Source organism: Crystallibacter degradans, from assembly GCF_012952295.1.
In the GTDB taxonomy this organism is placed as follows: Bacteria; Actinomycetota; Actinomycetes; order Actinomycetales; family Micrococcaceae; genus Crystallibacter; species Crystallibacter degradans.
Genome location: NZ_JABBCH010000002.1, coordinates 114,404 through 170,689 on the forward strand (window position 1 = coordinate 114,404; position 56,286 = coordinate 170,689).

The window sequence follows — 56,286 nt, forward strand, 5'->3', positions numbered from 1 at the left end:
CCTTGCGGCCGATGAGACCACCGGTGAAACCGTCGGCGTCTCCGGCCGAGTGGTTTTCGTCCGCAACACAGGCAAGCTGTGCTTCGCCACCCTGCAGGAGGGCAACGGCACCCGGCTGCAGGCCATGCTGAGCCTTGCCAACGTCGGAGAGGATGCGCTGGCCGGCTGGAAGTCCCTGGTGGATCTGGGCGACCATGTGTTTGTGCGCGGCGAGGTCATCTCCTCGAAGCGCGGTGAACTCTCGGTCATGGCCGATTCCTGGTCGATGGTCTCCAAGGCGCTGCGCCCGCTGCCCGTCCTGCACGCCGGCCTGAACGAAGAGACCCGGGTGCGCCAGCGCTACGTCGACCTGATGGTCCGCGACGAGGCGCGCCAGATGGTCTACACCCGCGCGGCGATCATCCGTTCCATCCGGGAAACGCTGCACAACCGCGACTACGTGGAGGTGGAGACCCCGATGCTCCAGCTCATCCACGGCGGTGCAGCCGCCCGGCCGTTCCAGACCCACTTGAACGCCTTCGACCAGAACATGACGTTGCGCATCGCCACCGAGCTCTTCCTGAAGCGCGCCGTGGTTGGCGGTATTGACCGGGTGTTCGAGATCGGGCGCATCTTCCGCAATGAAGGCGTGGATTCGACGCATAGCCCCGAATTCACCACGCTGGAAAGCTACGAGGCTTACGCCGACCAGTTCGTGATGGCCGAGCGCATGAAGGAAATGATCCTCAACGCAGCGGACGTTGTGGGCAGCCGCGTCATCGAGACCGACGCCGGCACCATAGACCTTAACGGTGAATGGCGTTGGTTGGCCGTTTACCCGGGACTTTCCGAAGCCGTGGGTGAGGAGATCACGCCCGAAACCCATGGCAGTACCTTGCGGGCCATCGCCGAAAAGCATGGCGTCAAGGTGGAACCCCAGTGGGACACCGAAAAGACCGTTATCGAACTTTTCGGTGAAATCGTGGAACCGACGCTGCTGCAGCCGACCTTCGTGTACGACTACCCGCCGGCCGCCCAGCCGCTGGCCCGAGCACACCGGAGCAAGCCCGGGCTCATCGAAGCCTGGGACTTGATCATCGGCGGCATGGAGCGCGGTACCGCCTTCTCCGAGCTCATCGACCCTGTTGTGCAGCGTGAACGGCTCACCGAACAGTCGCGCAAGGCGGCCTCGGGTGACCATGAAGCGATGCAGTTGGACGAAGACTTTCTCCGTGCGCTGGAATATGGTGCGCCGCCCATGGGCGGCATTGGCCTGGGTATTGACCGGCTGGTCATGCTCTTCACCCAGACGGGAATCCGGGAGACCATTCTCTTCCCGCTCTTGAAACCTGAATTGGGATAATCATGTTGGAATATTTGTGGGTATTGGCTCCTTCAACCGGTGTCGGCCTGATTTTTTACTTCGCTATGAAAGCCGTGTTCAACGCTGACCGCCGGGAGCGTGAAGCCCTGGCTCAAGCCGAGTACGAGGCCGATCAGCAGGGGCACAGTAATTAGCTTCACCCTCTACATGTCTGTCTCGGCGTATTGAACTGCCCGTTGACAGTCATGGCCAGGCCCGCGATCGAGTCACCGCTGGCCTGGCAATAATTCTTCTACCGGTGTCTGTCGCCTAGACATGATCGGCAGGACCGATATTTACCTGTGCCGTGGCTGATATTCTTCGCCGCAGGGCTAATCATTTAGCAGTGGGTAATGACGGTCCTCTGCGGCCGTGCAACCCCGGCTACCGCTCCGTGTGCTCTAAGGCAGCCGCTATCCCTGGCGCCGAACAGGATTGTGATGGGAGACTTCAGCGTCGCCCGCCGCCTCCCGGAACGTAAAGCAACATCGATAATACTAATTATCCGGGCTATGCAGCGTCGGCCTTCAATTACCTGTGGGAAGCGGATTAGCGGGATTCGCTGAAATCGGCGCGGCTTCCATTTGGGATCGATTCGCATAATCACGAGACTCTTTAGTGCACAGCAGAAACATCCCGTGTTGCCAGCTATTCATTGATAGGCAATAATCAAATTGGTTTTGGGGAAGCCAATGGGATTACTAAAACTTCAATATTGAGGAGCTCCTGTGGCACAGGAAGTGAAAATCATTCTGGTTGATGACCTGGATGGTGGCAGTGCCGATGAAACGGTGCGTTTTGCGCTGGATGCAATCAATTACGAGATTGATCTTTCATCGAAGAATGCTGAAGCGCTGAGAGATGCGATGAAGACTTATGTCGAGAAGGCCAGAAAGGTTCCCACCCGCGCCGGAAAGGTCAAGCCGGCTTCTGCAGGCCGGAGCCAGGACGCATCGGCCGTGCGGGCCTGGGCACGGGAGAACGGCTACACCGTCAGTGAGCGCGGCCGCGTACAGTCCGAGATCATCGAGGCTTACCGCCGGGCCCACGGCGGCTAGCAGCACAGTCCGCCGCCATCACCAGCGTGGGCGCAAGTAGATTTTTATAACTCTTCCATAAAGGGCGGACCCGCAGGTCCGCCCTTTATCCATACGGCAGGCGGGCCTGTCCCGGATCTGGTTTACGGTCGGCCATTATCCCTAGGGCGAACAGACCCCAAAATCGTCTTTCGGCCACGTAGCATCAAAGTACGCAGTAGCTAGGAGTGTGCGAGATGTTTGAGAGATTTACCGACCGTGCCCGTCGCGTTGTCGTGCTGGCTCAAGAAGAAGCCCGCATGCTCAACCACAATTACATTGGTACCGAACATATCCTTCTTGGATTGATCCATGAGGGTGAAGGTGTTGCCGCGAAGGCGCTGGAATTCCTCGGTGTCTCCCTCAATGGGGTGCGCGAGCAGGTGCAGGAGATTATCGGCCAGGGCCAGCAGGCTCCCAGCGGCCACATTCCCTTCACGCCGCGCGCCAAGAAAGTACTGGAGCTCTCCCTCCGTGAAGCTCTGCAGCTAGGCCACAACTACATTGGCACCGAGCACATTCTGCTCGGCCTCATCCGCGAGGGTGAAGGCGTCGCCACCCAGGTTCTGGTCAAGCTCGGCGCGGACCTGAACCGTGTGCGCCAGCAGGTCATCCAGCTGCTCTCCGGCTACCAGGGCAAGGAGCCCGTCTCCGCCAGCGGCCAGCAGCAGGAAGGTACTCCGGCTGGTTCCGTAGTGCTGGACCAGTTCGGCCGCAACCTGACCCAGGCGGCCCGCGAGTCCAAGCTTGACCCTGTTATTGGGCGCGAGCATGAGATGGAACGCGTCATGCAGGTTCTCTCCCGCCGCACCAAGAACAACCCTGTCCTGATCGGCGAACCCGGCGTTGGCAAGACGGCAGTGGTTGAAGGTCTGGCCCAGGCCATTGTCCGCGGCGACGTCCCCGAAACCATCAAGGACAAGCAGCTGTACACCCTTGATCTGGGTTCGCTCGTTGCAGGATCCCGCTACCGCGGTGATTTCGAAGAACGCCTGAAGAAGGTACTGAAGGAAATCCGCACGCGCGGGGACATCATTCTGTTCATCGATGAGATCCACACTCTCGTCGGCGCGGGTGCCGCCGAAGGCGCCATCGATGCAGCCTCGATCCTTAAGCCGATGCTGGCCCGCGGCGAACTGCAGACCATCGGTGCCACCACTCTTGATGAGTACCGCAAGCACATCGAAAAGGATGCTGCACTGGAACGCCGCTTCCAGCCCATCCAGGTGAACGAGCCTTCGGTGGAGCATTCGATTCTGATCCTCAAGGGTCTGCGCGACCGCTATGAGGCACACCACCGTGTGTCCATCACGGATGGTGCCCTGGATGCTGCTGCCCATCTGTCGCACCGCTACGTTTCGGACCGCTTCCTTCCGGACAAGGCCATCGACCTGATCGACGAGGCCGGCGCGCGGCTCCGTATTCGGCGGATGACGGCGCCGCCGGAACTGAAGGAAATCGATGAGCGCATCGCGCAGCTGAAGAAGCAGAAGGAATCTGCCATCGATGCCCAGGACTTCGAAGGTGCTGCCTCGCTCCGCGACAAGGAAAGCAAGCTCCAGGATGAGCGTGCCGACAAGGAACGCGCCTGGAAGACAGGTGACCTGGACGAGATCGCGGAGGTTGACGAGGACCTGATTGCCGAGGTTCTGGCGAACTCGACTGGCATCCCGGTCTTCAAGCTCACCGAAGAAGAGTCCAGCCGGCTTATGCACATGGAAGACGAGCTGCACAAGCGGGTCATCGGCCAGGATGAGGCCATTAAGTCGATTTCGCAGGCTATCCGCCGTACGCGTGCCGGCCTGAAGGACCCCAACCGCCCCAGCGGCTCGTTCATCTTCGCCGGTCCCACCGGTGTTGGTAAGACGGAGTTGGCCAAGGCGCTGGCAGAGTTCCTCTTCGGCGAAGAGGATGCACTGATCACGCTGGACATGTCGGAATACTCGGAGAAGCACACCGTGTCCCGGCTCTTCGGTGCCCCTCCCGGCTACGTCGGCTATGAGGAAGGCGGCCAGCTGACCGAAAAGGTCCGGCGCCGTCCGTTCTCGGTGGTGCTGTTCGACGAGGTAGAGAAGGCCCACGCGGACCTGTTCAACTCGTTGCTGCAGATCCTGGAAGACGGCCGTCTGACCGACAGCCAGGGACGTGTGGTGGACTTCAAGAACACCGTCATCATCATGACCACCAACCTCGGTACCCGTGACATCTCCAAGGGCGTCATGACCGGCTTCCAATCCGGTACGGATACCAAGACCGGTTATGAGCGGATGCGGGCCCGGGTCCAGGATGAGCTCAAGCAGCACTTCCGTCCGGAGTTCCTCAACCGTGTCGATGACACCGTGGTCTTCCCGCAGTTGACGCAGGAAGAGATCGTCCAGATCGTGGACCTGTTCGTCACACGGCTGGAGAAGCGCCTGGCCGAGAAGAACATGACCATCGAGCTGACGCCGGCGGCCAAGGTTCTGCTGGCAACCCGCGGCTACGATCCGACCATGGGCGCGCGGCCGCTGCGCCGCACCATCCAGCGCGAGGTCGAGGACCAGCTCTCCGAGAAGATCCTCTTTGGCGAGATCCTGCCCGGCGAACTCATCAGCGTGGACGTCGACGGCGAAGGCGAGGACGCAAAGTTCACCTTCTCCAGCGCCGGCGCCCCCAAGGCGATCGAGGAAGTACCGGACACCCCGGCACTCTCCCAGTAGGGTCCGCCCGCACGGGCTCCTGAGCAACTAACGCGTCGAATCGGCGGGTCCTGGACATTCCAGGGCCCGCCGGTCGCGTAAACGCTTGGTGCAGCAAGCTGTCCACTGTCAGGCTGCGGACGCGTGCCTATAGTGAGGGCATGACATCTCCCTCGCAGCCGACCGCCGCAGTGCTGCTCGCGGCCGGAGCAGGCACACGGCTGGGCCGCGGACCGAAGGCGCTGCTGGAATACCGCCAGGAACCGCTCGTCGCCCACGTGGCATCTGTGCTGCGGGACGGCGGATGCGCCGAAATCGTGGTGGTCCTCGGAGCAGGCTCCGACCAGGTCCGTCGGCAGGCCGATTTGTCCGGCTGCCTTGTCCTGGACAATCCCGGCTGGTCCGGCGGAATGGGCAGCTCCTTCCGGTTGGGCGCGGCCGCGGTACCATCGGGATTCCATATGCTGGCCGCATTGGTGGACCAGCCCGGCGTCACGTCTGCAATCGTCAGGAGGCTGCGGGACAGTCATAAGCCCGGCCGCGTCACCGCGGCAGCCTATCGGGGAGCGGATGGCGAACTGCAGCGCGGCCATCCGGTGTTGTTCGACGCGGCGCTCGTGGCGCAGGCTGCAGAGGCAGCGAGCGGCGATAGCGGGGCGCGCGGCTTTCTGCAGGACCACACGCATCTGATCGATCTCGTGGACTGCTCGGATGAGTCCGACGGCGGCGACGTCGACACCGTCGCCGACCTTTACCGTCTGGATTGACAACCCGGCCCCGTAAGCAGTGTCGTGGGCCGCTGAAGCCCCGGCGGCAGGTTCGACCGGAAACGGGCCCTAAACTTGCACCATGACTCCATCCTTCACGATCCGGCCCGCGCGTACGTCCGATGTTGCCGAGATCCGCCGTCTGGTGAAGCCGCTCGCCGACAAGCGTGTGCTGCTGGAGAAGGAAGCCGTGGCCTATTTTGAGAGCATCCAGGAGTTTAGGATTGCGGAAGCTTCCAACGGCGAAGTAATTGGCTGCGGGGCACTGCACGTGATGTGGGAAGACATCGCCGAGGTACGCACTCTTGCCACCTCATCGAACTGGCAGGGCCAGGGGGTGGGCCGGGCGCTGCTCGAGGCCCTGCTGGCCGGGGCAGTCAACCTGGGCGTCAACCGGGTCTTCTGCCTGACCTTCGAAGTGGACTTCTTTACCCACCACGGCTTCGAGGTCATGGCCGACCAGTCCGCAGTTGACCCCGAGGTTTATTCGGAACTGCTGCGTTCGCAGGATGAAGGTGTCGCCGAATTTCTGGACCTGGCCCGGGTCAAACCGAATACTTTGGGAAACACCCGGATGATTCGGGCGGTCTAACCGCCACGAGGGGTGGACATCCGAAAGCTGCCTGTGCCACGGTGAAGATGTTGGGAATGACCAGCAAGCGGACGGGCCGATCTCCCGGTCGGTATGTATCTCGATCGAAAGTGAGAACGCTATGGGTATTGACGACATCACCAACGCAGCCAAGGGTGCCTTCGGAAATGAGGGCGGCGACGAACAGGGCGGCGGCCTCGCAGACCGCGCCAACGACGCAGTGGACAACGCGCAGGAGCAGCACGGCGAAAAGCTCGGCGGCTTCGGCGATCAGGCAAACGAAGCTGTCGACGGGGCCCAGGAGCGCTTCGGCGGCGGCCAGCAGGAAGAAGGGCAGTAGCCATGGGTCTGGGCGACAGGATCGAGAACAAGGCACAGGAAGCCAGCGGCAAGATCAAGGAAAAGGCCGGCGACGCTACCGATAACCGCGATCTGGAGGCTGAGGGCCAGCTGGATCAGGCCGAGGCCAAAATCAAGGATGTCGGTGAAGACGTGAAGGACCGCCTGGACGGCGATCCGAACCGCTGAACCTGGAGATCACCCCAGAGAGGGAAAGGGAGGGACGGCATGTCCCTCCCTTTTTCCTGCCGTGTGTATCTACCGTTGATGCAGTCCCGACGCGTCAAGGATCAACGCCAGCTGCTGTGCTTCACCCGGGCAGTCTTCGCCGTTGGGAAACACTGTTTCGGTAGCGACGGAAAGCGGCTCCGTTTCGACACGCGAGCCATCGTGGCGCGTGGTGTGGGCTCGGACCTGAACTTCGCCCGCAGGCAGCGAGTCGAGCTGGGCGAAGCCGGTCAGCGTGCCATCCGGCGTGGAGGTCGCCGAGCACACTGCGTCAGGTTGCTCCGACCCGCACCCAAGGTCCACCATGCGTTCGCCTGGGTGCAGCTCAAGCGGGGCCGGTTCGCAGGTGCCGTCCCAGCAGATCTGTAGCTCCACGTCGCGGACCTTGTCGGCGAGCTCCTGATCAACGGTGAGGCCGATTCCGGATACGGCGCCGATTTCCGTACACGCGTAGCCGCCGGAGCCTGTGGAGGCACCGCAGCCGGTAACCAGTACCAGCAAGGCGGCTACCGCCGTCGTTGTTAGGGAGCTTCCCTCCCTGCGGTTCAGGCGCATACCCGAAGCTTAGGAGCGGTAACTGCTGGAGCCAAGGCTCAATTTGGTAACCGCACGCCGCTGCCGGCCGTTTCGGCGAGGCCGTCAGCGAGTAGGCCGTCCAAGGAACGTGCCAGCTGCTCGTCGCTGGCCCCGAGCGATCGCAGCTTGGTCAGGGGGAGCGCATGCCCCGTGCCGTGGTCCACGAGGTCCACCGTGCCTAGCAGCACCTCGCGCAGGACGGGCGTTTCCGCCTCGCGGAGCACGGCCATCATCGCGCCGCGTACCTGCCGGTCGGTACCGGCCCAAGCCTGTCCCTTGGGCAGGTAATGCGGTTCGGGTTGGCCTGCGGCTACCCAGGCGCACTGCTCCCGTACCGGGCATGAGCCGCATTTGGGGGAGCGCGCGGTGCAGACTAATGCTCCGAGTTCCATCACGGCGGCATTCCATGCCTTGGTCTCCTGGCGAGGCATGAGCGCGGCCGCCAGTTTCATCTCTGCAGACGTCAGGGACGGAGCGGGAAGGGCGTGGCCCGTGACCGCGCGGGCGTGGACCCGGCGGATGTTGGTATCCACCACGGTTTCCGGGTGTTCGAAGGCGAAGGAGGCGATCGCGGCGGCGGTATAGGTGCCAACGCCCGGCAACTGCAGGAGTTCCTCCCGGGTATCGGGAACCTGCCCGCCGTGCCGGTCCACAATCGCTGCGGCGGCCGAGTGCAGCCGCAGCGCCCGACGCGGATATCCCAGCCGGCCCCAGGCACGAAGCGCTTCCCCGCTGGGTTCGGCGGCCAGGGCTGCAGGGGTCGGCCACCGCTGCATCCACTGCTCCCAGACCGGGAGAACGCGAACGACCGGAGTCTGCTGGAGCATGAATTCGCTGACCATGATGCCCCACGGGCTGCACTGGGGCTCCCGCCACGGCAGCTCGCGCGCATTGTCGACGAACCAGGACGTGATCTGTTCATGCAGATACCGCGTCTGACCGGGCGCCGGAACCGGTTTTGCGTGCATAATCGTGTGGTTGGGCAATGGCATTCCTTGTCTGTGACCACCAATACCTTACTGCCTCGGCGTGGTGTTACCGCTTCGGCCGCGGAACTGTCTCTAGCCTTAAGGTATGGCAGGTACAGGCAGTGGATCATCGCGTGGCGGCGGTGCCTCGGCGACCCGCAATACCCCAGGTTCCGGCCGCAAGCCGAGCCCGGCCGTCTACCGCAGACGCAGGCTGGCGCTTCTGATCGCAGCCTTGGTAGTGATGGCTCTGCTTGTTGCTATCGGGTTCTGGATCGCCAGCCTCTTCGGCGGGGGCCAGCCCGCAGCGGACAGCGACGACGGCGGCGGCAGCGTTCCGGTGGTGTCCTCGCCGGCTGCTTCCCCCAGTCCGATGGCCAGCGCAGCCTGCGATGAGTCCAAGATTTCAGTGACCGCATCGACGGATGCCCCTGCCTATGCGGCCGGTGAGAATCCGACCCTGATCCTCGAAGTCGCCAACAAAGGCAACTCGGCTTGCGAGGTCAACGTGGGCACGGATGCCATGGAGTTTCTGGTGACCAGTGGCGAAGACCGCATCTTCTCGTCCAAGGACTGCGCCGTGGACACCAGCGAACTGATGCGGACCATCGAGCCGGGCGAAAGCGAGCGGGCGCAGTTCACCTGGGAACGCAACCGGAGCGCCCCGGGATGTAAGGCGGTCAATGCCAATCCGCAGCCGGGGACGTACGTCCTGACGGCGAAACTGGGGCCATGGACCAGCGACAAAATCGTGTTCGACCTGCAGTGAGCCAAGCAGGCCCTTTGCCCAGGAGCCGAAGCGGGCGGCTTCCGCTCCTACATAAAGCGGTCGAGGAGACTGGTCTCGGCGATTCGGGACAGTCCCTCGCGGATGACACGGGCGCGTTGCTCTCCGATGCCGTCCACGGCCATCAGGTCATCGATGTTTGCCGCCATCAGGTTCTGCAGGCCGCCGAAGTGGTCCACAAGCCGGTCGGCCACGGCCCGGGGAACGGATTTCACTGCCGAGAGCAGCCGATAGCCGCGCGGCTGGACAACCGCTTCGAGTGAGTCCACGCCGGGCTGGAAGCCCAGGACGCTGGCAATCCGGCCCAGATCGATCAGGTCGGTGGAGCTGAACGTGCGCAGGGATTCCAGGGCGGGCTCGACCTCGATGCCACCCTTGACCTCGGCGTAGTCACGCAGAATCATTTCGCTGTCGGGGCCGAGCCCGGAGGTGAGCTCATCGAGTTGCAGGGACAGCAGACGCCCGTCGACGCCGAGCTCCAGAACGTACTGGGAGATTTCCTCCGAGATGCGCCGGACCATTTCCTGGCGCTGCAGCGTCACGGCGACGTCCCGCAGCGTGACCATGGCTTCGATTTCCAGGGCCGAAAGCGAGCTGGTCACCTGGTCCAGGCGTGCGCGGTAGCGTTCCAAGGTGGCCAGGGCCTGGTTTGCGCGGGCCAGCACTGGCTCCGAACCTTCGAGCACATGCCGGATTCCGTCGACATACAGGGCAATGATCTGCATGGATTGGCTGACCGAAATCACCGGCAGCCCGGTCTGGATGGCCACTCGTTCGGCCGTGCGGTGCCGGGTGCCGGATTCCTGCGTGGGGATGGACGGGTCCGGAACCAGCTGTACGGCGGCTTTGATGATGTTCGCCGCGTCCTGGTCGCAGACAATGGCGCCGTCCATTTTGGCCAGCTCCCGCAGGCCTGTGGGCGAGAAGCCGATGCCGATGTCGAACCCGCCGCTGCTGATGGACTCCACCTGCTTGTCATAGCCGAGGACGATCAGGGCGCCCGTGCGACCGCGGAGAATCCGTTCCAGTCCGTCGCGCAGCTGAGTGCCCGGAGCGACACGTGCCAAGGTAGCCTTCAAGGCGTCCTCGGGGCTCTTAGCCATGAAGTTTCCTTTGATCAGTCGGTCGCAGTGCAGTCGGGCGGGAGCCCGCTGCCTCCTGTTTCGGAAGGCTGCGGGAAACAGCCATTAGGCACCATAATAGGCTGACGAGGCGCGCGCCGCCGCCGCGGTTGTGCAGGACTGGTGCTAAGGCGGCGGCTGTGCGCGGGCTGTGGTGCGCCTAATTGGAGCTGGCAGTGCCTGCGCCGAAGAGAAGATCCAGGGCCTCGGCCACGGTGCCGACCTCCTTGACCCGGAAGCCCTTGGGCACCTGCCCGGGCCCGCCGTGGGAAGCAGGGACAACGGCATGGGTGAAGCCCAGCCGTTCCGCTTCCTGGATGCGCCGGGCGATTCCGGGGACGGGCCGGACCTCCCCGGCCAGGCCAACCTCGCCGAAAGCGATCAGGCCCTTGGGCAGCGGCTTGTTGCTCTTGGCCGAGGCGATGGCCAGGGCCGTGGCCAGATCCGTGGCCGGCTCCGTCAGTTTCACGCCGCCAACGGTGGCCACGTAGCTGTCATCTTTGTGCAGCGACATGGCTGCCCGGCGCTGCAGCACGGCCATCATCATGGCCACCCGGGAGGAATCAAGGCCGCTGGTGGCCCGGCGCGGCTGTGCGTTGGAAGTCTCGGCGAGCAGCGCCTGCACTTCGGCCAGCAGCGGCCTGCGGCCCTCCAAGGTCACAGTGATGCAGGTACCGGAAACCGGCTCCGCCGCCGTGGACATAAACAGCCCGCTGGGGTCAGCCAGTCCCTCGATCCCCTCTTCGGTCAGATCGAAGCAGCCCACTTCATCCGTGGGGCCGTAGCGGTTCTTGATCGCACGAAGCAGCCGCAGCCTGGAGTGCCGGTCCCCCTCGAACTGGCAGACCACATCCACCAGATGCTCCAGCAACCGGGGCCCGGCAATGGAACCGTCCTTGGTGACATGGCCAACCAGAATGGTGGTCATGTTCCTGGTTTTCGCCGCGTTGATCAGCGAGGCAGCCACTTCGCGGACCTGGGTGACGCCGCCGGCGCTGCCTTCAACTGCGGAGCTGCTCAAGGTCTGGACGGAATCCACGATGAGCAGCGAAGGATCCGTCTTTTCGATCTGCCCCAGCGCGATGCCCAGATCAGATTCCGCGGTCAGGTACAGGGAATCCGCGACGGCGGAAATACGTTCGGCGCGCAGCTTGACCTGTGCGGCCGATTCCTCGCCGGTGATGTACAGGACATCCTTCGCAAGTCCGGCCACCCGTGCCGCTACGTCGAGCAGCAGGGTTGACTTGCCCACGCCCGGCTCGCCGGCCAGCAGAATGACGGCGCCGGGCACCAGCCCGCCGCCCAACACCCGGTCCAGCTCGCCGATGCCGGTGGCCTGGAAAGCCGCCGTCGAGGCGTCCACGTCCGCGATGCGCTGCGCTGGTTTCGCAACGGCGGCGGCCGGCGTCGTTCTTGAAATGACGGCCCCGGCTTCCTCCACGGTGCCCCAGGCCTGGCACTCGCCGCAACGGCCTACCCACTTAGCGGTGCTCCAGCCGCATTCGGCACATCGGTATGCGGGCGCTTTGGCGCGTGCGGTCTTAGAACTCATGGAATCAGGCTAACGGAACGGTGTGACAATCCCGGCCGGTCACAGTTTGGGCAGGTACGCGGCCGCTTCGTCATGGGTCAGACCGGTTGCTTCGAGGAGGTCGACCATGAGCGGGCGGAAGACGAGGACCAGGCCTTCACCTTCCAGCTTCTGGATGCCTAGGGTCTTCGGATGCAGGAGGGTGGCCACGGCGGCCAGTTCGTTCCGGGCAGAGCTGAGCCTGCGCTCGCGTGCCGCGGCGTCCGGATCCGAGAGGCCGGCGGACAGCACCTCGACGGCGTCCGCGGCTTCCAGCAGCACCTCGCTGAAGGATTCGATGGCGTCGTCCGTCATCGCTGCATGGTTGATGGCCGAGGTCAGGCGCCGGGAGAAGACCCGGCTGTTGCGCATCGCCAGGTCAATCATCTCCGCAGACTTCTGCAGGTCGCCCACTTCTTCGCGGTGGCGGCGGTAGGCGGGGGAAATACGGGCCACTTCCCGCGCGCCGGAGAAAGACGTGCGGACCTCGTCGATCAGCTTCTGCGAGGCGCGGGCACGGACCAGGGCGTGCCAGGCCAACGTGGAGTCGCTGCGGCTGAGCGCATTGGAGCATTCGCGCAGCACCGACGCAAGCTCGCTGAGTAGCTTCTGCAGGTTCGTTTTGGGAGCGGACCGCGGGTCGCCCGGGATCAGCATGGTCACTACCAGCGCCAGGACGCCGCCGACCACGGCGTCCAGGCTCCTGGTGAACGGTCCGCCGTCGGGAGCCGGCAACAGTACTACCAGTACGGACTGGATGCCCATCTGGGTCGAGAAGATGGACCCGCTGTCCAGGAAACGCGCCAGCAGGATGGAAATCAACAGAACGATTGCTGCCTGCCAGATTCCGGAGCCGAGGAAATGCAGGAGCAGGTCACCGACGGCGATGCCCAGGGTGCAGCCGATGGCCACTTCCATAACCTTGCGGAAACGCGGACCGGTGGCGAACCCCAAGGCTACCAGCGACGCCGTTGCCGCGAACAGCGGGCCCTCGTGGCCCAGGAGCTGCTCGGCGATCACGTAGGCGGCGACGGCACAGAGTGTCATCCGAGCAGCCGGAAACAGTGAAGCCTTGCTCCGGCTGAAACCCACGCGGGTGCGGGTGCGCAGGAAAGTACGGGCTCGGGAGAGAGGGCCGCCGGTACTCATGGGTTCAGTCTAGGCGGGAAGCCGGGGGCCTCCGGAACTGTGCCGCTGTGCGTCGCCGGAGCGCCGGGATGGGCAAAGGCGCAGGGGCCCTCTAATACGATTTCCATCACAAAAGCAACAGCATCAGCGGCGATGTTAGCGAATAGCCCGCATCTGTTCACTTTCCGTTCATTTTCACCCGTCAATCTCGTTACCTGACACGAATAGCTTCGTAGAAGTACGAAACCGCACGGCCCTAACCGCGCATTTCGTCCATCTCGTTTGCTAACCCTGAAAGGGACCCAAAGTGAAGGCATTCCGCTTCGGCCGCGCGGCCGCAGTACTTTCCGTAGCAGCACTGGCCCTGACCGCCTGCGGCTCCGACAACGCCACCGGCTCGCAGGCGCAGGCCGGCGGCAGTGCCGCGGCAGCCGAAAGCGTCTCCGGCACCCTGTCCGGCGCCGGCGCTTCTTCCCAGGACGCAGCCATGCAGGCTTGGATGGCCGGTTTCCAGGGGCAGAATCCGGAAGCCACCGTGCAGTACTCCCCGGACGGCTCGGGGGCCGGCCGCGACAACTTCCTGGCCGGCGGCGTGCAGTTTGCCGGTTCCGATGCCTACATGGACGAGGAGGAACTGGAGAAGTCCAAGGAGGTGTGCGGACCCGAGGGAGCCTTCCACATCCCGGGTTACGTATCTCCGATCGCTGTTGCCTTCAACCTTGAGGGTGTTGACGAGCTAAACCTCGATGCCGAGACCATCGCCAAGATCTTCCGCGGCGAAATCAGCAACTGGAACGACGACGCGATCGTCACCCTGAACGAGGGCGTGGAACTGCCGGACACCCCCATCACGGTGGTCCACCGCGCCGATGACTCGGGCACCACCGAGAACTTCGTGGAGTACCTGGCCGCCGCCGCTCCCGAGGTCTGGACCGACGAGCCGTCCGATGCCTGGCCCGCCGACATCGTCGCCGAGAACGCCCAGGGCACTTCGGGCGTCGTATCCGCCGCCAGCGCCACCGATGGTGCCATCACCTACGCCGATGCTTCCGCCGTCGGCGATCTGGGCACCGTCAAGGTCAAGGTCGGCGAAGAGTTCGTCGGCTACAGCCCGGAAGCCGCGGCCAAGGCCGTCGAGGTTGCCACGCCTGTCGAGGGCCGCAGCGACATCGACATGTCCCTGGACCTCAAGCGCGACACCAGCGAATCCGGTGCCTACCCGATTGTGCTCGTTTCGTACCACATCTACTGCACCGCTTACGATAACCAGGAGACCGTTGACCTGGTCAAGGCGTTCGGCAACTATGTGATCAGCGAAGAAGGCCAGCAGGTTGCTGCCGACTCCGCAGGCAGTGCGCCGATCTCCGAAACCCTGCGCGAGCAGGCCCAGACTGCTATCGAATCCATCACGGTGGCCTCGTAGCACCACGTACCCAGGGGAGCCCCGCCGTCGGACTAATGACGTGCGGGGCGCACCCGTGTCAGGGAGCCGACGTTGCCCCCGTGGACAAAACAGTGAAAACTGACAAAGCCAGACCGCTAGACAACAGGGAGCCCGAAGGGTTGTGAAGTGTCCAACACATTGACAGAAAGCGGCAGCAGAGGCCGTGCCGGAGATAAGGTATTCTCCGGCATCGCATTGTTCGCTGGCTGCCTGATTCTCTTCGTCCTTTTCTGCGTGGCGGTATTCCTGCTGTGGCAGGCCCTTCCAACGTTTACCGCGGATCCAGCCGAAATCACCGGCGGCAGCGGTTTCTGGACCTACATCTGGCCGATTGTGATCGGCACGCTTATCGCCGCAGCCATTGCGCTGCTGATCGCTACCCCGATTTCCATTGGCGTGGCGCTGTTCATCTCGCACTACGCCCCGCGGAAGCTGTCCCAGGGGCTCGGCTACGTCATCGACCTGCTCGCCGCCATCCCATCGGTGGTTTACGGCGCGTGGGGCATGACCGTGCTGGCGCCGGCCCTGGTGGGCCCGTACGTCTGGCTCGCGGAGAATGCCGGCTGGATCCCGATCTTCGCGGGCCCGGCGAGCCAGACCGGCAAAACCATGCTGACCGCCGGCATCGTGCTCTCCGTCATGGTGCTGCCGATCATCACCTCGCTCAGCCGGGAAATCTTCCTGCAGACGCCCAAGCTGCACGAGGAGGCCGCTCTGGCCATGGGTGCCACGCGCTGGGAAATGATCCGGATGACCGTGTTCCCGTTCGCCCGCGCCGGCATCATCAGTGCCATCATGCTGGGCCTGGGCCGTGCCCTGGGCGAAACGATGGCCGTTGCCATGGTGCTCTCCGGCGGCGGCCTGATCGCCAGCCTGATCAAGAGCGGCAACCAGACCATCGCGGCCGAAATCGCACTGAACTTCCCGGAGGCTTTCGGGCTGCGCCTGGCGGAGCTGATTGCCGCCGGCCTGGTCCTGTTCGTCATCACCCTGGCCGTGAACATGGTCGCCCGCTGGATCGTTAGCCGTCACAAAGAATTCTCGGGGGCAAACTAATGTCACAGACCGCTACGCGCACGCCTTCGCCGCTGCGTAAGAACACGCTGACCAAGAACCAGTTGCCGAAGTGGGCCATCTGGGCCGTGCTGGCCGGCTCGCTGGTACTGGGCGCTGCCGTTTCCTCCCTGATCGGCTTCCATGTGGTCGGCTGGGCGTTGTTCTCCGCCGTGATCTTTGTGATCGCCGGGTTCCTGGTCACGCTGTCAGTTGAGGGTGAGCGCAAAGCCAAGGACCGCTTCGCTTCCAACATGATCTACGCGGCGTTCATCGTCGCTCTGGTGCCGCTGGTCTCCGTCATCTGGACTGTCCTGGAAAAGGGCCTTCCCGGCATGACCTCCAACTTCCTGTTCACCTCCATGAACGGCATGACCGGCGTGGTAGACAACGAGACCGTCGAGAACGGCACCCCGGTGCTCGGCGGCGCCTACCACGGCATCGTCGGTACGGTCCTGATCACCTTCTGGGCGACCGTCATATCGGTGCCGGTGGGGCTGCTGACCGCCGTCTACCTCGTCGAGTACAGCCGGGGCGGCCCGCTCTCCCGCGGCATCACGTTTTTCGTCGACGTCATGACCGGCATCCCGTCCATCGTGGCCGGTCTGTTCGCGGCGGCGCTCTTCGGACTGATCTTCGGCCCGTCCACGCGTACCGGCTTCGTCGCCGCCGTCGCATTGTCCGTGCTGATGATCCCCGTAGTGGTGCGTTCCACCGAGGAAATGCTCAAGATCGTGCCCAACGAGCTGCGCGAAGCCTCCTATGCCCTGGGCGTGCGCAAATGGCGCACCATCATCAAGGTCGTGGTGCCGACGGCGATCTCCGGTATTGCTTCCGGTGTCACGCTGGCGATAGCCCGGGTTATCGGCGAAACCGCTCCGCTGCTGGTCACCGCAGGCTTCGTCAACAGCATCAACTTCAACGCGTTTGCGGGCTGGATGACCACCCTGCCGACGTTCATCTACCGGCAGCTGATGAACCCCACCTCGCCGACGAACATCGATCCGAGTGCCCAGCGGGCGTGGGCGGCGGCGCTGCTGCTGATCCTGATCGTCATGCTGCTGAACCTCATCGCCCGGGTTATCGCCCGCCTCTTCGCCCCCAAGACCGGCCGCTAAGCTACCACCTGCGTCCAAGAGAAGGAACACTATGTCCAAGCGTATCGACGTCAATGATCTGAACGTCTACTACGGAAATTTCCGGGCCGTTGAAGGCGTGAACATCAACATCGAGGCTCGGTCCGTCACCGCGTTCATCGGCCCCTCCGGTTGCGGCAAATCCACCTTCCTGCGGACCCTGAACCGGATGCATGAGGTGCTTCCGGGAGCCCGGGTCGAGGGCGAAGTACTCCTGGATGGGGAAAACCTCTACGGGCCCGGCGTCGATCCGGTCACCGTGCGCAGCCAGATCGGCATGGTTTTCCAGCGCCCGAACCCGTTCCCCACCATGTCCATCCGGGACAATGTCCTGGCGGGCGTGAAGCTGAACAACAAGCGGATCAGCAAGTCGGATGCGGACGCACTCGTGGAGAAGTCGCTGACCGGCGCCAACCTGTGGAACGAGGTCAAGGACCGCCTGGACAAGCCGGGCTCCGGCCTCTCCGGCGGCCAGCAGCAGCGTCTGTGCATTGCGCGCGCCATTGCCGTCTCCCCGCAGGTGATCCTGATGGACGAGCCGTGCTCGGCCCTGGACCCGATCTCGACGCTTGCCATCGAGGACCTGATCGAGGAACTCAAGACCGAATACACCGTGGTGATCGTGACCCACAATATGCAGCAGGCCGCCCGCGTCTCGGACAAGACAGCGTTCTTCAACATTGCCGGCACCGGCAAGCCCGGCAAACTGATCGAATACAACGACACGCCCACCATCTTCAACAACCCGAGCGAGAAGTCCACGGAAGACTACGTCTCCGGCCGCTTCGGCTAACCAGAGCGCCCCGGTACCCAACCGGCGTCTGCACAGCGGTCCACGGCGGCACCCGGCGGTTTACCCGCCAGCCGGGTGCCGCCGTCGTGCTTTGGCGGAAGCTACAGCAGCGGGTCCAGCGCCAGGTAGAAGACCGCGCCCATGATTGCCGTCGCGACGGCGGTCAGGATCCAGGTCAGGAAAACCCGGTTCGCGACGCGCCAGCGGACGGCGTCGAAGCGCTGATTGGCGCCCGCGCCCAGGATGGCGGAGGTCATGGTGTGCGTGCTGGAAAGCGGGATGTGCAGGGCAATCGCGCCGAAGAACAGCATGGCCGAACTCACGCCTTGTGCCACCGCACCGCGCAGCGGGTCCATCCTCACCAGCCGGTAGCCCAGCGTGTGCGAGAGGCGCCAACCGCCAAACAAGCTGCCGGCGGCCAGCAGGGTCGCCGCGAACAGCTGCACCCACAGCGGCATCCGGTCCCCGGTATCCAGCCCCGCAGCGACCAGCGCCAACAGCAGCACGGCCATGGTCCGCTGTCCGTCCTGGAGCCCGTGCCCCAAGGCAAAAGCACCCGCGAGGATGGATTGGGTCATCCGGTTCGTCTCGTTGGCCCGTTTGGGTGCCGTGTAGCGCGAAATCCAGGTCAGCGGAAACACCACAACGTAGGAGATGGCGAAGGCGATGACGGGGGTGAGCAGCAGCGGCAGGACAATCTGCGTGCCGATGAAGTTCTCCCCGGCGATGATGTTGTGCCCGCCGAGGAAGGCGGAGGCCGCGCCGGAGCCCACCAGCCCGCCCACAAGGGCGTGCGTGGACGAGGAAGGCATCCGCCGCCACCAGGTGTAGATTCCCCAGCCGCAGGCGCTTAGGAGGCCGGCTATGAGGATGCCGAGGCCTTCAGGCCCTTCCGGCAGGCCGATCCAAGCCTCGCTGACCAGCAGGGCCAGGCCGGTGGAGATCATCGCACCGGCAAAGTTGAAAAAAGCCACAAGAACGACGGCGATGCTCGGCGTGAGTGCGCGGGTGCGGACGGCGGTGGCTACGGCGTTGGATACGTCATGGAAACCGTTGATGAAGGCGAAGGATCCGGCGAAGACGACAACTACTGCGAACAGGAACAGCTCCACCTACGATTCCTTGATCAGTATCTGGCCTACGTGGTTCGAAACGCGCCGCAAGTCCTTGGTGACTTCCACGAGCTGATTGGCGACGTCCCGGTGGCGCAGGTAGTTGGGGGTCTTCAGCTCCTTTTGCGCCTCCGCGGTCCAGTTGCGGTGGGTCCGCTCCGCGCGCTTGGCCAGCCGGAGCATTTCCACGTAGTACTCATCCAGATCCAGCAGGGAACTCAGCCGTCCCATCGCGTCCCGGGTCAGCTCCGACATGCGGGCGATGACCTCCAGCTGCTCCGACGCTCTGGTGGAAAGCCGTTTGACCCGGTTCAGGGCGATCAGTTCGGCGGCGCCGTCGAGCTTTTCGTAGGCCTCCACGATGTACCGGGAGATTTGGAACAGGTCCTCGCGGGGCAGGGGCGTGATGAAGCTGGTCCGTACGTGTGTCATCAGCGCGAAGTGAAGCTCGAAAACCTTGGCGTCATGCTGGTGCAGTTCTTCGGCCAGGCGATCGTAGTCATCTGCCGACGCGCCGAGGATCTCGGAGAGCGTGGTGACGCCGTGGGGGATTTGACCCGCCATCTCGGTCAGCAGATCCAGGCTCTTGTTCTCCTGGGGGAAGAGGCTTAGCTTCACTGTTTCACCGAAAGTCTCTAGCTGTGGAAGAAATCTGCGGAGCTGAGGACGTCCGCAAGGCTAAGAGTATCGCCTGAAAGTGAACAAGAATAATGGTGCCGAACTGGGAGCGCCTCTCGGCGGATGGCCGCTCGAAGCGGCTAAAAGTTGGAGCCCGGGGCTGCCACAGTTCGACACCACCTTCAGTTTTCTACGCCGGAGCATCGATGTCAACCACCGCGGAATAACGGGGAAAAAACGCTAAATCTGCTGGAAAATCGGGCCGGGCAGGGCTAACATGCCCCGCGCCCGGCGACGGTGCGATACCGGTGCTGCGGTGCTGTGAGGGACTGGCTGCAGCCCTAGTCCAACTCGCCGCGGCGCCAGGCAACGGCCGCCGCTTCGAGGTCCTCTGCCGTCTTGATCAGGCGGTGGGAGCTCTGTGTGAGTTTTGCTGCATGGTTCTCGTTGGCGGGTTCGGCAGCGTCTGCGTGGTGCGTCTGGCCAAGGGCCACAACGCGGCAGAACGCAGCGGATCGGTCCAACGCGATGTCGAATTCGCCGTCGAAGGCTCCGGACAGAATGGTGTCCGCCATCCTGGTGACTTCGTCCGCCCCGGGAGGTTCGGCGACACCGGCCACCACCTTGGACACTTCAGCGACGTCCTTGCCGGCCTTAAAGAAGGCGGACATGCGCTCGGGGTTCTGCTGGGTGGCGGTGCGCAGGGCGTAGAGCCGCCAGAGCGCGCCGGGCAGCGACCGTGCGGGGCTCTCCGCCCACATTTCCGCGATGGCTTCGAGGCCCTGCTGATCCGCCAGCTTGACCAGCCGCTTGGTGATCTCGGGATCATCCGATTCCCGGCCGTGGTGGACCAGTGCCTGCGCTGCCAGATGGGCCGCTTCGGAAACCCGTGCCGGGTCCGCCCCGCCGGTGAATCCTTCGAAGTCCAACGGAGCAAATGGCTTTGGCTTATGCGGCCGCGGTGCGTCAATTCCGTTGTTTCCGTCCATGCCATGACGATACTCCTACGGTTCATATCGGTCGAGGACCGGCGATTCATCTGTAGGGGCATGGGTGCGATAAAGTAAGTAGCGGTCAATTTGGTCCGGGTCTTGCATCCGGCCGGATGGCTGGCGGGCCTTTAGCTCAGTTGGTAGAGCATCGGACTTTTAATCCGCGGGTCGCGGGTTCGATCCCCGCAGGGCCCACCGCTGCAGCACCCCTGCCAGACGATATGTCGGGCAGGGGTGCTGCCCTTTAACCAGGGCTTCCGAGGTGCGTTAACCGGCCGTTCGCGTGGCCGGCGCTCCCCGGAACCCACCCTTTTGGCCCGATGTGTCGATTTTGTCACACCGCAAATGTCACGGAATGGTAACGATAATTATTGCGACGATCTCCGCCGTCGTCATTTCGCCGATTGCCAATCAAAATAAGGCCAAACCCGGAATGTACCGAAGAGGCTCCGGTAACCCCCTGGACGGCCAAAACCTGTCAAATCCGCCGATGTCAGGTTGATTATCATCCAGATCTCGTTACGGTCGAATAGATGGTTCAAGAACTCGCAGAAACCCAGACACGTCCGAGGCTAGAAGCAAAATTCCGTAAACCAACCCTGAATGACGGCGCCGCGCTGTGGCGCATGGCGAAGGACTCCCAGGTCCTGGATTTGAATTCGTCCTATTCCTACTTGCTGTGGTGCCGCGACTTCGCGGAGACGTCAGTCGTCGCCACCATTGATGATGAACCGGCCGGTTTTGTTACCGGCTACGTACGCCCCGATGAGCCGGGCACCCTCATGGTGTGGCAGGTTGCCGTCAACCAAGCGTTCCGAGGTCAGAAACTCGCCGCCACCATGCTCGACGAGTTGGCCGCACGGCTGGATTCCGACTTCGTCGAAACGACGATCACCGACGACAACGCTGCATCAATGCGGCTGTTCTCCAGCTTTGCCGAGCGCCGGAATGTTCCGCTGGAGCGCGATCCCCTGTTTACCCGGAGCATGTATCCCGACGGCCATGACACGGAATTCCTGTTCCGGATCGGCCCGCTGAACTAGGTAATCAATCCTTGTTCGTCCTGCTTTTCTCCGCAGTTTTGCTCCAGCACAAATTTTGTTAATCCGCGGCTGCGTTGCGCGTACCTCCCAAGAGGTTGCAGCGGCCGCACCACATGAAGGAAGTACTTTCTCATGACTGATATTTTTGAAACGCTTGAATCAGAGGTCCGTGGATATTGCCGCAGCTGGCCCGCCGTTTTCGAACGCTCGCAGGGCAGCACCATGTACGCCGAAGACGGCAAGGAATACCTTGACTTCTTTTCCGGCGCCGGCGCGCTGAACTACGGCCACAACAACCCGCTGCTGCTCGAGCCGCTGCTGGACTACCTGCGCAGCGGCGCCGTGGTGCACTCGCTGGACATGAAGACCCCGGCCAAGCGCCGTTTCCTGGAAACCTTTCAGGAGGTCATCCTCAAGCCGCGCGGCATGGACCACAAGGTCATGTTCCCCGGCCCCACCGGCACCAACTCGGTCGAGGCGGCCCTCAAGCTGGCCCGCAAGGTCACCGGGCGCCAGCACATCCTCAGCTTCACCAACGCGTTCCACGGCATGACGCTGGGCTCGCTGTCCGTCACGGGCAACTCGATGAAGCGCAAGGGTGCCGGCATCCCGCTGACCAACAGCTCCAAGATTCCCTACGACGATTACTTCGACGGCGAGACCGCGGACTTCCTGTGGCTGGAGCGCGTGCTCGAAGACAGCGGTTCCGGCGTGGATAAGCCCGCCGCCGTCATCGTGGAGACCGTCCAGGGCGAAGGCGGCCTCAACGCCGCGCGCCTGACCTGGCTCAAGGGCCTGTCCGAGCTGTGCAAGAAGCACGACATCCTGCTGATCGTCGACGATGTCCAGGCCGGCTGCGGCCGCACCGGTACGTTCTTCAGCTTCGAGGACGCCGGCTTCACCCCGGACATCATCTGCCTGTCCAAGTCCATCTCCGGCTTCGGCCTGCCGATGGCGCTGACCCTGTTCCGTCCGGAACTCGATGTCTGGGAGCCGGGCGAGCACAACGGAACGTTCCGCGGCCACAACCCGGCCTTCGTCACCGGCACCGCTGCACTGAACACCTACTGGCGCGACGACGCCTTCCAGCAGCAGGTCGCTGCGCGCATCGCCCAGCTGCACGACGGTCTGGAGCGCCTCGCCGCTACGGTTGACGGCGCCAGCGTCCGCGGCCGCGGCCTGCTGGCAGGTGTGTTCTTCCCGGACACCGAGACCGCCGGCAAGATTGCAGCCGCTGCCTACGAACGTGGCCTGCTGGTGGAAACCTCCGGCCCCGAGAGCGAAGTTGTCAAGCTTATGCCGGCACTGACGATCACCGCCGTGGAACTGGAGCGCGGTCTCGAGATCCTGCTCGACGCTGCCAGCACCGTCACCGGTGCACGCGAACTGGTCGGTGCGCTCTAACCAGCGCCGCTGCCCGAAGATTTACGCCCCCAAGACCTAAGGAGCATCCATGCTTGTTACCAACCTGAACGATCTGAACGACACCGATCGCGACGTGAAGTCCGAAACCTGGCGCAGCCGCCGCATGGTGCTGGCCGGCGAAGGCGTAGGCTTCTCGTTCCACGACACCGTGATCTACGCCGGTACGACGTCGACGTTCCACTACGCGAACCACATCGAAGCCGTCTACTGCGTGCAGGGTGAAGGTACCCTGACCAACGAGGTCACCGGTGAAGTCCACGAAATCAAGGACGGCACCATGTACCTGCTGGATGGCAACGAGAAGCACACCGTGCGCGCCACTACGGAACTGCGCATGGCCTGCGTGTTCAACCCGCCGGTTACCGGACGCGAAGTCCACGACGAGAACGGCGTCTACCCGCTGGTGGTTGAAGAACCAGCCAACTAAGACCCCCGGTCAGGTAAAAAGTCCGATCAGCCCCAAGCTGGCCGGGCTTTTTCCTTATCGGTAGCAAAAAAGAGAACGAGGAGGATAGGAATGACTGCAACAGCAGAACCGCGCATTGATGTTTATCCGACACGTGTGGCAGGAAAGCCCAGCGTCCAGACCCGTGAAGACAAGGTTGTCTGGGGAACTGCGGCTGAGGGTCCCATGGATGAGGCCACGCTCGCCGGTTACGAGGAAAAAGGCTACCTCACCATCGAGCAACTCATCACGCCGGAGGAACTCAAGACCTTCCGGGCCGAACTGAAGCGGCTTTCCGAAGATCCGGTGGTCCGCGCGGACGAGCGCACTATCGTGGAGGCCAAGTCGCAGGAAGTCCGCTCGATCTTCGAGGTACACAAGACCAGCGAGGTCTTCAAACGGATCGCCAACGACCCGCGGGTGGTCGGCCGGGCCAAGCAACTGCTGGGCTCAGATGTGTACATCCACCAGTCCCGCGTGAACTTCAAACCCGGTTTCGAGGGCAAGGACTTCATGTGGCACTCCGACTTCGAGACCTGGCACGCCGAGGACGGCATGCCGCGGATGCGCGCCGTGAGCATCTCGATCTCGTTGACGGACAACTACTCCTTCAACGGGCCGCTGATGATCATGCCCGGCTCCCACAAGGAGTACATCTCCTGCGACGGCAATACGCCGGAGGACAACTACAAGAAGTCCCTCGTGATGCAGGGCGCCGGCGTCCCGGACAAGGGAATCCTGACCGAGTTCGCCGACCGCTTTGGCATCGATGTGCTCGAAGGCAAGGCCGGCGGAGCGATCATGTTCGATTGCAACTGCATGCACGCATCGAACGGGAACGTCACGCCGTTCTCCCGCTCCAACGTCTTCATCGTCTTCAACAGTGTGGAGAACACCTGTGAAGAACCGTACTCCGCCGGCGCACCGCGTCCGGAGTTCGTCGGGGCAACAGACTTCACGCCCGCAGGCTGATAGCAAGAGTCCGTCTGAAACGGCTGCGGCCCGTCTGGCAAAGGCGGGCCGCAGCTGGTTAAATCCTGGAGCCTAGCGGCGTGGGCTGGTGTAGGTGCCCGCTACCTGCTCAGCGGTCTGCTCCAGCACCCGGCGGAACGCCAGGATGGCCGGCCGGTGAGCGCTGGCGTGGCGGACGGAGGTGAAGACCGTACGCCGCGGCTGACCGGGAAGCTCCAGCAGTTCGCAGCTGGTGCTTCGGCCGGTCCAGACCAAGTCGGGCATGAAGGCTACGGCGTTGCCGGATTCGATCAGGCGGATCTGGGCCTGCAGGTCCGCGGTCTCGTAACGCACGTCCGGTTCGAAGCCGGCGGTGCGGCAGGCCTGTTCCGCCCAGTGGCGGGAGGCTGCGCCGCGCGGCTCCATCACCCATGGCAGGTTGCGGGCATCGTCCACCGAGGCAACGGTGCGGCGGCTGCTGCCCTGCGGCGGGACGGCGAGCCGGATGGCATCCGTGGTGAGCCTGGTCCGGTCCAGCTCAGGGTGGTGCGGGGCCGCATGCCCGGGGTACTGCTCAGCGACCACCAGGTCGAAGTCCCGGGCCCAGGTTTCATACAGCGCGGTTTCCGGTTCCCGCTGCACCATCTCGATCCGCACCTCCGGATAGCCGGCGTCCATGGCGCTCAGGGCATCGGGCATCAGCGCCAGCGCCGCGGACTGGAACACAGCCACGCGCACGGTGCCGGTAACGGTGGTCAGCGACGCGGCCAGGTCCGTCTCGGCCCGCTCCAGCGTCTGGAGCAGCTCGGCGGTGTGGGCCACGAGGACTTCGGCCTGCGGTGTCAGCTGCACTTTGCGCCCGGTCTTGCGCAGCAGCTCAACCCCGGCTTCCTTTTCCAGCAGTGCGAGTTGCTGGGATACGGAGGAGGGGCTGAAGTTCAGCGCCGCGGCGACTTCGGCGAGGGTCCCGCGGATCTTCAGCTCGCGCAAGAGCCGCAGCCTGCGTACGTCCAGCATGGCGCTCCTATTATTCGTAACAACCAACGGATAATGATCGGAAAACATCACTTTATCTAATCGAACGGCGGACGCATACTGGGGGAAGAAGGTACTAAAAGCCCCGTTCCAGAAGGAGCCGAAACGCCATGACCGATGTCCTGAAAGAGCCCGTCGCACAGCCCCAGGCGCTGGCCGACCAGCAGGTCCACGACCTGGCCGAGGATGCCATCGAACTGGTCCGCCACTGGCTGACCGAGGCGTCCAAGATCCCGGTTGATGCCTCCGCGCAGCAGTTGGCCGGGGTCCTGAAGGATCCCAACGGCCTGGAGTTCACGGTCGGCTTCGTCGACGGAGTGATCCGCCCCGAGGACCTCAACGTCGCTGCACGGAACCTTGCGGCGCTGGCGCCCAAGGTCCCGTCCTTCCTGCCCTGGTACATGCGCAGCGCGGTCCGCTTCGGCGGCGCCATGGCACCGGCTCTGCCGCAGGTGGTCATCCCGATTGCCCGCCGGGTGCTGCGCGAAATGGTGGGCCACCTGATCGTGGATGCCACCGATGCCAAACTCGGCCCTGCGATCGCCAAGATCAAGAAGCACGACGTCGGGCTGAACATTAATCTGCTCGGCGAGGCAGTGCTGGGCCGGCACGAGGCATCCCGACGGCTCGAGGGCACCCACAAACTGCTGGCGCGCGACGACGTCGACTATGTCTCCATCAAGGTCTCCTCCACGGTGGCCCCGCACTCGCCCTGGGCCTTCGACGAGACGGTTGAGTACGTCGTCGAAAGCCTGACGCCGCTGTACCGGCAGGCCGCGGACGCCGCCACACCCAAGTTCATCAACCTTGACATGGAGGAGTACAAGGACCTGGAGATGACCATCGCGGTCTTCACCCGGATCCTGGACAAGCCCGAGTTCAAGAACCTCTCCGGCGGCATCGTCCTGCAGGCCTACCTGCCGGACGCGCTGTCCGCAATGATGCGCCTGACCCAGTGGGCGCAGGCCCGCCGCGCCGCCGGCGGTGCCCCGATCAAGGTGCGCGTAGTCAAGGGCGCCAACCTGCCGATGGAGCAGGTTGAGGCCTCGCTGCATGACTGGCCGCTGGCAACGTGGGGCACCAAGCAGGATTCCGACACCAACTACAAGCGGATCATCAACTACTCGCTGCAGCCGGACCGTGTGGATGCCGTCCGCATCGGCGTGGCCGGCCACAATCTGTTCGACGTCGCCTTCGCCTGGCTCCTGGCCAAGCAGCGCGGCATCCCCGCCGAGCAGAAGGCGGTCGAGTTCGAGATGCTCCTCGGCATGGCGCAGGGGCAGGCCGAGGCGGTCAAGCGCGACGTCGGCTCGCTGCTGCTCTACACGCCCGTGGTGCAGCCGCAGGAATTCGACGTCGCCATCGCGTACCTGATCCGCCGGCTCGAAGAGGGGGCGAGCCAGGAAAACTTCATGTCCGCCGTTTTCGAACTGAGCGAAAACGAGGCGCTCTTCGAACGCGAGAAGCAGCGCTTCCTCGCCTCGCTGGCCAACCTGGACAACACCGTTCCGCTGCCCAACCGGCAGCAGGACCGCAACGTGGCGGAAGCCCCTGCTCCCCGGGACAGCTTCCGCAACACTCCGGACACGGACCCGTCCCTGCCGGCCAACCTCGACTGGGGGCGCGCCATCCTGGCCCGGGTGCCCGAGTCCACCCTGGGCATCGACGCCGTGGAAGCGGCAACCCTGCGGACCCCGGACCAGCTCGAAAAGGTGGTCGCGGCCGCCGTCGAGCGTTCGAAGGCCTGGGGCGACATGACCGGTGCCGAGCGCGCCGAGGTCCTCCACCTGGCGGGCGATAAGCTCGCCGCCAACCGGGCCCGGCTGATGGAAGTTGCCGCAGCCGAAGCAGGCAAGACGCTGGACCAGTCGGACCCGGAAGTTTCCGAGGCGATCGACTTCGCGCACTACTACGCCGAGCTGGCGCGCAAGCTGGACTCGGTGGACGGAGCCACCTTTGTCCCCTCGCGGCTGACCGTGGTGACGCCGCCGTGGAACTTCCCGGTGGCCATCCCCGCAGGATCCACGCTGGCAGCGCTCGCCGCGGGCTCCGCCGTCGTGATTAAACCGGCCAAGCAGGCCCGCCGCACCGGCGCGGTCATGGTCGAAGCCATCTGGGAGGCGTTCGATGAGGCCGGCATTCCGCGCGACGTGCTGCAGCTGGTGCAGCTGGAGGAACGGGACTTGGGCCGGCAGCTGATCTCCCATCCTGCCGTGGACCGCGTCATCCTCACCGGCGGCTACGAGACCGCCGAGCTGTTCCGCTCCTTTCGGCCTGACCTGCCGCTGCTGGCGGAGACCTCCGGCAAGAACGCCATCATCGTTACCCCCAGCGCGGACTTCGACCTGGCCGCCAAAGACGTGGTGCAGTCCGCGTTCGGCCACGCCGGGCAGAAGTGTTCAGCGGCCTCGTTGGTGATCCTGGTGGGCTCGGTGACGCAGTCGCCGCGGTTCCGCAACCAGCTGGTGGACGCGGTCACCTCGCTCAAGGTGGGCTATCCGGTGGATCCGTCTACCCAGATGGGTCCGGTGATCGAACCGGCCAACGGCAAACTGCTGGACGGGCTCACCAACCTCGGCGAAGGCGAAACCTGGCTGCTCAAGCCGGAGAAGCTGGACGAATCCGGCAAGCTCTGGAGCCCGGGTGTGCGCACCGGCGTTAAGCGCGGCTCGCACTACCACCTGACCGAGTTCTTCGGCCCGATCCTCGGCGTCATGACCGCCGAAACGCTCGAGGAGGCCGTGGCCATCCAGAACGAGATCGAGTACGGGCTGACCTCCGGACTGCACTCGCTGGACCCGGCCGAGCTGGACTACTGGCTGGAGAACATCCAGGCCGGCAACCTGTACGTCAACCGCGGCATCACCGGTGCGATTGTGCAGCGCCAGCCGTTCGGCGGCTGGAAGAAGTCGTCGGTGGGTGCCGGTACCAAGGCCGGCGGCCCCAACTATCTGGCCGGTTTGGGCGACTGGGAACCTGCCCGCAGCCACTCTGCCGCGGCCGTCTCCCATGACGGCGTCCGCCACCTGCTCGACGCGGCACGGCTTTCCCACACTGCGGTGTCCGCCGAGGACGCGGCGTTCCTGGAGCGATCGCTGTCCTCCGACGCCGAGGCCTGGGCCACCGAGTTCGGCGCCGCCAAGGACGTCACCGGGCTGAGCGCTGAGCGCAACGTCTTCCGCTACCTGCCGCTGCCGGTGACCGTTCGCCTGGCCGAGGGCGAGCCGCTGGCCAAGCTGGTCCGCGTGCTGGCCGCCGGCGTGTTGGCCGGGTCCGAGGTCAAGGTATCCACCGCCGTCGAACTTCCGGCCGCCCTGCGCGCCGTGGCGATCGATAAGGGCATCGAGGTCACCACAGAGAACGACGCCGAGTGGCTGGCTCGTGCGGCCCGGTTTACCGCCGGACGCATCCGGCTGATCGGCGGGAACGCCAAGGCGCTCGCCGAAGCTACCGGGGGGCGGGTGGACCTGGCGGTCTACGCGCACCCCGTCACCGAGGCCGGCCGGGTGGAAATGCTGCCCTTCCTCCACGAACAGGCCGTGAGCATCACCGCCCACCGCTTCGGTACCCCGAACCACCTCTCGGACGAATTGATCTAGGAGGCGGATCCCACCGGGGCAAAAACCTAGTCCAACGCCCGCCGGAGGACTACTATCAGTTCACCTTTAAGCTGCCCGGGGTTGCGGGGGACCCCGGGCAGAAAACTACCGACTCTAAGGTACGCACATGAGCAACCCTGATAGAAGCAAGTCGGTCCTCCGGCGGAAGCCGATCGACCTGGTTGAAGACGAGAACATCGACAGCGGGCTGTTCAAGAGCCTGGGTCTGTGGCAGCTGACCGCAATCGGCGTCGGCGGCATTATCGGTATCGGCATCTTCACGCTGGCCGGCTTGGTGGCCAACGGTGGCGAAGACGCCGACCCGGTGGGGCCCGGCGTCACGATCTCGTTCCTGATCGCAGGCCTGGCTAGCGCCGCCGCCGCCCTGTCCTACGCCGAGTTCGCCGGCATGATTCCCCGCGCCGGCTCCGCCTACACCTACGGCTATGTGGCCCTGGGCGAAATCATCGGCTGGTTCATCGGCTGGGACCTGCTGCTGGAGTACACCGCCATCGTGGCGGTGGTGGCCATCGGCATCTCCGGATACTTCGCGGAGTTCATGTCCGGCATCGGTGTAGACGTTCCCATCTGGATGCAGGGTACGGCGGACACCATCGAGGGCGGGATAGTAAATCTGCCGGCCATCGTGGTCTGCCTGTTCATCACCTGGATCCTGAGCCGGGGCACCAAGACATTCGGCCGGTTCGAACTGGTTGCAGTGGGGCTCAAGGTCCTGTTGATCCTGTTCATCATCGGACTCGGTTTCTTCTTTGTCGACGTCGATAACTACACGCCGTTCATGCCCTCAGGTTTCGGCGCTGTCTTCGCCGGCGCGGCCACGGTGTTCTTCGCGGTCTTCGGTTACGACGCGATGAGCACGGCGGCGGAAGAAGCCGTGGACGGCAAGAAACACATGCCCAAGGCGATCCTGCTCTCGCTGGCAATCGCCATGACGCTCTACGTGCTGGCGACGCTGGTGCTGACGGGGATGGAGAACTACACCGAAATCAGCCCCACGGCGGGCTTCGCTTCCGCGTTCCAAGCAGTGGGACTGCCGGTTATCGCCACCATCATTTCGGCCTTTGCCGTGGTTTCCATCCTGACTGTGATGCTGACCTTCCTGCTCGGCGTCACCCGAGTCTGGTTCTCGATGAGCCGCGACGGACTGCTGCCCACCTGGTTCGCCGCAACGGACCGGCACGGCACACCGCAGCGGGTCACCTGGATTGCCGGCATCGCCTCGGCTCTGCTGGCCGGTGTGTTCCCCATCCGAGCGGTGGCGGACCTCACCAACATCGGTATCCTCGCCGCCTTCGTGGTTGTCTGCGTGGCCGTGATCGTGCTGCGCCGCACCCGGCCCGACGTGCACCGCACGTTCAAACTGCCGTGGATGCCGGTGGTGCCCGCGTTCGGCGTGCTGGCCTCCGGATTCCTGATGCTGCAGCTGCACTGGGAGACGTGGATGAGGTTCGGCGTCTGGCTGGTAGTGGGCCTGATCATCTACTTCTTCTACGGCCGCCGGCACTCGCTGATGAACCCGGAAAGCCCGCGCCACGGCCGCCACAAGACCCGCACCTGACAGGGCGGCTGACGTTCTTCCCGGGCGGGTGAACCGCATACTGGGAACATGCAGCAGGACACCGTCAGGATCGCCACCTACAACGCCAGCCTCAACCGTGCGGCGAAGGGCCAGCTGGTGGCGGATCTGGCCACGCCGGGCCATGCGCAGGCGCGGAATATTGCCGAGGTGATCCAGCGGAACAACCCGGACATCCTGCTGCTCAACGAGTTCGACCACGACCAGGACCATGCAGCGGTGGACCTGTTCCGGGCGAACTACCTGGAGGTCGGCCAGCACGGCCAGGCTCCCGTGAGCTACCCGTACGCCTACACCGCCCCGTCCAACACCGGTGTTGACTCGGGGCTGGATCTGAATAACGACGGCGAACTGGGCACCGCCGATGATGCGTTCGGCTTCGGCGAATTCGAGGGGCAGTACGGCATGGTGGTGCTGTCCAAATTCCCGCTCCAGACGCCGGGCATCCGCACGTTCCAGACCTTCCGCTGGCAGGACATGCCGGGCAACCTGATGCCGGCGGACTACTACTCGGCCCAGGCGCAGGAAGCGCTGCGGCTCTCCAGCAAGTCCCACTGGGATGTGCCGGTGCGGATGGGCGGCAAGATGGTCCACCTGCTCGCCAGCCATCCGACGCCGCCGTCCTTCGACGGGGATGAGGACCGCAACGGGCGGCGGAACAATGACGAGATCCGCTTCTGGGCGGACTACGTCTCCGGCGGCAAGCGGGCCGGCTATATTTACGACGACGCCGGGCAGCATGGTGGCCTGAAGCCCGGCGAACGGTTCGTCATCCTGGGCGACCAGAACTCGGACCCGCGGGACGGCGATTCCTGGCCGGGGGCCATCGACCAGCTGCTGAAGCACCCGCGGGTCCAGGATCCGCAGCCGGCTTCACGGGGCGCGGTGGAGGCGGCGAGAAGCCAGGGAGGCAGCAACATCAGCCATCTGGGTGATCCGCGGCTGGACACGGCCGACTTCCAGGACGACCCGGCGCCCGGTAACCTGCGGGTGGACTACGTGCTGCCCTCCGAGAACCTCCACGTCGGCGGTGCCGGGGTCTTCTGGCCGGCGCCGGGCGAGCCGGGCGCAGACCTGACCGGCGAATTCCCGTTCCCCACCAGCGACCCCCGGCTAGTCTGGGTGGACCTGTTGCTTCCGAAAGGTCCAGCTTGACCGGACTTCGATCCGCTGAGTGGCCAGGTGTCTCACTGCCGCCGGCGCTGCCAGGCCAGGCCGTGGAGGACGAGTGCGGCGGCGAGGGCCGTCAGCCCGCCGGCAATGAGCCCCGGCGAGAGCATGCTGAGGAGGTAGATCCACTCTGGCGGGCCGAAGCCCGAGTTGACGCCGAACGGATCGTTCATGGTCATTACCGGTCCTAGCGCGGCCCAGAATCCCAAGGTGATGGCGCCTGCCCCCAGCAGCCAGAGGGCCAGCAGGAACGGATTGAACTTCGACCGCGGGGCCGGAGCGGCATCGTGCTCCTCTTTCCGCCCGGCCAGCTCGGGCGGAACGACCTCGGAGATGCCCGCCGCGCCGGTCAGGTCAGTGGAAGTGGGATGGGCCGCCGGGGTGGGACGGGGCGCCGCTGCTGCCGCAAATCCGGCCTCAGTGCGCTCGTTGCCAGCGCTAGCCGCCCTGGACCCGTTACCCGCTGTCCGGCCCGCGGGGTCCGCGGTAAGGCCCTGCGGCCTGCCATCGGGCTGGATCCGGTGCCCGCGCTGGTAGATCGGGTCATACCGGTCATCGAACTGCGTCATGGCGTCCCCCAAATCTGTTGGAGAAAAATCTACCCGAACTTAGGCCGCGCTGTTAGGCTTGCACGCATGGGAACACTGATTTTCGAGTAGAGACGGTCTCCGCTGTACCGGCCGGCTCCAAAGCTGCCCTAAAGAAAATCCTGCTTGTTGAGGCTGTGCCTCCGAGTTCTTTTCCCGTACCTCGTGATGAAAAGACCCGTTCTGCCGGGTTCTGTTCCGGCATCTGGCGCACCCTCTCAGGCGTTCATCGTAAGAAACGGAGGAACCATGACCACCATCGACAACAACCCTGACGCGGCCAAGGCCGAACTCAACGTCCATCTTGCCCCCGCTGCCGCTGAGAAACTGAGCAAAGAGCAGCAGAAGCGGCTGACCGATGCCAAGGACGCCAAGAGCCCGGGGGACCTGCCCGGCTGGCACAGCATCGGCAACAGCCACAAGCCCACGCATGCCAGCAACAGGCGCGGGCCGGCCGAGAAGAAGGTCCGCTGGTAGCAGCGGGTCCCACTACTTGCTGCTAACGCCACAGGCTCCGGTTCAGTCGCAGGACTGGACCGGAGCCTGTGCCGTCCCGGAACCGGTGGGACCGGAAACGGTGACGCTGCCAGCGGTAGGTGCTATTCGGCGTCGTGGTCTGTTTCGAGCACCTGCACCAGGGCGTCGAGGGCAGCATCGGCGCCGTCCCCCTCGGCCCGCAGCACTACCTTGGAGCCGTGTTCGGCGCCCAGACTCATCAGGGACAGGATGCTGGAGGCGTCCATGGCCTCGTCGGCGGGGGCGCCTTCCAGCGCGATGGTGACTTCCACCGGCTGGTCTCCGGCGGCCTCGGCGAAAATGGCGGCGGGGCGGGCGTGCAGGCCAACGCGGCTGGCTACGGTTGCGATACGTTCGGGCATGGTTTCTCCTTTGTGACGGGACGTGCTTAGAGTCCGAGGGTTTCGAGCAGGGGCAGTTCGGCGCGCACTGCGGCGCGGGCTTCGGCGGCGGTGTCCGCTCCCAGCGCCAGGGCGGCCAGTTGCTGGGCCCGCTCCAGCGGAACGGACCTTAGCACCGCGGCCACGCCGGCCAGCGAGCGGGCGCTCATGGACAGCGAGTTGATACCGAGGCCAACAAGTACGACGGCGAGGGCCGGGTCCGCGGCCGCCTCGCCGCAGACTCCCACCGGCTTGGGTGCTTCCTGCAGGCTGGCTGCGCCGTCCACGGTGGCCTTGACCAGGTGCAGGACGGCCGGCTGCCAAGGGTCGTTCAGCGCCGCCAACGGGCCGAGCTGCCGGTCCGCCGCCATCGTGTACTGGGTCAGGTCATTGGTGCCGATGGAGGCAAAATCCACACGCTTGAGGACCGAGCCGGCGGTCACCGCGGCGGAGGGAACTTCCACCATGACGCCGGGTGTCTCCAGCCCGGCGGCCTGGCAGAATCCGGCGAACCGGCCGGCTTCCTCGGCTGTGGCGATCATCGGCGCCATCACCCAGACCTCCGCCTGGCTCTGGCCGGCCGCCGTGGCGATGGCCTGCAGCTGGCGCTCCAGCACACCCGGGTTGGCCAGGTCCGTCCGGTAGCCGCGCACGCCCAGCGCCGGGTTGGGTTCGGTGCTGTCGGTCAGGAACGGCAGCGGCTTGTCGGCGCCGGCATCCAGTGTCCGGACCACCACCTTCTTGGCCGGGAAGGCGTCCAAGACGGCTTTGTAGGCGGCGACCTGTTCGTCGATGGTAGGTTCCGCATCGCGGTTAAGGAAGCAGAATTCGGTGCGCAGCAGGCCAACCCCCTCGGCGCCTAGCGCTGCGGCCGCTAGTGCATCGGCGCCGCCGCCCACGTTGGAGAGCAGCGGGACCAGGTGGCCATCCGCCGTCATACCCGTGCCGTCAAAGGGCTGTAACGGTTCGCGGGAGGCATAGGCGGCAGCGAGGTCGCGCTCCGCCTCCCCCGGGGAGGGCGTGACGATGCCCATGGCGCCGTCCACGAAGACCTCGGTGCCCGGAGCCAGACCCGTGGCACCGGTGGCGGCGACGACGGCGGGCAGCCCAAGCGAGCGGGCAATGATGGCCGTGTGGGACTGCGGCCCGCCGCCGGAGGTGACCAGCGCCAGCACCATCGCCGGATCCAGCGTGGCGGTGTCCGCCGGTGCCAGGTCCTCGGCGGCCAGCACGAACGGGACGTCCGAGGCGGGGATGCCCGGGGCCGGTACGCCGCGCAGCTCGGCCACGATCCGGGCGCGGACGTCGAGCACGTCGGTGGCGCGTTCGGCCATGTAGCCGCCGAGCGACTTGAGCTGTTCGGCGACCTGCTCCGCGGCTTCCCAGATGGCGCGTTCGGTGCCGCGGCCGGCCTCCAGCAGCTTGACCGCGGATTTGAGCAGCATCGGATCGGCGGCCATCAGCGCGGTGGCCTGGAGGACCTCGGCCGCCTCCTTGCGTGCCCCGGCGGCGCGGTCCTTCAGCGCAGCCTGGACCGTCTTCGCCGCGGCACGGAGCCTGTTGGCTTCTCCTTCGGCGGTGGCTCCGGCCGGCAGCCCGGCGCCGGGTGCCGGCTCGGCGACGGCCGGCGGCATCTGCAGTACCGGCCCGATCACTCGCCCCGGGCTGACGCCTACTCCGGTAATGCTGGTCATTGCGTACCCCTTGCTCAACTACTAGATGGCTTGTCTGTCAGCGTAGGCTGCTGCGGCCTAGGCCGCGACAGTTTCTGCCGGAGCGGTCTTCTTCGTTGCGTAGCGTTTCAGGGCCAGGACGGCCAGGGCCGAAATGATAGCTCCCACCACAACGGCTACAACAAACATAACCACATTGCCCATCGCAAAGAAGACGAAGATGCCTCCGTGCGGCGCCTGCGAGGTTACACCGGTGGCCATCGTCAGGGCGCCGGTTACCGCTCCGCCGAGCATGCTGGCGGGAATTACGCGCAGCGGATCGGCCGCGGCGAATGGAATGGCGCCTTCGGAGATGAACGCCGCGCCGAGCAGCCAGGCGGCCTTGCCGTTTTCGCGTTCGGCCAGCGAGAAGCGCTTGCGGTCCAGCACCGTGGCCAGCGCCATCGCCAGCGGCGGCACCATGCCGGCCGCCATCACTGTAGCCATGATCATCCAAGGGGCCTGGTTGTCGGCGCTGCCCGCACCGAGACCGGCGACGGCGAAGGCATAGGCCACCTTGTTGACCGGTCCGCCGAGGTCGAAGCACATCATCAGGCCCAGGATGATGCCCAGGGCGGCGGCGGATACGCCGGTCAGGCCGGAGAGCCAGGCGTTCAGCGCAGTGGTCAGGCCGGCGATCGGGCCGCCGAGCACCAGGAACATCAAACCCGAGGCCACAATGGAGGCCAGCAGCGGGATGATCACCACGGGCATCAGGCCGCGCAGCCAGCGCGGGACGGACCATTGCCCGATCAGGTGCGCAATCCAGCCGGCCAGCAGGCCGCCGACCAGGCCGCCCAGGAAGCCGGCGCCCATGAAGCCCGCAACCGCGCCGGCGGTGAAGCCCGGGGCGATGCCCGGCCGGTCCGCAATGGCGTAGGCAATGTAGCCGGCCAGCGCGGGGACCAGGAAGGCCATGGACAGCGCGCCGATCTTGAAGGCGACGGCACCCAGGTAGGTGAGCAGTCCGCCGTCGGGCAGGTTGCCGAAGTTGTTCTCCAGCACCACGGTGTCCGCAACATCGGTGATGGCGTAGCCGCCGAGCAGGAAGCCCAGCGCAATGAGCAGGCCGCCGCCGGCAACAAACGGGATCATGTAGCTAACGCCGGTCAGCAGGGCGCGCTTGAGCTTGGCGCCGATGCTTTCGCCGGTCTGGCCGGTCTGGTGCGAGGCCACGTCCGCGGTGCCGCTGACGCGCCGGGCGTTCGGGTCGTCCGCGGCGGCAAGCGCCTCGCGGAGCATCACGTCCGGTTCGTCGATGGCCCGCTTGACGGGCGACTGGATGACCGGCTTGCCAGCGAACCGCTCCTTCTCGCGCACATCGACGTCGACGGCGAAGATCACGGCGTCAGCCCTGTCGATGACGGCAGGATCCAGTGGTGTTGCGCCGGCCGAGCCCTGGGTCTCGACCTGCACCTCGATGCCGGCCTCCTTGCCCGCGGCGACCAGGGAATCGGCTGCCATGTAGGTGTGGGCGATGCCGGTGGGGCAGGCCGTGACGGCAACCAGCGACTTGGGGCGGTTCGGATCGGCGGCGGCAGCAGCGGCGTGCCGGCCGTGCTGCTCGGTAGCGGTGGCGGTCCCGGCACCTGCCGTGGAACCGGCACCGGAACCCGCAGCGGCGCCGGCCGGAGCACTGCCGGCCGGGGCACCCGCGGCAGCAGTGGCGCTTTCGTCGGGGAAGAGCGCGCCGTTGACCAGTGCCACGATATCCGCCGGCGACTCGGCGGCCCGCAGGCTGGCGGTGAAGTCCTTCTTGATCAGGGAGCGGGCGAGCTTGGAGAGCAGCTTCAGGTGCTCCTTGTCAGCTCCCTCGGGCGCGGCGATGAAGAAGACCAGGTCGGCCGGGCCGTCCTTGGCGCCGAAGTCCACGGCGGGAGCCAACCGCGCCATCGCGAGGGTGGGTTCGAGCACCGCGGTGGAGCGGCAGTGCGGGATGGCGATGCCGCCGGGCACGCCGGTGGCGGTCTTCTGCTCGCGTGCGACGGCGTCGGCATAGAGGCCGTCGAAGCCGCTGGCGCGGCCGCTGGCGAGCACCACCTGGGTCAATTGCCGGATCACATCCTGGCTGGTGGTGCCGAGGTTCTTATCCAGAGTGACAAGTTCTTCGGTGATGAGGTGGGACATGGCGTCCTCCTTGTGGGCTTGGAAGGAATGAAGTCAGGGAGCGGGAACGGAAAGCGAACTAACGACGACGGCGTCCGGCGTCGTCTGTGACAGGGCGGGCAGAGTGGTGCCGGGCAGTGCTGCGGCCGCGGCACCGTGGGCTACGGCCTGGCGGAGGCAGCCCGCGGCGCCCGCGCCCGAACTGTGTGCGAGCAGGTAGCCGGCCAGGGAGGAATCCCCGGCCCCCACGGTGCTGCGCGCACTGACCGGCGGATGCGTGGCGTACCAGGCGCCCTCCCGGGTGACGAGGACGGCGCCCTTGGAGCCCAGCGTGGCCAACACCGCCTCGGCGCCCTTATCCAGCAGGAGCGCGGCGGTCTGCGCGGTGAGTTCCGGATCCGCCTCCAGCGCGGCCTCGCTGTGGACGCCGGCCAGCTCGGCCAGCTCCTCCGCATTGGGCTTGACCAGATCCGGCACGGCGGCCGGGCCGGCGGCAAATGCCTGGCGCAGCGGTTCGCCGGACGAATCCACGGCAATCCGCGGAGCTGCGGACCCGAGTTCTTCGCGGACGCGGATGGTGAGCCGGGCGTAGAAATCGGCTGGTACGCCCGGCGGCAGGGAACCGGCGAGCACGAGCCACGCCGCGCCGTCGCACTTTGCCAGCACCGCCGAGGCGAGCTCCTCCTGCCGGTTGCCGTCCAGGTGCGGGCCCGGTTCGTTGATCTTGGTGGTGGTGCCGTCCGGCTCGGTCAGCGTGATGTTGCTGCGCAGGGCCTGGCCGATGGGCAGCCCCACGTAGGCCAGGCCGTCCTGCCGCAGCCCGGTGATGACGGGATCCTCGGGGTCGCCGGGGAGGATGGCCAGATTGGCGACGCCGGAGGCGGTCAGCGTGCGGGACACATTGACGCCCTTACCGGCCGCCTGCTGGGAGGCGGCCACCGCGCGCTGGACGCCGCCGCGGATCAGGGAGCCGGGCAGTTCGACGGTGCGGTCCAGGCTGGGGTTGGCCGTAAGGGTGATGATCATGCCACTACCACCTCGACGTCCGCGGCCTCGAGCGCCTCGGCCAGTGCGGCCGGGGGTGCGGCGTCGGTAATCAGGGTGTCGATCTCTTCTAGGCCGGCGAAGCGGACCAAGGTTTCCTCCTCGAGTTTGGATGAATCCACCAGCGCGACCACGCGGCGGGCACAGCGGACTATTGCCGTTTTCACGGCCGCCTCCAGGGCGTCCGGGGTGCTGAGGCCGAAGCCGGCATCGATGCCGTTGGCTCCGATGAACGCGATGTCCGGGCGCAGGGCGGCAAACTGTTCCAGCGTCCGCGCGCCGATCCCGGCGCTGGTCAGGCCGCGGACCCGCCCGCCGATCATTTCCAGCTGCAGCTTCGAGCCGGTGGAGATCCGGAAGGCGATGGGGACCGCGTGCGTGATGACCAGCAGGTCTTCGTGCCGTCCGTTGGACTCGGAAGCCAGCAGTTCGGCCAGCTGCTCCGTAGTGGTGCCGGCGTCGATCACCAGCGAGGCCGGGCCGGAGGGAATGAGTTCCAGGGCCTTGCGTGCAATCCGCTGCTTCTCCTCGTGCCGCTGGAGCTGGCGGCTGCCCAGGCTCTGTTCGCTGGTGCTGGCCCGGCCGGCCGCGACGGCGCCGCCGTGGACCCGGCGGAGCACGCCCTGCTGCTCGAGGGTGGCGAGATCGCGGCGGACGGTTTCCTTCGTGATGTCGAAGCGGTCGGCAAGTTCACCCACGGTGGCCCGGTTTTTGGCGGCCACAAGCTCACCGATCTTGCGGTGGCGTTCGGCGGCAAACATGTTTTCTCCTTCGAGAAGTCGGACCGGGAGGGGGAGTGACTGGCATCACGTGAATCTTTGTTTTGACGACTTTATCTGTGTTTGTTTCTGCTTGTCAACGAAAACCAACATAAAAACAGAAAAGCGGGCCTCCAAGGGTTTGGCAGAGCCTCTGAGACAGCTCTTATACAGTGGGTGCCATGAGGGCCGATGTGCGCAGGTTGATGCTGCTCCAGGCCGGCAACGCGCTTTTCCTGGTGGCCGGACTGGGTGTGGTGCTGATTGGGGTGGACGCCCTGACCGCGCTGCTGGTGGGGTCCTCCGGGAACCCGGGGCCGGGCGGGTTCGGCGCCGTCGTGATGATCGGCGGTGGCCTGCTTTCCTTGGTCTTCGGCGTCTTCGCCTACCGCTGGACGGCCCGCGGGGAACGCTACGCGCCGCTGTTCGGCGTGCTCGGCTGGGCGGTGCTGTGGCTGCCGCTGTCCCTCGCCGCGGCCGTGCTCACCGGCGGGCATCCGGCCGCCTCGTTCATCGCCACCGGCATCAGCGGAGCGGGAATTGTGCTCTCACTTGTTGCACTGGGCAGCAAGAAGCCGCGCTGACCGGCAGGCATGGTGCCACTGCCCGGCACGCGCGGTGCCCTCGGCCCGCGGATGGTAGAAGTAGTCCATGACGACTGCCGTATGGTCCCGCCCAGAGGACGAGCGTGCCGGCACCGAGTTGCTGGTGATGATCCACGGCTACGGCTCCTCCGAGGAGCGGGTGCTGCCGTTGTTCGAGGCGCTGCCGGCGAACGTGACCGGGGTGGCGCTGCGCGGCCACTTCGATGTCGGGGCCAACTACGGCTGGTTCCTGCTGGACGCGTTCCTCGCCTCGGACTTTGCCGACGTCGTCAGCTCAGCCAACAAGGTCTTCGCCTGGCTGGACCCGGTGCTCGCATCCGGCACGTTCACCGGGACCAGCCTGCTGGGCTTCTCCCAGGGCATGGCCATGGCGACCACGCTGATCCGGTTGCGGCCCACGGCCTTTCGTGCCGCCGTCGGGCTTTCAGGTTTTGTGCTGGAGAACGAACTGCTGACCCTGACGGATGACCTGGACGGCACGCTGCCGTTTTTCTGGGGACGGGACGCCGCCGACGTGGTGATCCATCAGGACGCGGTGGACTATGCGGCGGACTGGCTGGAGGCCCACACCCGGCTCACGGCGCGCACCTATCCCGGGATGGGGCACAACATCGGGCCGGAAGAGATCCGCGACGTCGGGATTTTCCTGAAGACCTACCTGGGCTAGAGGCCGTTGTCCCGGGTGTCGTCCCGGCGGACGGTCTCCCCGGTGTGCGGATCGTGCAGCTGGCGGCTTTCGGTCACGCGGCGCCTGCTGGTGCCCGCCATGACCACCGAAATGATCAGGCCCAGTACGCCCACGCCCATCAGGATCCGGCCGACCAGCGTCAGGTCGATAAAGTCGACGACGTCCGCCACCGCGAACGCGAGGATGGCGCCGATGGCGATCAGGGCAATCGAAGATCCGATTCTCATAACCAACTACTCCTTGTTCCTGACGCCCGCCTGCCCGTGGCCGCGGACGTAACCGATAGAGGAATACTGCGGTACTTTGCTCAGCATACTGATCTTGTTTCCGTGCGGGGGAAAATTGCCGGTTCCCGGCGTGCTGCCGAACCGGTGATCTAGTGTTAAAGCGAACGGCCATGTCCGCTACCTCAAGGAGGACTTCGTGGCGAAGAACAGGAAATTCAACCCGGCGGTCAAGATGGCTGCCGGTGCGGCTTTTGATGAGAAGGGCAACCCCAAACCGGGTGTTGCCAACGGAATTATGAAGGCCTTGGACGTCCAGCGCCCGCTGGTACTGGCCAACCTGAACCGGCTGCGGAGCAAGTATCCGGAGGCCTCGCCGGCGGAGCTGTCCGCGAAGCTCGAGAAGTACTATTTGTCCGCCATCACCGGGGGCGGGGCGGCCGTGGGCGGATCCGCACTGATCCCGGGCGTGGGCACCATCGCTGCCCTGGGACTTTCCGCCGCTGCGACCGTGGGTTTCCTGGAGGCGACCGCGCTCTACGCCCAGTCCATCGCCGAGCTGCACGGAATCCACACGGACAACCCGGAACGGTCCCGCACCATGGTCATGGCCATCCTGATGGGCGAAGAAGGCAGCGCCCTGATCCGCGAACTGGCAGGCCAGACCAACGGGCGGAACAAGCCGGGACAGGCGTGGGGCAACGTCATCGGCACCAGCATGCCTGCGGGCATGATGGGCACCATCATGGACAGCATGCGCCGGCGCTTCCTGAAGAAGTTCCTGGCCAAGCAGGGTACCGCCCTGCTCGGCCGTGCAGTGCCGTTCGGTATCGGTGCCGTGGTGGGCGGTGCCGGCAACCACATGATGGGACGACGGGTCATCGAATCCACCCGCGAGGCCTTCGGCGAGCCGCCGCTGACCCTGCCGATTCCCCTGGTGGAGGAGCTGGCCCAGCGCAAGCACCTCATTCCGCGCAAGAAACTGATTCCGGGCAGGCGCAAGGAGCTTGGCGCGGGTGCCGGCGGTGCAGCTGCAGGCGCGGCAGTGCGTGCGAGCTCGTTGTCCACGACGCATGCCGGGCCTGAGTCCTCCCAGGCGCCTCGACCCGAGGATCTTGCGGCGTCGCCCGGGCCGGACCTGCCGGCTGAGACGGACCCGCAGACCGGGCAGCACCGCGGGGCCGAGCCGGACGACGTCTAACGAGGCCTCGCTCAGCCGGGGCCGACCAAGCTCCCGGTTCGGCTTCGGATCGGGAATCTGCTGTGCCCGCGTATCGGCTGCAGATCCCCGAATCGCAGTGGATCCCCGAATCGCAGCGGAACCGCGCGCCCCGGAGTCCGCGCCCATTGCGAAGCCCGGGCCCATTTACGCAGCCCGCGCCCATTGCGGAGCTAACCGAAGATGGCGTGCGCGACGGCGAAGATCACCAGGCCGGCCAGGGACCCGACTACCGTGCCGTTGATCCGGATGAACTGCAGGTCCCTGCCGACCTGCAGCTCGATCTTGCGGGAAGTTTCCTCGGCGTCCCAGCGCTCCACCGTTTCGGTGATGACGGACGCGATCTGGGACCGGTAGGTCCTGACCAGGTAACCGGCGGCTTCCTCGATCCAGCCGTCCACCTTGGCGGCGAGTTCCTTGTCCGTGGCCAGCCGATTGCCGAAGTCGCGGACGGCCGTAGTGAACTTGCGGCTGAGCTCGCTCTGCGGATCCTCGACGGCCTCCAGCAGGGCGCGCTTGAGAGTGTCCCACGTCCGGACCGCAAGCTGGCGTACTTCCGGGTCACCCAGCGCGTTCTTCTTGAGGTTCTCCACCCGGGCGATCATGTCCGGGTCGGTCTGCAGATCCTGGGCCAGCGACTGGAGGTAGACGTCAAGCTGCTGCCGGACCTGGTGCTCCGGGTCCGCCTGTACGGCGGCGATGAACTTGTACAGCTCGAGGTGGACCTTGTCGCCCATCAGCGAGTCCACAAAGGAAGGAACCCAAGTGGGGGAGCGGTCCGCCACCAGCCGGGCCACCGTTTCCTGGTTGTCCAAAACCCAGTCAGCTGCACGGTCCAAGAGCAGTTCCACCAGTTTCAGGTGGTGCCCGTCGTCGAGCAGCCGCTTGGCGAGCTTGCCCAGCGGCGGGCCCCATTCCGGATCCAGCAGATGCCGCCGTGCCATCGACTCGATGACGTCCTGGACATCCTCGTCGTTGAGGACCAGCATTGCCGCGCGGATGGCGGTGGCGCCTTCCCTGGCCACCCGGTCCGCGTTTTCGGGCCGGGCCAGCCAGGCGCCGGTTTTCGCGGAGACCCCCAGCGAGGCGATCTTGGTTTTGACCACCTCTTCGGAGAGGAAGTTCTCCTCCACAAAAGAGCCGAGGCTGGCGCCGATCTGGTCCTTCTTGCGCGGGATGATCGCCGTGTGCGGGATCTTCAGACCCATCGGGTGCTTGAACAGCGCCGTGACCGCGAACCAGTCCGCAAGTGCGCCCACCATGCCGCCTTCGGCCGCGGCGCGGACGTACTGCAGCCAGGGATACTGCTCCTGCAGGGCGAAGGACACGATGAAAATCACCGCCATGAGCCCCAGCATGCCGGTGGCCAGGCGTTTCATCTTCGTCAGCCCGGCGGCACGTTCGGCGTCCCCGATAACGCTGCGGCCGTCGTCGTACATCACCTGTGTGCTCATCTGGCCTCCGCGGCAAAAAAAGTTCTGGGACCCGTCAAGCTAAGTTAACCAGTGAGCCGCCGCGAAAGCGGTTTCCAGTCGACAAATTCACGTACGGTGAAAACCATGAAGCACAAGATCTTCGCCCATCGCGGTTCCAGCGAACAGTACGCGGAAAACACCCGGGCCGCCTACCTGCAGGCGATAGCCGACGGCGCCGATGGGCTTGAGTGCGACATCCACCTGACTGCGGACCTGAAGCTGATCTGCTTCCACGACTTCGATCTGGACCGCACGTCCACCGGCACCGGTCACGTCGCCGACCACACGCTCGAAGAGCTGCTGCGGCTGGACTTCTCGTCGTGGCGCGGCGTGCCGATTCCGCCTGAGTACGGGGGCGTGGCGGACCAGTTACTCACGCTGGACGCGCTGATCGACCTCATGCGCGAGGCCGGCCGTCCGCTGGACCTGGCGATCGAGCTTAAGCATCCCAGCCCGTTCGGCCAGACCCTCGAGGACGAACTGCTGAAGTACCTGATGGCGGAGGGGTGGGACCCGGAGACGTCAAGGCTGGACAACCTCAAGCTCTCGTTCATGAGCTTCCACCCCGACACAGCCAAACATCTGGAAGACCATGTGCCTACGGACCACTTGTGCCAACTGCTGGACAACATTGAGGCCGAGGAGATCAAGAGTTCCCTCTTCATGGGCTCCCTGACCGTGGGCGCCGTAACGGCGCTGCTGCGCCGGGCGCTTTCCGAGGGCGAGGCGCTGATCGAACAAGGCGCCGTGGGGATGGCGGGCCCGGGCGTCGACTACATCAGGTCGCACCGGCCGCTGATCGAGCGTTGGCTCGCGGCGGGCCTGCGCTTCAGGGTTTGGACCGTCAATGACCCGGAAGACGTCCGGCTTTGCCACGAGCTGGGGATCCACGAAATCACCACCAACCGGCCCGTGCAGGTGCGGCAGTTGCTGGAACAGCTGGAGGCCGGTTCCTGAGCTGGCGGTGTCCGGCAGACGTTGCGCCCCCGAGGACGGCACCAGCAGCGCGGATAGTCGCGGCAGATTAACCCGGACCGTGGCAGACCTGCTCCTGCCTGTGGTTGAGTGGAGAAATGGCATCTCCAATTGAGGACTACGCGCTCATATCGGATCTGCACACGGGGGCACTGGTCTCTAGGGGCGGCAGCATGGACTGGCTCTGCTTCCCGCGCTTCGATTCAGACTCCACGTTCGGTGCCCTGCTGGGCACGCCGGAGCACGGCCGCTGGCTGCTGGCACCGGACGGCAGCCATGAGCAAACAGGCGTGCCGTTGGGCACGGGGCCCGCAGGGGAGGCGGCGGGTGAAGGCGCCGGGCCTGCCGAGAGCGCCCGCGACGCCGGCAAAGAGATCGCCCCCGACACCGCCGCGAGCGGCGCGGACGCGAAAGCGCGGGACCGGGACGAAATCACGGAGGGCAAAGCGGATGCCGGCGGAACAGCCACGGCAAAAGTCGCTGACCAGAACCAGAACCGGGACCTGAAGGTGGCCGGGCGCGGCACCACCACGGAAGCCGCGCACCGCGGCGGTGAGGTCCGCGGGCAAGCCAAAGACCCGCGCGGAGACCTCGCCGAGCGGGAAGAATCCGTCCATGCCGAGGAAGGCAAACCCACCGGGGCAGACGAGGAAGACGAAGCAGAACGCAAGAAGCGCGCCGGAGCCGCCGTCGTCGTCGAACGCAGTTACATAGACTCCAGCTTTGTGCTCCGTACGCATTGGAAGACGGATACCGGCGAAGCAACCATTACCGAATTCATGCCGGTGGGAGACCGCCGCGCCTCGCTTGTCCGGCGGGTGGAGGGAATCTCCGGCACCGTGACCATCACCCAGGAGGTTGTGGTGCGGTTCGGTTACGGCGTGGTGGTGCCGTGGGTCAACCGGGTCAGGAACGCGGACACCGACGAGGAGTCCATCGTCGGCATCGCCGGGCCGGACGCGGTGGTGCTGCACGGGTCAAACCTGCCGACCGCCAAGGAGCGCCGCCACCGGGGCCAGTTCGAGGTCAAGGCCGGCGAAACGGTGGACTTCGAGCTGTGCTGGTTCCCGTCGCACCGCGAAGTTCCGGACATGATCGACGTGGACAAGGCGCTGGACGAGACCCTGAAGTACTGGCGCGACTGGTGCTCGCGCTTCCCGCCGCAGGGCGAATACCACGAGATGGTCAAGCGCTCGCTGCTGGTGCTGCGCGCGCTGACGCACGAGACGACCGGCGGCATCGTGGCCGCTCCCACGACGTCGCTGCCCGAGCATTTCGGCGGGGAACGCAACTGGGACTACCGGTACGTATGGCTCCGGGATGCCGCCCTGACGCTGGAATCCATGATGACGCACGGCTATGAGACCGAGGCGCTGGAATGGCGCAACTGGCTCCTGCGCGCGGTCGCCGGTGACCCGGAGGACCTGCAGATCATGTACGGCCTGGCCGGGGAGCGCCATCTGGCCGAGCGGGAGCTGGACCAGTTCCCCGGCTACGCGGACTCCAAACCGGTGCGGATCGGCAACGGCGCCGTCGGGCAGTACCAGGCCGACGTGATCGGCGAGGTCATGGTCGTGCTCGAGAAGCTGCGCAACATGGGCGGGAAGGAGGACCACTTCTCCTGGCCCCTGCAGAAGGCGCTGCTGCATTACATCGAGAAGCACTTCGACAGCAAGGACCACGGCATCTGGGAGATGCGCGGCGAGAAGAAGTACTTCACCCACTCGCGCGTGATGATGTGGGCTGCCTTCGACCGCGGTGTCCGGGGCGTGCGGGACCACGGGCTGGACGGCGAGGCAGAGCACTGGGGGAAGCTCCGCGACGAACTGCGTGACGAAATCATGGAACAGGGTTTCAACAAGGAGATCAATTCCTTCGTCCAGACCTACGGCAGCACCGAAGTGGACGCTTCCCTGCTGGTGATCCCCCAGGTGGGCTTCGTGAAGTACGACGACGACGTGATGCTGGGTACCGTGGCCCGCCTCGAGCAGGAGCTGGTTGAAGAGGCCGGCCTGATCCTGAGGTACCGGACGGAAGCCGGCATGGATGGCTTGGAGCCGGGCGAGCACCCGTTCCTCGCCTGTTCCTTCTGGCTGGTGGAGCAGTACGCGCGGTCCGGCCGGATCGAAGACGCCCGCGAGCTGATGGACCAGCTGGTGGGCTACGCCAACGAGCTGGGGCTGATGGCCGAAGAGTACGACCCGGTGAACAAGCGCATGGCGGGCAACTATCCGCAGGCCTTCTCGCACCTGGCCCTCATCCGGGCCGCTGACGCCATCAACGGCCATGCGCAGGAGGCGCTGTAGCTCCTGTGGAGGACTAGTCTGGTGAGGTGAAGTTTTTGCAGTCCCCCGCGGTGAAGGTGGGGCTTTCCATCGCGATCGCCACCGGGCTCTACGGGATTTCGTTCGGCGCCTTGTCCGTGGCTTCCGGCCTGGATTTCTGGCAGACCGTGGCCCTGAGTTTCCTGCTCTTCAGCGGCGGCTCCCAGTTCGCCTTCATCGGCGTCGTCAGCGGCGGCGGCACCGGCATCGCGGCGATGAGCGCCTCGGCCCTGCTGGGCATCCGCAACGGGATCTACGGTATGCAGATGAACGCCCTGATCTCGCCGCGGAACTGGCGGAAACTGCTGGCCGCCCAGGTCACCATCGACGAGTCCACGGCCACTGCCTCCGGCCAGATCGACCCGGGCGAGCAGCGCGCGGGCTTCTGGACCGCCGGGGTGGGCATCTTCATCCTGTGGAACCTGTTCACCGCTGTCGGCGCGCTCGCCGGCAACGCGTTGGGAGACCCGAAGCAGTGGGGACTGGACGGGGCAGCCGTGGCGGCGTTCCTGGCACTGCTGTGGCCCCGGCTCAAGGGCAAGGAGCCGGCCGCCATCGCCGTCGTCTGCGGTTTGGCCACGCTGCTGGCTGTTCCCTTCCTGCCCAGCGGCGTTCCCATTCTGGTCGCCGCGGGCGTCGCTGGGGTCATCGGCTGGTTCAGCCGCCAACGCCTTCCCGCCGGCATGGCCCCGGACATCGAACCCTATGACGAGCCGTATTCCGAGCACGACTGCCACCACATGGTGCTGCCCGAAGACGCCACGGCCAGCCGCGGCCGGGGCAAGAACGGCCCCCAGGAGAGGAGGCCCGAATGAGCCTGTGGTTCTGGATCGTCGTCGCGTGCGTGGTCAGCTACGCCACCAAACTCGTGGGCTATTTGGTGCCGGCGAAGTGGATGAAGAACGAGCGGATGTCCCGCGTTGCTGCCACGCTGACCATTGGCCTGCTGGCCTCGTTGACCGTGGTCAACGCGTTCTCCTCCGGACAGCAGCTGGCCTTCGATGCGCGGTTCGGTGCACTGCTGGCCGCGGCAGTTGCCCTGGTGCTGCGCGCGCCGTTCCTCGTCGTCGTCATCGCCGGCGCCGCTGCGGCGGCCCTGCTCCGACTCGCCGGCTGGGGCTAGGCAGGACCGGGAAATTCTGTGTTCGCGGACCCTTGACGCAGTTGCCATGGCGTCGGAAGGTGGGGGTGTTAAGAGGAGGCGGTGACCATGGAGGAAAAGCGCTGGTCGGTGGAGATCGTCATCGACGAGTATGAAGGGAAAACGCGGGCCGAGGCGAAGTTGAAGGCGGACGACGGAGGAGACCACCGGGGAATCGGATTGGCCCGGCTGAATCCAATCGACTCCGATGTCCCCAGGATCGGCGATGAGTTGGCCGCCGCACGGGCCCTGTCGGACCTGGCGCACCAGCTGATCGAAGCCACGGCGTCGGATATCGAAAACTCGACCAAGGAACGGGCGCACCTCAAAGGCTGATTTGTTCATCCAAGCGACCGGTGGGATCGAGGTCCACCGGCCCAGTTGCGCATGCCCGCGGTTCAGAACCTCCTCGACGAAGGCGCTGGGTACTTCTCCTACAAGCGATTGTTTGACATGTTTCTTAGAGCAGGTCGCCGTCGACCTGCTACCCAAGATAGGCCACGGAAGGGGCCGAGACAAGCAGTAAACGGATTGTCGGATCCAGGAACGGTGGCGTGGTGTCCAGAACGCGCTGGGATTGGAACGCGCCTACACGCTGGCTAAGTGTTATGACGAGGGCAAATATTTATCGGGGACGTTCTAGACCTTCGTCGATTCGATCAAAGTACCGTGCCAAGTGCTGGTAATCAGAGCCCCTAACGAAGTAGAGCCGGACGAGGATTTCTTTCGATTAGCTCTTTGAAAAGCTTAGCGGGTCCCTAATCGTAAAAATTTTGATCGTTTAGCTGATCTTTAACTTGCGTGGACAAAGGACCTTAACTGCCGAGTGCAGCGGTTCCCTCCGTCGGTGCTTCTACGTGTGCCTCGATGAACGGCAGGAGCTCCACCAGTGCGAAGACGATTCCCAAGCCCGCCAATAGGATGTTGTGCGTGCCGTGGATCGAACCCTTGCAGCCTCTGCATGGTCAAGTCGATTGCACCAAGCGTCTAACACACACAGACGATTCGATTTCCATGCTTCAAAACTCGCTTGACTTACAGTTACGTCAGGAACGTCACCCTCAGGAGACGATGGATCGAGACTGATGCCCCGCTCGATAGTCGGCAATCACTCTGTTTCGTCCGAGAACATCGCTTGGTTCTGAAAGTTTTTCACCGACACTCTCAAAATTTTACGATTAGGGGGGTACCTAATTGTAAAATTTGTAGCGGAATGTTGATTCCTTTACATGAGCGAGAGCGAGATGCAGAAGCGATGACCGACGAACTCATGGAACGTCGTGGCGAGCTGTTGGCCCAAGTCCGCAAGTATCTGCAAATCATCGACGAAGGTAAAGCGCTGCATATTGGCGAGCTCGAGTGTGTCGACTTCAAGGAGGAGGCGGGGCGCCGCGGAGCGGGTGGCATCTTGCAACCGGGGGAGAAGCAAAACCAGGTAGCTGCAACAAAACTGGCCGACGAAGTTGCCTGCATGGCAAATACTCCTGGTGGAGGTGCGTTGGTTCTGGGCATTGAAGATAAGACGTGGCAGGTCTTAGGAACTGAATTGGACCTCGAATGGCTTCGGTATCGGATCTACTCTGCTGTAGATGTGGCGCCGCACGTGCACGAGGAGACGGTACGAGGCCAAAGAGTCTTGGTCTTGCTCGTAGCGGAAGCGTCTGAACCTGTCGAAAACACCAGCAACCAGATCCGATGGCGGGTGGCGGACAATTGCGTTCCGGTGGATCGATCAGAGTGGTGGGCCACAAGGAATCAGCGACGGGGTTTCGATGAAATGGCTTCCCCAACGCGGGCGACGCCAGCAGACGTTCGTCCAGCCGCACTCGAGATGGCCAGATCCAGTTTGTTGGAAAACGGTGGCGCTGACGTCCCGGCCGATGTATCCGACTTGGAGTTTCTGCACTTGATCGGCGCAGCCACCCCGGAAGGTCAGCTGACGCAGGCAGCGAAGCTGCTTTTTACGTCAAGTTCGGCAAGTCTCCTGACCCTGACGGTCTTTGATGTACATGGGGGAGAGGTAGAGAGCTTTCACGAGTTTCGACGGGGTTTGTCTCTCTTGGAACAAATTGGCGAAGTTGAGAAACTCATGGAAGTCGTCAATAGGAACAATGTTCTAGGCTCGAATTTTGCAGAGGGCCGCGTGCGAGATATTCCACTGCGAGCAGTGCGCGAGGCCGTCCTGAACGGAGTCATACATCGCGATTGGAATTCAACGATTCCCACTGAAATCGTCTGGATCCGCTTCGACTCGACACTTGTGGTCAAAAGTCCGGGTGGATTTAGTGGCGGGATCAGCGAGAACAACATTCTTAGCGACCGCTTTGCACGCTATCCGGCACTGGCGGACCTCTTCCGGGCACTCCACCTCGTAGACAAACAGGGCATCGGCGTGGATCGGATGTATCAGTCGATGATTGCGCTCGGCCACAGGCCGCCGAATATTCAACAAAACGTCGGACCCAGTGTGACTTGTACACTCATTGGAGGTCGGCCAGTTGTGCCGATTGTCCAATTGATACGTGCCATTGAGCCGGAACCTCGGCAGACGGACTACAGGGTCGCTGTAATTCTCGACCAGTTGCTGCACCGGCCCTTTATTACGATCAGCGCCGCTATGGCCAGCCTCCAAACTGATCGAATGTCAGCCGAGGTGGCGCTGCGTGCCGTCACGAGTTCCACTATCGGTTCAAAGCCACTTGTAGTTCAGTACAAGGACGTATGGATATTGGGTGTCGGCGCCCGAACCATGGCGAAGAAGTCTAAAGACACGATCCATGCGGCGAAATTCGTGGATTATCTGACTACGGACCGACAGAGTCTTAGGAACACCATTCGACTTTGGGGAGAAACTCATGAGGACATTACTAGTGGTGATCTAGCGGAAATTACGGGGATTTCGAGGCCAACTGCCAGCACGGCCTTGGGGGAGCTTGTCGACGACCTGCTGGTGCTGGTGGGTAAAGGACGGACTTCTCGATATCAGTACCTTCGTTAAGCTACGCATGCAAAATCTGGGGAAAGCGCTGCCGTATCCTGATCCGCCTTCCGGCCAGTGAACCGCTGTTTATGGCGGATGGATCGGATCGTAGACTTGCCCACCTACTTCAACGAGTCCGCTGTGGCTGGCTAGGCCGGCCGTCAACTGCCCTGAATAACGACGGCGGCAGCCGCCTCGGCGATGACCTTTTCTTCGTCCGTGGGCACCACCAGGACGGGGATGGCGGATCCGGCGTCGCTGATCACGCGCGCCTCCTCGGGATCGTCGGCGGCCTCGTTGGCATCAATGTCCAGGGTGATGCCCAACGGGCCGAGGCGGTCGACGGCGAGGGCGCGGAACGTCGCGGAATGCTCGCCTACTCCGGCGGTAAAGACCAGGGCCTGTGCGCCGCCGCAGGCAACATGGTAGGCGCCGACATACTTGGCTAGCCGGTAGCTCGCCACCTCCAGCGCGAGGGCCGCTCTGGCGTCGTCGTTGTTTGCCGCTTCGACGATCTTGCGCATGTCGCTCTCTCCGGCGAGAGCTTTCAGACCGGATTCATGGTTGAACAGGTCCTGCAGATCGTCCGGGGTCCGGCCGGCCTGCTGCAGAAAGAGCACCAGCCCCGGATCGAGATCGCCCGGCCGGGTGCCCATGACCAGACCTTCCAGCGGGGTCAGCCCCATGGAGGTATCCACGCTTTGTCCGCCGGAGATGGCGGTGGCCGAGGCCCCGTTGCCCACATGCGCAATCACGGCGCTGAAGGAACCGAGCGGGATGCCGAGCAGCCTGGCCGCCTCCCCGGTGACGTATTCAAAGCTGCTGCCGTGGAAGCCGTAGCGCCGGATTCCATGTTCGCGGTACAGCTCATCGGGCAGCGCATAGCGCCAGGCATGTTCGGGCAACGTGCGGTGGAAGGCCGTGTCGAAGACGGCAACCTGCGGAATGTCAGGCCACTTCTGGCCGATAGCCCGGATGCCTTCGGCGTTCGCCGGGTTGTGGAGCGGCGCCAGCGCGCTGAGGCGCTCGATCGTGGCCAGCACCTCGGGCGAAATCAGCACGGGGCGGTCATAGTCCTCGCCGCCGTGCACCACCCGGTGGCCCACGCAGTCAATGCTGCGGGAGCCAAGTTGGCGGTCCAGCTCCGTGGCCATGGCCTCAAGGGCGTCGGTGTGGTCGCGGACCTCACCGTCGCCGATCTGCTCGATGCTGCCATCGGCCAGAACGCCATTGTCATCCGAGGGGACCTCGCGCACCTGGTACTTCAGGGACGAGGAGCCGGAGTTGATGACGAGGATCAGCATAAAACGTGCCTCCCGGGGAAGTGTGGTCCACCCCATCCTGCCAAAGCCCGCCGCCACGGACTACCGCCATGGCAAAGCCTGTTGCGCCGCAGGTGGCTGTGTAAGACTGGGCTCATGCTTGTAGCCTTCTCTGTTTCTCCGTCCGGCGCGCCTGCCAAAGGGCCCGCACCGCACGACGCTTCGGTCCACGGGGCCGTCGCCGCCGCCGTGAAAATCGTCCGCGAATCAGGCCTGCCCAATAAGACGGATGCCATGTTCACCACCATCGAGGGTGAGTGGGACGAGGTCTTCGACGTCATCAAGCGGGCCACAGAGGCCGTCGGGCAGTTCGGTGAGCGCGTCTCGCTGGTCCTGAAAGCGGACATCCGGCCCGGCTACTACGGTGAGCTGACCGGCAAGGTGGAACGGCTGGAAGCAGCCATCACCGAGGACCGTGCATGAACGCCGGGCCGGGAGAGCGCTGGGTGGAGGTGGAGGAGTACCTCACCGCCACGCTCGTCGGCGAGGACGAGACGCTGGCCGCGGCCCGTGACGCCACCGTGGCCGCCGGACTGCCGCACATCGAGGTGGCCGCGCCACAGGGAAAGCTGCTGATGCTGCTGGCACGGTTGACCGGGGCGCGGAAGGTGCTGGAGATCGGCACCCTGGGCGGCTACAGCACCACGTGGCTGGCGCGCGGTCTACCGGACGACGGCGAAGTGGTCACCTGCGAGTACGAGGCGCGCCATGCCGAGGTGGCGCGGGAGAACCTGGAACGGGCCGGCGTCGGTGCGAAGGTCAGCATCCGGGTGGGTGCCGCACTGGACACGCTGCCGCAGCTCGAGGCTGAAGGAGCGGGCCCTTTTGACCTGGTCTTCATCGACGCGGATAAGGAAAACAACGCCAACTACGTCAACTGGGCGCTGAAGCTGACCCGTTCCGGCAGCCTGATCGTGGTGGACAACGTGGTCCGCGGCGGCAGCGTCCTGGATGCGGACCAGGCCGGTGCGGGTGGGGACGATGCGGAGGCGGCGGCCATCCGTGGCACGCGCGATGCCTTGGCGCTGCTGGGCAGCGATGGGCGGCTGGAGGCCACGGCCGTGCAGACCGTCGGCTCCAAGGGCTGGGACGGCTTCGCCTTCGCGCTTGTGAAGTAGGCCGGTTTCCGGCCGGAGCCGCGGACGTCTTACGATCAACGGTATGACTGCGCCTGAATTCGCCGACCGGAACGGCTGATGGGACGGCGGAACCGCGGCCGGAACCCGGAGCCGGCCGAGACTGCTGCCGGGCCCGCCGAAGGACGGTACGAAATTTCCTCCGGCGTGGCCGAACTCGTGCGGGACGCCGACGGAACGGACGCCTGGCTGCTGAAGATCAACGGGGTCCAGTCCTCGCATGTGGTGATCGGCGAGCCCGAGCGGCTGGACTTCGAGTACATGCGCTGGATGGCGGCGCTGATCGAATCGCACTGGCCCGCAACGGGTTCACTGCGCGCGCTCCACCTGGGCGGCGGGGCCTGTTCGATGGCCCGTTACCTCGCGTCGCGCTACCCGGACGCGCGGCAGGTCGTCGTCGAAATCGATGCCAAACTTGCCGAGCTGGTCCGGCAATGGTTCGACATCCCCAAAGCGCCGCTGGTACGCATCCGCGTCGGCGAAGCCCGCGAGGTTACCGAGTCGCTGTCCGAAAACAGCCGGGACTTGATCATCCGGGACGTGTTCGCCGGCAGTCTGACGCCGGACAGCCTGGTCACGCTGGAATTCACCCAAGCGGCCCGCCGGGTGCTGGCGCCGGGCGGAATCTACCTGGTCAATTGCGGGGATACTCCGCAGCTGCTGGGCGCCCGTGCCGAGGCCGCCACCATCTCAAGCGTTTTCGAACATACCCTGATCATCGCCGATCCGCCTATGCTTAAAGGGCGGCGTTATGGCAATGTCATCATCGCCGGCAGTGACGTTCCGTTCGGCGACGACCCGCAGCTCGTGCGGGCCCTGCTGGGCGGCGCGGTCCCGGCCCAGCTCTGGGGCCGTGGCGAAGTAGCAAAGTTTTCCAGAGGCGTCGCCGTTCTGCAAGACCACGCAACGAATTAGGATCGTTTCACCGAATGTTGTGACTTGTCAGCAGGTTCTGTATTAGATTTAGAACGAACGGTCATGGGAGACCGTAAAAGGCCCGGGAGGGATCCGCTTTGCGGTGAACTCTTCGGAGGCAGACCGGGGACAAAATCGGCTTCGACACTATGGATGGTGGCTGGAGCACCCTGTCTGCTCAACCGGACCTGATCCGGTGCCGGATGCCGGGAGCTGAAGCCTAATCCCCCCAAGTTAGGCCCAGCACCCGGCATCTCGGTTTTAATCCGTCAGGAAACGCCCAGGAGCTGCTCGATCGGGCCGATGCCGAAGAAGATGACAAACGCCCCGGCAACCGCCCACATCAGCGGGTGCACGTCCTTGGTCCGACCCTGCACAGCGCGAATGATGACGTAGGCGATGAAACCGGCGCCCAGGCCGTTGGCAATCGAGTACGTGAACGGCATCAGCGTGAAGGTCAGGAAGGCCGGCAGGGCCACGCCCCAGTCCGACCAGTCGATCCGCCCTACCTGGGCCACCATCATGAAACCAACGACGACGAGCGCCGGCGCCACCGCCTCGAACGGCACCAGGTAGATCAGCGGAGTGAAGAACATGGCGACGATGAAGAGCAGGCCTGTGACAATGCTGGCCAGTCCCGTCCGGGCCCCTTCCCCGATCCCGGCACCGGATTCAACGTAGATCTGGCTGGAGGAGACCGAAGCGCCGCCGCCGGCAATGGCGCCGGCCGCGTCGACCAGCAGCACCCGGTCCACGAGCGGGATGTTGCCTTCCTTATCGGTCAGCCCGGCTTCGTTGGCCAGACCCACCATTGTGCCCATCGCATCGAAGAAGATGCTGAGCAGGATGGCGAAGGCCAGTAGGCTCGCGGCCGTGACGCCGAGTTCGCTGAACGCACCGAAGATGCTGACCTGGCCGATCAGGCTCAGGTCCGGGGCAGACCAGTCCGGCAGGCTCGGAGTCACGAGGGACCAGCCGGTGGGGACGCCGGCACCTTGCGAACCGGGCTGGGCAACGGCCTCCACGATCAGGGCGAACACCGTGGCAGCCACGATGCCGATCAGGATGGCGCCTTTGACCTTCCGCACCACCAGGACCATGGTCAGGACCAGGCCGAAGATGAAGACCAAGGTGGGCCAACCCATGAGCTTGCCGTCGAAGCCCAGACCAACCGGAACGGTGGTGCCGGCAACGTCGGGGACGCGGCGGACGAACCCTGCGTTGACCAGGCCGATCAGCGCGATGAACATGCCGATGCCCACTACAATGGCCGTTTTCAGGCTCGCGGGAACAGCTTTGAAGACGGCCGTTCTGAACCCGGTCAGTACCAGGATCAGCATGGTGACACCGGACAGTACCACCAGACCCATCACATCGGGCCAGGTGAGGCCCGGGTTGCTAGCCACAGTGACGGCAACGAACGCGTTGACGCCCAGGCCGGTCGCGAGAGCGAAAGGGTACTTCGCCCAGGCACCCATGACGATGGTCAGCACGCCGGCCACCAACGCGGTGACGGCAGCAACGCGGGCACCACCGAGTTCATCTCCGTTGGCGTCTGCGCCGCTGAGAATCAGCGGATTGAGCACCACAATGTAGCTCATGGCAAAGAAGGTAGCCAGACCACCGCGGATTTCACGCGAGTAGTTGGAGCCTCTTTTGGTGATCTCAAAATACGTATCGACCTTGGCCAGGAAGCCTTGCTTGGTCTGTACATTTCCCTGTCGGGGCATGGAGAGGTCCTCCGCAGAAGTGATGGGATGGCGCGTTTCCCATGAATCCTAACCCTCGACGTAGGCTGGAGGAGTGAAAAAGCTTTTCCTGAGTGCCTCCGCAGCCGTTAGGTTAGTCACGGCTGTGCTGGTGGCCGCTGCCTTTGTACTGTTTCCCACCGCCGGGGCACAAGCCCACGATGAACTCCTCTCGCAGACTCCGGAAGCCGGTGCGGTGGTGGAGGCCATGCCCGAGGAGTTGACGCTCAACTTCAGCAACGTCCCCGTGGCGCTGGGTTCCGTAGTGCAGATACAGGACTCATCGGGAACCAACTGGGCCGACGGCGAGGTGCAGATCGTGGACACCGAAGTCAGCCAGCCGATCAAGGCCGATGCGCCCGCGGGCGAGTACTCCGTGGTGTGGCGGGTGGTGTCATCGGACGCCCATCCGATCGAAGGGAACTTCACCTTCACCGTGGAATCCGGCGCGGATGATGCGAGTGCGAGTGCAGGTGCAAGCGCCGGGGCGGGCACGGATGCCGAGGCGGGAACGCCCGAGCCGATCGAGACGCAAGAAAATCCGGCCGACGAGCCAGCAGGCATCACGGTAGCGGGCCAGACGGTTCCATGGAGCGTCCTCGGCATGGTCGCCGTGCTCGTCGTGCTTGGCATCGTCATCGGGGTGACGGCGAAGCGCCGTCTCGGCAAGGGCGGCGAGTAGCTCAGGCGAGAAGCATGCGGCCGCCGGCAATGGCGTCGCCGACCAGTTTGGCCTGCCGCACAATCTCCCGGGTACTGGGCGTGAGCAGATCGGCCACGCCGACCAGGTAGAGGCCCAGGGACTTCAACGTTGCCCGGAGGTCTCGGCCGAGGTTGATCCCGAGA

General features: G+C 64.8%; 54 protein-coding genes and 1 tRNA gene (2 of these 55 only partly in view). 35 read left to right on the top strand and 20 right to left on the bottom strand.

From position 1 onward, the window contains the following. The 8 genes from lysS to HGO92_RS04310 all read left to right on the top strand — a co-directional run. Positions 1-1,342, top strand: partial view of a lysine--tRNA ligase gene (gene lysS / locus HGO92_RS04275; RefSeq protein WP_205834218.1) — the 3' portion only. Its footprint begins 113 nt before the window's first position; only the last 1,342 of its 1,455 coding nucleotides appear in the window; its start codon lies beyond the left edge, outside the window; its stop codon occupies positions 1,340-1,342. A gap of 2 nt (positions 1,343-1,344) precedes the next feature. Next, positions 1,345-1,497 (top strand): hypothetical protein, encoded by a 153-nt coding sequence (locus HGO92_RS04280; RefSeq protein ID WP_169992082.1) that lies wholly within the window; start codon positions 1,345-1,347, stop codon positions 1,495-1,497. Between the two features lie 573 nt (positions 1,498-2,070). Beyond that, positions 2,071-2,400 carry a histone-like nucleoid-structuring protein Lsr2 gene (locus HGO92_RS04285; protein ID WP_169992271.1) on the top strand — a complete coding sequence of 110 codons (330 nt, stop codon included), beginning with the start codon at positions 2,071-2,073 and terminating at the stop codon, positions 2,398-2,400. A 215-nt stretch (positions 2,401-2,615) separates the two neighbouring features. After that, the gene (locus tag HGO92_RS04290; protein WP_169992273.1) at positions 2,616-5,117 is read left to right on the top strand and encodes an ATP-dependent Clp protease ATP-binding subunit; all 2,502 of its coding nucleotides are present in this window, start codon (positions 2,616-2,618) and stop codon (positions 5,115-5,117) included. Between the two features lie 140 nt (positions 5,118-5,257). Next, a complete protein-coding gene (nboR, locus tag HGO92_RS04295) occupies positions 5,258-5,863 on the top strand; it encodes a nicotine blue oxidoreductase (protein WP_205834180.1) in 606 nt (201 codons plus the stop codon). Between the two features lie 82 nt (positions 5,864-5,945). Beyond that, positions 5,946-6,455 (top strand): amino-acid N-acetyltransferase, encoded by a 510-nt coding sequence (locus HGO92_RS04300; RefSeq protein ID WP_169992275.1) that lies wholly within the window; start codon positions 5,946-5,948, stop codon positions 6,453-6,455. A gap of 121 nt (positions 6,456-6,576) precedes the next feature. Continuing rightward, positions 6,577-6,795 (top strand): hypothetical protein, encoded by a 219-nt coding sequence (locus HGO92_RS04305; RefSeq protein ID WP_169992084.1) that lies wholly within the window; start codon positions 6,577-6,579, stop codon positions 6,793-6,795. Between the two features lie 2 nt (positions 6,796-6,797). After that, positions 6,798-6,983 (top strand): CsbD family protein, encoded by a 186-nt coding sequence (locus HGO92_RS04310; RefSeq protein ID WP_074700205.1) that lies wholly within the window; start codon positions 6,798-6,800, stop codon positions 6,981-6,983. A 69-nt stretch (positions 6,984-7,052) separates the two neighbouring features. Here HGO92_RS04310 and HGO92_RS04315 read toward each other — a convergent pair whose 3' ends face one another. Then, positions 7,053-7,577 carry a hypothetical protein gene (locus HGO92_RS04315; protein WP_169992277.1) on the bottom strand — a complete coding sequence of 175 codons (525 nt, stop codon included), beginning with the start codon at positions 7,575-7,577 and terminating at the stop codon, positions 7,053-7,055. Between the two features lie 38 nt (positions 7,578-7,615). Continuing rightward, complete coding sequence (locus HGO92_RS04320) at positions 7,616-8,590, bottom strand: iron-sulfur binding domain-containing protein (protein WP_440915756.1); 975 nt, start codon at positions 8,588-8,590, stop codon at positions 7,616-7,618. Positions 8,591-8,672: 82 nt separating this feature from the next. Here HGO92_RS04320 and HGO92_RS04325 point away from each other — a divergent pair, with 82 nt between their 5' ends. Then, a complete protein-coding gene (locus HGO92_RS04325) occupies positions 8,673-9,335 on the top strand; it encodes a hypothetical protein (protein ID WP_169992279.1) in 663 nt (220 codons plus the stop codon). A gap of 47 nt (positions 9,336-9,382) precedes the next feature. Here HGO92_RS04325 and disA read toward each other — a convergent pair whose 3' ends face one another. The 3 genes from disA to HGO92_RS04340 form a co-directional block, all read right to left on the bottom strand. Beyond that, positions 9,383-10,456 (bottom strand): DNA integrity scanning diadenylate cyclase DisA, encoded by a 1,074-nt coding sequence (gene disA, locus HGO92_RS04330; protein ID WP_169992280.1) that lies wholly within the window; start codon positions 10,454-10,456, stop codon positions 9,383-9,385. Between the two features lie 178 nt (positions 10,457-10,634). After that, positions 10,635-12,026, bottom strand: a complete 1,392-nt coding sequence (gene radA / locus HGO92_RS04335) for a DNA repair protein RadA (protein ID WP_169992282.1) — start codon at positions 12,024-12,026, stop codon at positions 10,635-10,637. Positions 12,027-12,065: 39 nt separating this feature from the next. Further along, positions 12,066-13,193: an FUSC family protein gene (locus HGO92_RS04340; protein WP_169992283.1), complete on the bottom strand. Its 1,128-nt coding sequence runs from the start codon at positions 13,191-13,193 to the stop codon at positions 12,066-12,068. A gap of 286 nt (positions 13,194-13,479) precedes the next feature. On the opposite strand from HGO92_RS04340, the gene pstS reads away from it, so the two are divergent. The 4 genes from pstS (at position 13,480) to pstB (ending at position 17,598) form a co-directional block, all read left to right on the top strand. Beyond that, complete coding sequence (gene pstS, locus HGO92_RS04345) at positions 13,480-14,595, top strand: phosphate ABC transporter substrate-binding protein PstS (RefSeq protein ID WP_169992285.1); 1,116 nt, start codon at positions 13,480-13,482, stop codon at positions 14,593-14,595. A gap of 147 nt (positions 14,596-14,742) precedes the next feature. Continuing rightward, positions 14,743-15,672, top strand: coding sequence for a phosphate ABC transporter permease subunit PstC (gene pstC / locus HGO92_RS04350; RefSeq protein ID WP_169992287.1), 930 nt, complete (start codon positions 14,743-14,745; stop codon positions 15,670-15,672). Next, positions 15,672-16,787, top strand: coding sequence for a phosphate ABC transporter permease PstA (gene pstA / locus HGO92_RS04355; protein WP_169992288.1), 1,116 nt, complete (start codon positions 15,672-15,674; stop codon positions 16,785-16,787). Before pstC ends, pstA begins: the two co-directional genes overlap by 1 nt. 31 nt (positions 16,788-16,818) lie before the next feature. Next, on the top strand, positions 16,819-17,598 hold the full coding sequence (gene pstB, locus HGO92_RS04360) for a phosphate ABC transporter ATP-binding protein PstB (protein ID WP_074700195.1): 780 nt from the start codon (positions 16,819-16,821) through the stop codon (positions 17,596-17,598). A 101-nt stretch (positions 17,599-17,699) separates the two neighbouring features. Here the strand turns inward: pstB and HGO92_RS04365 are convergent, their stop codons facing one another. From HGO92_RS04365 to HGO92_RS04375, 3 genes are all read right to left on the bottom strand, one after another. Next, entirely contained in the window at positions 17,700-18,710 is a 1,011-nt protein-coding gene (locus HGO92_RS04365) for an inorganic phosphate transporter (RefSeq protein WP_169992290.1), read from the bottom strand. Beyond that, the gene (locus tag HGO92_RS04370) at positions 18,711-19,328 is read right to left on the bottom strand and encodes a DUF47 domain-containing protein (protein ID WP_074700193.1); all 618 of its coding nucleotides are present in this window, start codon (positions 19,326-19,328) and stop codon (positions 18,711-18,713) included. Between the two features lie 341 nt (positions 19,329-19,669). After that, positions 19,670-20,317, bottom strand: a complete 648-nt coding sequence (locus HGO92_RS04375; protein ID WP_169992291.1) for a hypothetical protein — start codon at positions 20,315-20,317, stop codon at positions 19,670-19,672. Positions 20,318-20,442: 125 nt separating this feature from the next. Between HGO92_RS04375 and HGO92_RS04380 the strand changes: the two genes are divergently transcribed. The 5 genes from HGO92_RS04380 to thpD all read left to right on the top strand — a co-directional run bounded on the left by HGO92_RS04380 (position 20,443) and on the right by thpD (position 24,205). Then, positions 20,443-20,515: transfer RNA gene (locus HGO92_RS04380), tRNA-Lys, on the top strand. A 338-nt stretch (positions 20,516-20,853) separates the two neighbouring features. Then, entirely contained in the window at positions 20,854-21,363 is a 510-nt protein-coding gene (gene ectA, locus HGO92_RS04385) for a diaminobutyrate acetyltransferase (protein ID WP_139003872.1), read from the top strand. A 132-nt stretch (positions 21,364-21,495) separates the two neighbouring features. Then, entirely contained in the window at positions 21,496-22,767 is a 1,272-nt protein-coding gene (gene ectB, locus HGO92_RS04390; protein ID WP_169992293.1) for a diaminobutyrate--2-oxoglutarate transaminase, read from the top strand. A 49-nt stretch (positions 22,768-22,816) separates the two neighbouring features. After that, a complete protein-coding gene (locus tag HGO92_RS04395; protein WP_169992294.1) occupies positions 22,817-23,215 on the top strand; it encodes an ectoine synthase in 399 nt (132 codons plus the stop codon). A gap of 90 nt (positions 23,216-23,305) precedes the next feature. Then, positions 23,306-24,205: an ectoine hydroxylase gene (thpD, locus tag HGO92_RS04400; RefSeq protein WP_169992296.1), complete on the top strand. Its 900-nt coding sequence runs from the start codon at positions 23,306-23,308 to the stop codon at positions 24,203-24,205. Positions 24,206-24,277: 72 nt separating this feature from the next. Here the strand turns inward: thpD and HGO92_RS04405 are convergent, their stop codons facing one another. Then, on the bottom strand, positions 24,278-25,201 hold the full coding sequence (locus HGO92_RS04405; RefSeq protein ID WP_169992297.1) for a LysR family transcriptional regulator: 924 nt from the start codon (positions 25,199-25,201) through the stop codon (positions 24,278-24,280). Between the two features lie 128 nt (positions 25,202-25,329). Here HGO92_RS04405 and HGO92_RS04410 point away from each other — a divergent pair, with 128 nt between their 5' ends. The 3 genes from HGO92_RS04410 (at position 25,330) to HGO92_RS04420 (ending at position 31,570) form a co-directional block, all read left to right on the top strand. After that, positions 25,330-28,818 carry a bifunctional proline dehydrogenase/L-glutamate gamma-semialdehyde dehydrogenase gene (locus tag HGO92_RS04410; RefSeq protein ID WP_169992299.1) on the top strand — a complete coding sequence of 1,163 codons (3,489 nt, stop codon included), beginning with the start codon at positions 25,330-25,332 and terminating at the stop codon, positions 28,816-28,818. A gap of 127 nt (positions 28,819-28,945) precedes the next feature. Then, entirely contained in the window at positions 28,946-30,397 is a 1,452-nt protein-coding gene (locus HGO92_RS04415) for an amino acid permease (RefSeq protein WP_169992301.1), read from the top strand. Positions 30,398-30,445: 48 nt separating this feature from the next. Further along, positions 30,446-31,570: an endonuclease/exonuclease/phosphatase family protein gene (locus HGO92_RS04420; RefSeq protein WP_169992303.1), complete on the top strand. Its 1,125-nt coding sequence runs from the start codon at positions 30,446-30,448 to the stop codon at positions 31,568-31,570. A gap of 32 nt (positions 31,571-31,602) precedes the next feature. Here HGO92_RS04420 and HGO92_RS04425 read toward each other — a convergent pair whose 3' ends face one another. Beyond that, a complete protein-coding gene (locus HGO92_RS04425) occupies positions 31,603-32,154 on the bottom strand; it encodes a hypothetical protein (RefSeq protein ID WP_169992305.1) in 552 nt (183 codons plus the stop codon). A gap of 267 nt (positions 32,155-32,421) precedes the next feature. Between HGO92_RS04425 and HGO92_RS04430 the strand changes: the two genes are divergently transcribed. Then, positions 32,422-32,649, top strand: coding sequence for a hypothetical protein (locus HGO92_RS04430; RefSeq protein ID WP_169992086.1), 228 nt, complete (start codon positions 32,422-32,424; stop codon positions 32,647-32,649). Between the two features lie 122 nt (positions 32,650-32,771). Here the strand turns inward: HGO92_RS04430 and HGO92_RS04435 are convergent, their stop codons facing one another. From HGO92_RS04435 to HGO92_RS04455, 5 genes are read right to left on the bottom strand one after another with little or no spacing between them, the layout of a single operon-like run. Continuing rightward, a complete protein-coding gene (locus tag HGO92_RS04435; RefSeq protein WP_169992307.1) occupies positions 32,772-33,050 on the bottom strand; it encodes an HPr family phosphocarrier protein in 279 nt (92 codons plus the stop codon). Positions 33,051-33,076: 26 nt separating this feature from the next. Further along, a complete protein-coding gene (gene ptsP, locus HGO92_RS04440; RefSeq protein ID WP_169992309.1) occupies positions 33,077-34,762 on the bottom strand; it encodes a phosphoenolpyruvate--protein phosphotransferase in 1,686 nt (561 codons plus the stop codon). 57 nt (positions 34,763-34,819) lie between these two features. After that, positions 34,820-36,907 carry a PTS fructose transporter subunit IIABC gene (locus HGO92_RS04445; protein ID WP_169992310.1) on the bottom strand — a complete coding sequence of 696 codons (2,088 nt, stop codon included), beginning with the start codon at positions 36,905-36,907 and terminating at the stop codon, positions 34,820-34,822. Positions 36,908-36,940: 33 nt separating this feature from the next. After that, positions 36,941-37,912: a 1-phosphofructokinase family hexose kinase gene (locus HGO92_RS04450; protein WP_169992312.1), complete on the bottom strand. Its 972-nt coding sequence runs from the start codon at positions 37,910-37,912 to the stop codon at positions 36,941-36,943. Then, a complete protein-coding gene (locus HGO92_RS04455; protein ID WP_169992314.1) occupies positions 37,909-38,691 on the bottom strand; it encodes a DeoR/GlpR family DNA-binding transcription regulator in 783 nt (260 codons plus the stop codon). The genes HGO92_RS04450 and HGO92_RS04455 overlap by 4 nt, the downstream gene beginning before the upstream one ends. 179 nt (positions 38,692-38,870) lie before the next feature. Here HGO92_RS04455 and HGO92_RS04460 point away from each other — a divergent pair, with 179 nt between their 5' ends. Both HGO92_RS04460 and HGO92_RS04465 read left to right on the top strand, forming a co-directional pair. Next, positions 38,871-39,272, top strand: coding sequence for a hypothetical protein (locus tag HGO92_RS04460; RefSeq protein ID WP_169992316.1), 402 nt, complete (start codon positions 38,871-38,873; stop codon positions 39,270-39,272). A gap of 67 nt (positions 39,273-39,339) precedes the next feature. Next, positions 39,340-39,960, top strand: coding sequence for an alpha/beta hydrolase (locus HGO92_RS04465; RefSeq protein ID WP_169992318.1), 621 nt, complete (start codon positions 39,340-39,342; stop codon positions 39,958-39,960). Here the strand turns inward: HGO92_RS04465 and HGO92_RS04470 are convergent. Beyond that, positions 39,957-40,208: a DUF6458 family protein gene (locus tag HGO92_RS04470; RefSeq protein ID WP_169992320.1), complete on the bottom strand. Its 252-nt coding sequence runs from the start codon at positions 40,206-40,208 to the stop codon at positions 39,957-39,959. The genes HGO92_RS04465 and HGO92_RS04470 overlap by 4 nt on opposite strands. Positions 40,209-40,404: 196 nt before the next feature. Here HGO92_RS04470 and HGO92_RS04475 point away from each other — a divergent pair, with 196 nt between their 5' ends. Continuing rightward, positions 40,405-41,406 carry a hypothetical protein gene (locus HGO92_RS04475; protein WP_346768849.1) on the top strand — a complete coding sequence of 334 codons (1,002 nt, stop codon included), beginning with the start codon at positions 40,405-40,407 and terminating at the stop codon, positions 41,404-41,406. Between the two features lie 191 nt (positions 41,407-41,597). On the opposite strand, the gene HGO92_RS04480 is transcribed toward HGO92_RS04475, so the two are convergent. Continuing rightward, positions 41,598-42,878, bottom strand: coding sequence for a DUF445 domain-containing protein (locus HGO92_RS04480; RefSeq protein ID WP_169992322.1), 1,281 nt, complete (start codon positions 42,876-42,878; stop codon positions 41,598-41,600). A 105-nt stretch (positions 42,879-42,983) separates the two neighbouring features. Between HGO92_RS04480 and HGO92_RS04485 the strand changes: the two genes are divergently transcribed. From HGO92_RS04485 to HGO92_RS04510, 6 genes are all read left to right on the top strand, one after another. Continuing rightward, positions 42,984-43,856 (top strand): glycerophosphodiester phosphodiesterase, encoded by an 873-nt coding sequence (locus HGO92_RS04485; RefSeq protein WP_169992324.1) that lies wholly within the window; start codon positions 42,984-42,986, stop codon positions 43,854-43,856. Between the two features lie 98 nt (positions 43,857-43,954). Then, complete coding sequence (locus HGO92_RS04490; protein WP_277351870.1) at positions 43,955-46,180, top strand: glycoside hydrolase family 15 protein; 2,226 nt, start codon at positions 43,955-43,957, stop codon at positions 46,178-46,180. Between the two features lie 26 nt (positions 46,181-46,206). Beyond that, positions 46,207-47,013, top strand: a complete 807-nt coding sequence (locus tag HGO92_RS04495) for an AzlC family ABC transporter permease (protein ID WP_169992326.1) — start codon at positions 46,207-46,209, stop codon at positions 47,011-47,013. Continuing rightward, on the top strand, positions 47,010-47,321 hold the full coding sequence (locus tag HGO92_RS04500) for an AzlD domain-containing protein (RefSeq protein WP_169992328.1): 312 nt from the start codon (positions 47,010-47,012) through the stop codon (positions 47,319-47,321). Before HGO92_RS04495 ends, HGO92_RS04500 begins: the two co-directional genes overlap by 4 nt. Before the next feature lie 87 nt (positions 47,322-47,408). Beyond that, positions 47,409-47,675: a DUF1876 domain-containing protein gene (locus HGO92_RS04505; RefSeq protein WP_169993027.1), complete on the top strand. Its 267-nt coding sequence runs from the start codon at positions 47,409-47,411 to the stop codon at positions 47,673-47,675. 919 nt (positions 47,676-48,594) lie between these two features. Further along, the gene (locus HGO92_RS04510) at positions 48,595-50,337 is read left to right on the top strand and encodes a DUF5635 domain-containing protein (RefSeq protein ID WP_169992330.1); all 1,743 of its coding nucleotides are present in this window, start codon (positions 48,595-48,597) and stop codon (positions 50,335-50,337) included. Between the two features lie 143 nt (positions 50,338-50,480). Here the strand turns inward: HGO92_RS04510 and HGO92_RS04515 are convergent, their stop codons facing one another. Continuing rightward, positions 50,481-51,623, bottom strand: coding sequence for an acetate/propionate family kinase (locus HGO92_RS04515; RefSeq protein ID WP_169992332.1), 1,143 nt, complete (start codon positions 51,621-51,623; stop codon positions 50,481-50,483). Positions 51,624-51,737: 114 nt separating this feature from the next. Between HGO92_RS04515 and HGO92_RS04520 the strand changes: the two genes are divergently transcribed. From HGO92_RS04520 to HGO92_RS04530, 3 genes are all read left to right on the top strand, one after another. Further along, positions 51,738-52,064, top strand: a complete 327-nt coding sequence (locus tag HGO92_RS04520; protein WP_169992334.1) for a thiamine-binding protein — start codon at positions 51,738-51,740, stop codon at positions 52,062-52,064. Next, positions 52,061-52,759: an O-methyltransferase gene (locus tag HGO92_RS04525; RefSeq protein WP_169992336.1), complete on the top strand. Its 699-nt coding sequence runs from the start codon at positions 52,061-52,063 to the stop codon at positions 52,757-52,759. The genes HGO92_RS04520 and HGO92_RS04525 overlap by 4 nt, the downstream gene beginning before the upstream one ends. A 78-nt stretch (positions 52,760-52,837) precedes the next feature. After that, positions 52,838-53,692, top strand: a complete 855-nt coding sequence (locus tag HGO92_RS04530; RefSeq protein WP_169992338.1) for a spermidine synthase — start codon at positions 52,838-52,840, stop codon at positions 53,690-53,692. Positions 53,693-53,961: 269 nt separating this feature from the next. On the opposite strand, the gene HGO92_RS04535 is transcribed toward HGO92_RS04530, so the two are convergent. Next, the gene (locus HGO92_RS04535) at positions 53,962-55,422 is read right to left on the bottom strand and encodes an NCS2 family permease (protein WP_169992340.1); all 1,461 of its coding nucleotides are present in this window, start codon (positions 55,420-55,422) and stop codon (positions 53,962-53,964) included. A 73-nt stretch (positions 55,423-55,495) separates the two neighbouring features. On the opposite strand from HGO92_RS04535, the gene HGO92_RS04540 reads away from it, so the two are divergent. Continuing rightward, complete coding sequence (locus tag HGO92_RS04540) at positions 55,496-56,122, top strand: copper resistance CopC family protein (protein WP_346768850.1); 627 nt, start codon at positions 55,496-55,498, stop codon at positions 56,120-56,122. Position 56,123: 1 nt separating this feature from the next. On the opposite strand, the gene HGO92_RS04545 is transcribed toward HGO92_RS04540, so the two are convergent. Then, positions 56,124-56,286, bottom strand: the 3' portion of a protein-coding gene (locus HGO92_RS04545; protein ID WP_346768851.1) for an FAD-dependent monooxygenase. The gene runs 386 nt beyond the window's last position; 163 of the gene's 549 nt are visible here — the last part of the coding sequence; its start codon lies beyond the right edge, outside the window; its stop codon occupies positions 56,124-56,126.

Excerpts from the sequence above, each read along its gene's own strand:
- HGO92_RS04535 (WP_169992340.1), bottom strand. The coding sequence starts at position 55,422 with ATGCCCCGACAGGGAAATGTACAGACCAAGCAAGGCTTCCTGGCCAAG.
- HGO92_RS04395 (WP_169992294.1), top strand. The coding sequence starts at position 22,817 with ATGCTTGTTACCAACCTGAACGATCTGAACGACACCGATCGCGACGTG.
- HGO92_RS04425 (WP_169992305.1), bottom strand. The coding sequence starts at position 32,154 with ATGACGCAGTTCGATGACCGGTATGACCCGATCTACCAGCGCGGGCAC.
- HGO92_RS04520 (WP_169992334.1), top strand. The coding sequence starts at position 51,738 with ATGCTTGTAGCCTTCTCTGTTTCTCCGTCCGGCGCGCCTGCCAAAGGG.
- HGO92_RS04305 (WP_169992084.1), top strand. The coding sequence starts at position 6,577 with ATGGGTATTGACGACATCACCAACGCAGCCAAGGGTGCCTTCGGAAAT.
- ectB (WP_169992293.1), top strand. The coding sequence starts at position 21,496 with ATGACTGATATTTTTGAAACGCTTGAATCAGAGGTCCGTGGATATTGC.
- pstB (WP_074700195.1), top strand. The coding sequence starts at position 16,819 with ATGTCCAAGCGTATCGACGTCAATGATCTGAACGTCTACTACGGAAAT.
- HGO92_RS04340 (WP_169992283.1), bottom strand. The coding sequence starts at position 13,193 with ATGAGTACCGGCGGCCCTCTCTCCCGAGCCCGTACTTTCCTGCGCACC.
- HGO92_RS04510 (WP_169992330.1), top strand. The coding sequence starts at position 48,595 with ATGACCGACGAACTCATGGAACGTCGTGGCGAGCTGTTGGCCCAAGTC.
- HGO92_RS04500 (WP_169992328.1), top strand. The coding sequence starts at position 47,010 with ATGAGCCTGTGGTTCTGGATCGTCGTCGCGTGCGTGGTCAGCTACGCC.
- pstA (WP_169992288.1), top strand. The coding sequence starts at position 15,672 with ATGTCACAGACCGCTACGCGCACGCCTTCGCCGCTGCGTAAGAACACG.
- HGO92_RS04420 (WP_169992303.1), top strand. The coding sequence starts at position 30,446 with ATGCAGCAGGACACCGTCAGGATCGCCACCTACAACGCCAGCCTCAAC.
- HGO92_RS04525 (WP_169992336.1), top strand. The coding sequence starts at position 52,061 with ATGAACGCCGGGCCGGGAGAGCGCTGGGTGGAGGTGGAGGAGTACCTC.
- HGO92_RS04480 (WP_169992322.1), bottom strand. The coding sequence starts at position 42,878 with ATGAGCACACAGGTGATGTACGACGACGGCCGCAGCGTTATCGGGGAC.
- HGO92_RS04455 (WP_169992314.1), bottom strand. The coding sequence starts at position 38,691 with ATGTTTGCCGCCGAACGCCACCGCAAGATCGGTGAGCTTGTGGCCGCC.
- thpD (WP_169992296.1), top strand. The coding sequence starts at position 23,306 with ATGACTGCAACAGCAGAACCGCGCATTGATGTTTATCCGACACGTGTG.
- HGO92_RS04445 (WP_169992310.1), bottom strand. The coding sequence starts at position 36,907 with ATGTCCCACCTCATCACCGAAGAACTTGTCACTCTGGATAAGAACCTC.
- HGO92_RS04530 (WP_169992338.1), top strand. The coding sequence starts at position 52,838 with ATGGGACGGCGGAACCGCGGCCGGAACCCGGAGCCGGCCGAGACTGCT.
- HGO92_RS04430 (WP_169992086.1), top strand. The coding sequence starts at position 32,422 with ATGACCACCATCGACAACAACCCTGACGCGGCCAAGGCCGAACTCAAC.
- HGO92_RS04415 (WP_169992301.1), top strand. The coding sequence starts at position 28,946 with ATGAGCAACCCTGATAGAAGCAAGTCGGTCCTCCGGCGGAAGCCGATC.
- nboR (WP_205834180.1), top strand. The coding sequence starts at position 5,258 with ATGACATCTCCCTCGCAGCCGACCGCCGCAGTGCTGCTCGCGGCCGGA.
- HGO92_RS04310 (WP_074700205.1), top strand. The coding sequence starts at position 6,798 with ATGGGTCTGGGCGACAGGATCGAGAACAAGGCACAGGAAGCCAGCGGC.
- HGO92_RS04280 (WP_169992082.1), top strand. The coding sequence starts at position 1,345 with ATGTTGGAATATTTGTGGGTATTGGCTCCTTCAACCGGTGTCGGCCTG.
- ptsP (WP_169992309.1), bottom strand. The coding sequence starts at position 34,762 with ATGACCAGCATTACCGGAGTAGGCGTCAGCCCGGGGCGAGTGATCGGG.
- HGO92_RS04405 (WP_169992297.1), bottom strand. The coding sequence starts at position 25,201 with ATGCTGGACGTACGCAGGCTGCGGCTCTTGCGCGAGCTGAAGATCCGC.
- HGO92_RS04470 (WP_169992320.1), bottom strand. The coding sequence starts at position 40,208 with ATGAGAATCGGATCTTCGATTGCCCTGATCGCCATCGGCGCCATCCTC.
- HGO92_RS04450 (WP_169992312.1), bottom strand. The coding sequence starts at position 37,912 with ATGATCATCACCCTTACGGCCAACCCCAGCCTGGACCGCACCGTCGAA.
- HGO92_RS04465 (WP_169992318.1), top strand. The coding sequence starts at position 39,340 with ATGACGACTGCCGTATGGTCCCGCCCAGAGGACGAGCGTGCCGGCACC.
- HGO92_RS04290 (WP_169992273.1), top strand. The coding sequence starts at position 2,616 with ATGTTTGAGAGATTTACCGACCGTGCCCGTCGCGTTGTCGTGCTGGCT.
- disA (WP_169992280.1), bottom strand. The coding sequence starts at position 10,456 with ATGGCTAAGAGCCCCGAGGACGCCTTGAAGGCTACCTTGGCACGTGTC.
- HGO92_RS04300 (WP_169992275.1), top strand. The coding sequence starts at position 5,946 with ATGACTCCATCCTTCACGATCCGGCCCGCGCGTACGTCCGATGTTGCC.
- HGO92_RS04460 (WP_169992316.1), top strand. The coding sequence starts at position 38,871 with ATGAGGGCCGATGTGCGCAGGTTGATGCTGCTCCAGGCCGGCAACGCG.
- HGO92_RS04375 (WP_169992291.1), bottom strand. The coding sequence starts at position 20,317 with ATGGACGGAAACAACGGAATTGACGCACCGCGGCCGCATAAGCCAAAG.
- HGO92_RS04505 (WP_169993027.1), top strand. The coding sequence starts at position 47,409 with ATGGAGGAAAAGCGCTGGTCGGTGGAGATCGTCATCGACGAGTATGAA.
- HGO92_RS04435 (WP_169992307.1), bottom strand. The coding sequence starts at position 33,050 with ATGCCCGAACGTATCGCAACCGTAGCCAGCCGCGTTGGCCTGCACGCC.
- HGO92_RS04485 (WP_169992324.1), top strand. The coding sequence starts at position 42,984 with ATGAAGCACAAGATCTTCGCCCATCGCGGTTCCAGCGAACAGTACGCG.
- HGO92_RS04325 (WP_169992279.1), top strand. The coding sequence starts at position 8,673 with ATGGCAGGTACAGGCAGTGGATCATCGCGTGGCGGCGGTGCCTCGGCG.
- ectA (WP_139003872.1), top strand. The coding sequence starts at position 20,854 with ATGGTTCAAGAACTCGCAGAAACCCAGACACGTCCGAGGCTAGAAGCA.
- HGO92_RS04515 (WP_169992332.1), bottom strand. The coding sequence starts at position 51,623 with ATGCTGATCCTCGTCATCAACTCCGGCTCCTCGTCCCTGAAGTACCAG.
- HGO92_RS04315 (WP_169992277.1), bottom strand. The coding sequence starts at position 7,577 with ATGCGCCTGAACCGCAGGGAGGGAAGCTCCCTAACAACGACGGCGGTA.
- radA (WP_169992282.1), bottom strand. The coding sequence starts at position 12,026 with ATGAGTTCTAAGACCGCACGCGCCAAAGCGCCCGCATACCGATGTGCC.
- HGO92_RS04410 (WP_169992299.1), top strand. The coding sequence starts at position 25,330 with ATGACCGATGTCCTGAAAGAGCCCGTCGCACAGCCCCAGGCGCTGGCC.
- HGO92_RS04320 (WP_440915756.1), bottom strand. The coding sequence starts at position 8,590 with ATGCCATTGCCCAACCACACGATTATGCACGCAAAACCGGTTCCGGCG.